We start from the raw sequence: 57,475 nt of genomic DNA, 5'->3' as shown, positions 1-57,475 counted from the left end.
ACCCGCAAACTGCCCGCGCCGTCCGGCACCACGCAGGAATACGGGCACTGCGTGGATGCCCGCGATCCGCTGCTGAGCGATCCGCGCCTGATCCAGCTCATCGAAAGCGCCGTCGCCGCCCACGGCATCACCCTGGGCGTGCTGTGCATCGAGGTGAAACTCACCCCCGGCGGACCGCGCATCGTGGAAGTCAACGGCCGCCTGGGCGGGGATCTGCTGCCGGTGCTGGTACGCCGGGCCACCGGGATCGACCTCGCACAGGTCGCCGCGGACCTGGCCACCGGGGTGCCGCCACGCCTGCAGCCGGTACTGCAGCGGGCCGCCGCCATCGCCTTCGCCTACCCGACCACCTCCGGCACCCTCCAGCAGCTGGCTGTGCACCCCGGCCGATCGCACGTGCCGGGCCTGGAGCGGATGGTCCTCACCCATACACCCGGTGTGCACGTATCGGCCCCTGCGCGGGCCACGCTCGCCGACCGGCTCGCGCACTGGGTCGTCCTGGGCGCCAGCGCCGATGAATGCCGCACCCGCCTGGCCCAGGCGGCCGCCCTGCTCGACACCCGTATCGCCCAGCCCGCTCACGCGCCTGCCTGCACCACCTGACCCTGCCCCCGTCTTCGTCCTCCAGCCCTCGGAGCTGATCGTCATGTCTGTTTCCACCGCGCCCCTCCATCCGGGCCGCCGCCGCGCCCTGCCCGCGGCGGCCGCCATCGTTGCTCCCTGCCCGAGCGCCGACTACGCCCGCGCCTTGGCCCGCCGCGGCACCCTCGCGGTCGCCGTCACCACCTCCGACAGCCTTTCCCGCGGCCATTGCTCACCCGGCACACCCGGATACGGGCACACCGTCGTACACGACGGGGGCCTGGCCCGCACCAGCCGACGGCTGCGCAGTCTCGGCGTGCGGGCCGTCCTGGCCGGCAGCCCGCGCGGAGCTGCCCTGGCCGAACGCCTCGCCGACGCCCTGGCCTTACCGGCCGATCCCGCCACCGCGCTGCGCCGCTGCGACCGCGGCGAGCAGGCCCGCGTCCTGGCCCAGGCGAAAACAGGCGTCCCGTGCACGTGGCGCACCCAAGAACTCACCACCGCACTGGCCTGGTGGCGCATCTGCGCACACCCGGCAATCCTGCTGCTGCCGGCCGCGGTGGGGGCGCCGGCCGCACCGGTGCTGTGCCGCAGCAGCCGTGAGATCGCCGTGGCCTGGCCGCAGATGCGGCGCACCGCCCACCGTTACAGCGGCAGCACCCACCTGATCCTGCGCGAACACCTGCCCGGCCGCCGCTACACCACCCACAGCCTCACCCGCCCCGCCCCGGCCGGCGGCGAAGCGACCCACACGATCACCGACGTGTGGGCGCACAGCCACACCGACGACACCATCCTGGCCCGCATCGACCTGTTGCCGCGCCAGGGCATGCTCGCCCGGGCCCTGGCCCTGTACACACAGCGCGTCCTGCAGATCCTGGGCGTGCGCGCCGGACCGGCATGCTGCCACCTGATCTACGAGCCCGGCCGCGGGCCGCTGCTGCTGTCCATGGCCGCGGCCGCGGCCACCTCGCCCGCCGACCAGGTGCTGCAGGCTGCCACCGGCATCAACCGCCTCGGCCACGCCCTGGACACCGTCCTGCCGCCCCCGGCTGCGCCCCCCACCGCCGAGCAACCGTCCGCCTTCCGGCACATAGTGCGCGTGCGGCTCAACGCCCCCCACCGCGGATACCTGGACGAGCGCCATCTGGCGGCCCTGCGCGCCCTGCCCACCGTCGCGCACTGCACCAACAGCCTGATCCCCGGCGCTCCAGTGGAACAGACCACCAGCGCCCGGTCCGCGGCGGGCGAAGTGGTCCTCAGCCACCCGCGCGCACAGGCCATCGAGGCCGACTACCAGCACATCCGCCGCCTGGAACGCTCCGGCCTGTACGGTGCGGACGGCAGCCGATGACGCGCCCCGTCACCCGCCTTCCCAGCGTCCGCCCCGACGCAAAAGGCTCCTCACCGCTCCAGCGGGCCCTCGCCGGCGCGCGGCGCGAGGACCGGTGCGCGCTGATCCTGTCCGCCGTGGCCGGCTTCCCCGACCAGGCGACCAGCCGGGCGGTGCAGCATCTGTTCGCGCAGAGCGCGGACATGGTCCAGCTACGCGTCCCGCACCTGGACATGGTGCGGGACGGACCCGCCGTACGGCAGGCCGCGCGCACCGCCCTGCAGGCCGGATTCCGCATGCCGCAGCTGTTCGCCGCAGCGCAGGAGCTCACCGCTAGCACCGGCGTTGCCGTACTGGTGAGTTCGCACTGGCAGCCCGTCCACGCCTACGGCGCCGCCCGGTTCGCGCAGCACGCCGCGCACGCCGGCATCTGCGCCGTCCTTATCCGGGACCTGCCCCTGGACCAGGCCGGCCCGTGGCGGGCCATCGCCCACTGCGCCCCGTTGGGCACCGCCGCGCTCCTGGCGCCAACCGTGCAACCCGACCGGCTGGCGCGCATCGTCTCCCACGCCACCGGCCTCATCTACGTACCCGCCACCACCGGCCTGACCGGCAACACCGAACCCATCGGCCCGCACCTGCCCACCCTCACCGGCCGGGTGCGCGCCCTCACCTCCCTGCCGGTGGCGGCCGCCACCGGTCTGTCCGCCCCTTCCCAGGTGCGTACCGCGGCCGCCTGGGTGGATGCCGTCGTCGTTGGCTCCGCGGTGCTGCGCCGCATCCAGGCCGAACCGCGCGCGCCCATCGCCGTGGCGGCATCCGCCGCCCGGGACTTCGCCGCCGCTCTGCGCCCCAAGGGCCCTGGGACATGACCGGCCGTGCGGACCCGGCCGTGCCCTGCACCGTCCATACCCGTCTCGGCGCCGACGCGCTCGAGATCCTCGCCCGGCACTGGCCCGCCCTCTACGCCCAGGACCGTGTTGCAACCCCCTTCCAGTCGCCGGCCTGGCTTAGCGGCCACGCCCGGCTCCTGCCCGTCCGGGCCGTGCCGCTGCTGCTCACCGCGACCACCGCCGGCGGCCGCATCATCGCCGCACTGGCCCTGGCCCGCCTACGCAGCCGGGCCCGCACACAGATCTTGCCGCTGTCCGCACCGCACGCCACGCAGGTACGCCTGACCGGCCCGCACGCCGACAACGAGGCCGTCGCCCGCGCGCTCGCGCTGCACCTGCTGCTCCTGCACGACACCGGCGCCGACCTCGCCCTGCCCGGCGTACGCGCCGACACCGCCTTCGGCCGCGCCGTCCGGACCGTCGTCCAGGACAACCTCCTCACCGATGCCTCCCCACCCCCCGTTCTCGCGCTGCCGTTCCACGCCGATGCCCTCGCCCCCAGCCGCCGGCGCGAGCACGCCCGCCGGTGCCGGCACTGGGCCCAGCTGGCCGCCTCCCGCCCAGTCACCTACCGGCGCTCCCACCATCAGCAGGCCCTGCTCGACGGCCTCAGGGTGCTGGCCGCACTGCAGCAGACGTGTCCGGCGGGCCCCGGCGCGGCCGACACCATCCCGTGGCGCCGCATCGTGCCGGACATCGGAGCCACCGGCGCCTTCGTAGCCGACCTGCATATCGACGGCGCCCCCGTCGCCGCACAGCTGTGCCTGACCCGCCAGCACCGCTGCTACAGCGCCGCCCAGATCACGCACCCCGCATACCGGCACATCGCCCCCGCCCACGCGCTGCTGCGCCACCTGCTCGACGACCTCGCACACGAGGGCTTTCACACCTTCGACCCCGGCCGCGGCACCAGGCCGGCGGCCACGACCGCACCCGGCCCGCCCATCCGGCTCGCTGCCTGACATCCGCCGCACCATCCACCATCCCGACCGTTTCCCGGAGGACTTTCATGAGCACCTCGCCGCCCTACCACCGCCTCGCGTGCGCACTCGCCACCACCGCAGCCGTCGCCCTGGCCGCGGGCTGCGGCCTGGGGGAGGACCGCGATGATCCGCCCAGCACCGTCCGCACCTCCTCGACGACACCGGCTCCCGCCCCGAAGGCAGCCGTGACCCGCGACGAGGCCAAGGACATCCTCGCCAGGTACGTCGCCACCAACAACCGGGCCAACGCCGCCCAGAGCCGCAGCACGGCACTGAACCCGCGGGCCCGCGCGCTCCTGGCCACGGTCGAAGGCGGGCAGCTGTTCGAGCAGTCCGCGGCGGACTACACGACCTGGCGCACCCGCACCGCCACCGAGCGCAAGGAGTACGGCACCCCCTTCTACTACGTGAAGCCAGTTATCTACGCCCCGGCCGGGGAACGGTGGTTCGCCATCGAGGCCACCGTCGACCGCACCGACTGGAGAGGCCTGCTCATCTTCGACCAGGCACAACAAGGCAAGGGCTGGCGCAACGTCTTCACCGTCGCCCTGGGAGACAAGAAGGGCGCGCGGCTGCCCGCACCGATCGCCACCGACCGCGCGGGCCTGGCCACCGCCGTCAACCCCACGACACGCAGCGGACGGCTGGCGCCTAACCAGATCGCCGACGCCTTCGAGGACTTCTTCGTCACCGGCGGCACCGGCGCCGGACAAGCCCTGGCCCGCAGCGCCTCCACCACGGCGGCCCTGAAGGTCTACAAGGAACGCAGCAAGGGAACCGACACTCGCGCGGCCACGAAGTACTTCAAGCAGAGCAACGCCCGCCACCAGCAGATCTACGCACTGAAGCTGCGAGACGGCTCCACCCTGGCCATCGTGCCCTCCGCACACGACCAGCACTACGAGATCAAGAAAGAGCTCATCTTCCAGGCGAAGATCATCCCGAACGAGCGGCAGGCCGTCTTCAACCCGGCCAAACGCATCGCCGTGATTGACGAGTTCCAGGGCATGCTCCTGGCCCACCTGCCCACCACGGGCAAACCGACGATCCTCTCGCACGAGTTCCGCATGGTGGACTCCCAATGACTTCCACCTCAGCGGACCCGTCCTTCACAGCGCAGTACCCCGCCCCCGCCTGGCTGCGCGGCCCCGTCCTGATGCCGCCCTGGCAAGACCGCCACCTCGCAACCGCGCCGCCACCGGCCAACACGCCGCGCCGGGCCGGGATGGCCTCCACCGACACGCGCGACACCTAGAGAGCAGACGAGGGGCGAAAGCAACGGTGCCGACCGTCTGCTTCGCCCCTTACGTCACACGCCCGGATCCCACCGGGCCTGTGATCACAAATTCATCTGCCGGACCGGGGCTGCCACCCCACACCCGACCAATCAGGTTTCTCACAAACCACCAGACCGTCACCGGCCTTGTGCGTCACGAGATGCACCCGTGACAGGAGCCATGATGCCCGACCACGACCCGGCCCGCCACACGGATCTGCGACCAACCTTGCGCACCGGCACCTCGCGTCAGCAGCCGCCGACTTCAGCGGGGCCGTCCACGTTGATCGTGGACCGGGACGCCCAGGAAGTGCACGCCACCGGCTCCCGCCAGCTGCGCCGCGCAGACAACTTCCTCGCCGCGGCCCGGTACATGATCCGCTTCCACCCCAAGGCCGGCGGCACCACTCTGCGCCTGGCGGCCGCGTTCGCCGCCCGCGCGCACCGCAACCGCGACGGCCACGTCGCCTTCAACGTGACCGCGACCGTGCGCGAACTGGGCGTCAGCCGCCGCACCGTCCTCAACCACGCCCGCTACCTGCGCGAACTCGGACTGATCGCCTGGGTCGAGCACGGCTCGAAACGCAATGCCCTGCGCACCCGGCACAGCGCCACCTGGCAGCCCGCCCACGGCTACCGCGGCACCGCCACCCTCTACGCCCTCCTCGCCCCGCCCCGGTGGGACCGCGCGCAGGGCCACCGCATCCGCGGCCGCGGCTACCGCGCCCGACTGATCGGCTACACCCCCACCGGCCGCACCCGGGCGATCGCCGCCGCCCGCCGCACCGCCCGCCCCGTCCGGCGGTCCAACCGCAGCCAGGGGCGTTGCACCCCTTCTGTTGCTCCCACCTCAGGCTCCACTCGTCTGCAAGAAGGAAGGGGGGAGAGCAACTACACGCGGCGGGCGCGCACCGCGCGACGACGCGAGCCCTTCACGCCCAGCCAGTGCGCCGACGCCATCACGCTCACCCAACGCCTGCAGCGCGAGGTGTGGTGGCTGCGCGAGACCTGCTCGCGGCGTGCTGCCTACGCCCTGCGGCCCCTGATCCGCCTCGGCTGGACCTGGCAGGACCTCGCCGAAGAGCTCGCCTGCTGGGGAGTGCCCCCGCACCTGCGCGATGCGGCCGCCTACCTTCACCACGAGATCACCCGGCGCCGGCAGCAAGGCGAGCTGCCGCCCGCCGAGGGGCCGCCCGTCCACGTCCCGCAGACGGACGACGATGGGCTACGCCACCAGGCCATGCTCCGCGAGCGCTACCTCCGCCACGATCCGTCCTGGCAGCGCTACGCTCACCAGCTGCGACCCGCACTGCGCGCACGTCTCGCCGCTATACGCGGCGACATCCGCCGACGAGCGGAAACGATCGCGGACCGGCGGCCGGTGCTGCGCGAGGACGAGAACGTCTTCCTCGCCTCGCTGCCGGTGCAGACCTGGAGCGATGCACCCACCCCGCTCCAGAGCTACACAGCCCGCGTCTACCGGCAGCCGCCTACCCGCGGCCGGCGCACCCCAGAAGAAGAACCCAGCTGGCAGCGGCGGTTACAGGATGAGGCCGAGGCCATACGCGCCTGTGAGGTCCTGCGCGTCGCTTTGGAGAGCACACTCGCCGTCGCGCCCTCACCGCACCGATCCCCCTGCCCACCCCGAGGCGCTGGTGAGGCGGAGTGATGATCAGTGGTAGGCGCTGACGGCGGCCAGGTTGTCGTCGTAGACGGTCATGAGGTCCGTCTCCGGTGCGAACCGGTGCCGGGGCACCGCGCGCAGCGCCTCCTGGACCACGGCGGAGGGCGCCCAGCCGCCCGCGATGACGGCATCTGCCATGTAGTGGCGTAGCCGGACAGCTTCGGCTGGCTCTCCGGGCACCGGCGGGGGTTCGGCGGCGGTCGGGTAGGCGTTGACCGGCGGCAGGCCGGGGATGACACCGGGCCAGACAGCATCCAGCGCGTGCGCGGCCGGGGTGAACACCGGGCCGAGACATCCGAGACCGTGGAGGTCGTGCCACTCCCAGCGAGTGAACTTCTGCGGCTCCACCGTGGTGAGGGAGCCGGTGAAGCCGGCGATTCGGATCACGGCGGTAACCCGCGGGACGCCCTGGGCGGCATCGGTGACGATGGACACTACGCTGGCGCCGGTGGCGTGCAGGCCGGTTTCCGGGGTTGAGTAGTAGCGGTACAGCCATTAACGCTAAGCACTTGATCTTGAGCGCCTAGCACGGGTGATCGGTCCCGTGCCGGGGTTCGGCGGAAGATCTTTGATCACTGGTGTGGGGTGGCTACCGTCCGCCGCATGCCGGTGGAATTTCTGACTGATGAGCAGGCCGTTATCTGGATCTGTTGGCTTCGTTGAGCTTGCTGAACTGGCCTTTTGCGTGGATGTCAGTGTCAGCGACGTGGAGCGGGAGCTGCCTGACCAAACGTTGACCAGGTACGACAGCGAGGATCAGGGCTCTTCAGTCGGTGTCCGTCGCGGCCAACACCGCCACTTGGCGACGCCCCGGGGCAATGGCTGCCAGGCCGATGTCCCAGGCCACTCGCTCGAACCACTTGGTGGCAGCCCCGAAGCTGTACCAGTCGCATTCCAGTACCTGCTGCTCGACCTCAGCGGCCGACGCGTGCACAGCCGCTCCCGACAGGCCGGCGAGCGACCGCCAGGCGGCCAAACGCCCATACGCTCCCCGCAGCCCGTGGTTGTACGCCCCGCCCGTCGATGCCGCTGCGAAGACCAACCGCCATGCCTGAGCTGCTGGACATGAGGAGACGACAGCGCGGTCGCTGGCTTTCAGCCCTCGGAGGGACTCCAGTTTCAGGGACGCCAGCATGCTTGGGACAGCGGTGACCCTGACCGGCTCGCCAAGATCGAAAGTCCTGGCTTCTATCCGCCCGTTGGACTCTTCGGACCAGTTGGACACCGCCGCGGCGAGGGCTTCGGCCACAGCGTCCGTTGTCGTCTCAGCTGTCAACGAGACGTGCGCGGTCCCGTCCGGTGCCGTCTGCGGACCGTCGTCCGACCGCCCGTACGGTATCGACCAACTGCCCCCGCGAGCGTGGTAGCTCGGCAGCCCGGGCTCCTCCTCGAACGCAGACAGCGACAGCGGCAGCCAGCCCAGCGGATGGTGGCCCCAGTGCGGCGAGGTCGCCCATCCCGCGATCCCCGGCATCTCGGCAACATCCACGCCTCGGAGAACCAGCTCGTGAACGAGACACGCCCGCAGTTCCTCAGAGGCACGCGCATGCGAGGAACCGCCGGCGAACACCACGGCCAGATCTTGCGGGGGATGGCTGGAGGCAAGCAGGGACGCCACATGGCGACTCTGGCTCCGCTTGCTGGACTCGGTCGTGGCCGCCAGGCGGAGCCCCTGTTCGATGTTCTCCTGGCCCGGGGTGACGGTCAGGAGCCTCAGCAGCGTGCCGAAGAGGCTTCGGTACTGCCAAAGGCTGTCGCCTTCGGCACCGTACTTTCCGTTCAGGGCTATGCCGAGATCCGCCACGAAAGTGGCGTCCCCCTCCGCGAGGCGGAGCTCCGCCAGGCCCGCCACCTTGCTGACGTCTTTCATGCGCGGCAGCTTCGCCACGATCTTCTCTATCTTCTCCGCCACGCCACTGACTTTATGCGCGCTCGGACGGTGCCGAACCATTTGGGCCGTCAGCACACCAGTGAAGGGACTGCGAGCCGCGCGGGTGGTCTCCGATGAGACGAATGCCCAGTCGTCAACGTTCGACTGGGATGCCTCGACGAAGGTCGCGGAGCTGTCCGAGTGTCACGGCGAGCTCGTTGCGGAGCCGCGCGTTCTCCTCGTTGAGTTTCTGGTTGGCTCCGTGCAGCGTGCGCACGACGGCCTCGTGGGACTTGGTGGTGATGCGCTCTTTGTCGGGCAGGGCGGGACGGCCCGAGGCGGGCTGTCCGCTGGCGAGATTCCGCAGTCTGTTGAGCAGAACTGTCTGGGCGTCGTCGTAGAGGAAGGTGCGGGATACCCCGGCCCGGGAGGCGACCCCGGCGACGGTGACCGGGCCGCCGTCACGCTCCAGGCTGTTCAGGACTGCTTGGACGCGTTCGATGCAGTCCAGGCGGCGTTGTTGAGCGGCTTCGGCCAGGTGGGCCGAGTTGTCAGCTCGCATCGGCTGCCCTTTCGGTCTCGTGGCGGATGGCTTCACTGTCGTCCGGTGGCGGGGACAGCTCGTCGTGCTCCTGGTCGGTGATGCTCGCGATGACATGCTCGACGGCGGTGGCCAGCCTCTCGTTGACGGCAGCAGCGCGAGGGCGTTCCGCTGCCGTGGCGCTGATCTGCAGTTCGCGTGTGCGGGCGAGGGTGTCGCGGTGGATCGGCAGGAACTGCCGATCGGTTTGGAAATCTTCGCAGAAGTAGCAGCCGTCGGCGGCGGTCTTGGGGCAGGGACGCGCGATGTGCCGTCCACACCAGCCGCCGGCCACCGCGTGGAGTCGGCGCCCGATCTTCTTGGCGAGCCACTCGACGCCGGACAGGTCGGCGTCGCGGCGGACCTTGACGGCCTCGCCCTTGAGGTTGAAGCGGACCTCGTACTTCTCCTCGTACTCACGGCGAAGCGTGTCGTCCGCGATACGCGAGTAGTGCTCCTGCATCTCCCAGGAGGTGTGCCCGAGGACTTCGCGGATGGTGCGTCCGGACACGCCCGCGTTCGCCATTCTGGTGCCCAGAGTGTGCCGGAACTGATGCCAGTTGACGATGGCGGCGTCGCCGTTGGAGTCGATGAGGCGGATGCGCTTCAGCCAGGCGTCGAAGCGGGTGTCGACCGTGCCGTAGGGCATCGGATACTTCCCGTCCGGGTTGCCGCTGACCTTGGGGAACAGCCACTGGCAGCCGTCGCTGAAGCGTTCCCGGACGCGGCCGTGCTGCCCGCGGATAGCGTCCACGACCACGCGGGAGGCGGGGATGGCGCGGAAGCTCTTGTCCTTGCTCTTGTAGTGGACCAGGGCCCAGCGGCCCGACGGGGTCTTCTTCAGGCAGTCGGTCTTCAAAGTGAGTGCCTCGCCGATGCGGAGCCCCTCGTCGCGGCAGATCAGCACCAGCGTGCGGGTCTCAGGATCGAGCAGGGCCAAGTTCTCCTCGGACTCGATCTGTTCCATCAGGTACTCGTCGATGAAATTGGCCTTCAGTCCGCGCTGGCGCGGGTACTCGTCCCGGTGGATCCGGGCATTGGGTGGCAGCGCGGGCTGCCACCCGTAGCGGCGCCACGTTTCGAGCATGGTGGAGATCACCGACAGCAGACGACTGCGGCTGCCGGGGCTCACCGGCTGCCCGTAGTGAGGTCCCTTCTTCTCTACCGTCCTGCGGCCGACCCAGCCGATGTACGACTCCAGCAACGCACGGTCCAGGACTGCCGGGTCGTTCTGCTGGTCGGGGCGGCTTTCGGCGATGAACCGGGAGAAGACAACGACGTCGTGGAGATTGCGCGCGACCGACCGCAGTTCCGTGCGCGCGAGCCGCAGCCGCATGTAGCGCTTGGTCCTCTCCCGTAGCCAGGGTTGGGTGATGCCGGTGAAGTCCAGTGGGGCGACCTTCTGTCGTTCCTCGATGCTGTAGCCGAGGCGTTCCGGACGCCACACGTCCCTGTCCCACTCCTCAGCAGGGCCGTCCAGGTCACCGAGGGCTTCCAGAAGGTCCGTGAAGAGCTGCGGAACGGTGGTGTGGCTGAGGGACAACTGACGCCAGTAGGAGGCAGGTTGGTCGCGTGCCGAAGTGGCGCCCTCGGCAATGACTGTGTTCACCGCGCGGACCCAGGAGCTTGGAACCACCTTCGACCGGCGCTGGTCGGTGCGGACCTGGAGCAGGTACTGGAACTCCAACGCCACCAGCGGTGGGAGTCCTGCAACAGAGAAGCTCGGGGTGGCGCGGCGTTCCAGTTCTGCGCGCAACTCCGACAGGGGCGGCCGTCCGACTTTCGTCCAGCGGTAGTGGTGTCCGTCGCACAGACCGTGACGGCTGATCTCGTAACCGCAGCCCGCGAAGCCGCACCGTCCGGCAGTTGGACGTGAGAGCACCGTCGCCGTAGCCGCGTACTGACGTACGCCGATGCGCTGGCCGCGTGAGTGCAGACCGTTACAACCGGATAGGTGCAGGTCACACAGGCGTGACAGGCCCCCGGAATAGGGGCATCCGGCGACCAGGCACGAAGCCACGTCCAGGCTCAGCCCGGCCGGCCTGTTCGCCGGGTCCGCGATCCACGCCTCGCGTTCGGGGCGCCCGGCCTTGCGCCAGGCCACATCGTGATCGGCGCACAAGCCCCGGGAGGCGTTCCTCCTCAAGCACGTGGTGATCCTGCACGGGGTCGGGGCCAGGAAGTGTCCGGCCGGAGGGACGAACCGTTCGCCCCGGAACTCTGGCCGCACTACACCCAAAAGGGCGGCGGTTCGCGGGTCTCCGGGAAACGGGACAACGGCGACCATGCGGCCATCGGCGCTCACCGGGCACCCCGGAAGCCGACGCGGTCCAGCTCTTCGGCCAGGTCGTCAGCGTCCAGATGGCCGTAGGTATCTGCCGTGGTGTGGACCGAGCCATGCGTGAGCAACTCACTGGCCACCTCCAGCCGCACGCCCGCCCGCAAAAGCGCGGTCGCATGAGTGTGCCGGAAGAGATGTGGATGAAAGTCGACTTCCGCCCGCCGCCGCAGCCTCTTGACCAGGCTCATCGCTGCCCAGTACTTCATCGGCGCACCGACCGTCCCGTTCCACAGGTTCACGAACACGTAGTCGCAGTCCAGCTCGCCGTACTCGGCGAACAGGTAGTCGGTGTAGAGGTCGAGCAGCGTCTGCCGGACCGGGATCTCCTTGGGATCCCGGCTCTTGCCGCGTGCCCGGTTGGCGTTGTTGTCCCGGGGCCGCAACGTCAGGGTCCGCCGGTCCGTGTTGATGTCCTCGTGCCGCAGCCCCAGCGCCTGCCCGATCCGGCAGCCGGTCTCGAACATCAAGGCCATCAGCAGGCGGTCCCGCAGTCGATCACAGGCGTCCAAAACCTGCTGCACCTCGGCATCCGACAGAGTCCCGGGCCGCCGCTTGACCTGCTTCAACCGGGTCGGCCGTCCGGTGACCTGGCGCTCGGCGATGCCGGCCAGGAAGCCACCGTGGTCGCCGATCGAGGTCGCCCGGCGATGCGTCAATTGGGCGCCCATACCAACACCGCGGCGGGCGAGGAACTCGTAGAACATGCAGACGCTGTTCAGCGCGCGGTTCACCGTCGACGCCTCGCGGGCCGGCCCCTCATCGGTATCCGCCAGCCGCAGCCGTCCGGGCTGGACCGGGCGCCGCAGCCACCCGGCGAACTGGTCCACCTGTTCAGGGGACGCGGCCAGCAGATCGACACCCAGTAGCTGCAGGAAGTCCAGCCACGCCTTCAGGTCGAAGGCCCGGGCGCGAAGCGTGTTCGGCGAGTGCTCCCGGTCGGTACACAGAGCGAGGTAGTCGTCCACCGGCTCGACGACCCGCCCGTCATCGTCCACGACTGCGTACGTCTCCTGCCGCGCCCCGGACCCCACGACCCGTCGCACGTACATCGCGGCCCCTCCCCACCCAGTGGATCCCTCGGATGGAGCAACGACCGTCGCGGACAACGGTCACGAGCGAGTGTCAGCGACGGGGACAGGCACCCCGTTGGGCACCACGTCGCGTACGTCCCTGACACCGTCGGACCGGGTACAGATAAAGGCCGCGTCGTACGGGAAGTTCAACGAGGAGCCGACCCGCCCTGAGCTGGAGCGGTTCTTCTACCTCGACGACGAGGACCGCAAGCTGATCGCGAAGCGCCGTGGAGATCACAACCGGCTTGGGTTCGCGCTACAGATGTGCACGGTGCGCTACATCGGCCGCTTCCTGCCGGACGATCCGCTCGATGTGCCGTGGGTGGTGATCGAGCACATCGCGGAGCAGCTCGACATCGAGGACGTCTCCTCGGTCAAGCGGTACACCGAGCGGCAGCCGACGGCGTACGAGCACTCGTGGGTGATCCGGGACGTCTACGAGTACCACGAGTACGAGGATGCGGAGTGGGGCCGGAAGTTCCGTACGTTCCTGCACGGGCGGGCCTGGACGGCGCATGCGGAGGGCCCGAAGGCGCTGTTCGACCATGCGGTGGGCTGGCTGCGGAAGAACCGGGTGCTGCTGCCGGGGGTGTCGGTGCTCGCGCGGCAGGTGTCGGAGGTGCGGGAGATCGCGGACAAGCGGCTGTACGCGACGGTCGCCAAGGCGACGTTCCGCGCGGACAAGTCGCTGCCCGGGGACCTGACGGGGCTGCTTCAGGTGCCGGATGGGAAGCGGTTTTCGTACCTGGAGGAGCTGCGCCGGCCGCCGACGCGGACCACGGGCACGGCGATGAAACGGGCGCTGCAACGGGTGGACGAGATCGCGGTGTACCGCCTCGGGCGCCTCAAGCTGAACCAGCTGCCGCCGAACCGGCTGGCGGCGCTGGCCCGGTACGGGCTGGGCTCGAAGGCCCAGACGCTGGAGCGGGCGAGCGATCCGAGGCGCACGGCGATGCTCACCGCGGTGATGCGGCATCTGGAGGCCAAGGCGATCGACGACGCGTTGGACCTGTTCACGGTGCTGATGGCCACCCGCCTGATCAGCGCGGCGAAGCGAAAGACGGACAAGGAACGGCTGTCCACGCTGCCGCAGCTGGAGAAGGCGTCGCGCACACTGGCGCTCGCGGCGAAGGTGCTCATCGAGGAGCTGGAACTGGTCGAGGAGAGCGGCGGCGATGTGGACGTGGCCGCGCTGTGGCGGGCCGTGGAGGAAGTCGCACCGCGCGCCCAGATATCCAGCGCGGCCTCGCTCGTGGCGAGCCTGGTCCCGGAGGGCGACGGCGGCGCAGAGGCCGCCATGCGCGAGGCGTTGACCGGCCGCTACAACACGGTGCGGCCGTTCCTGTCGCTGCTCGGCGACACGAAGATGCTGGGTGCGGCCCCGGCCGGTGAGCGTGTCCTAGCCGCGGTCCGGCGCCTGCCCGCTCTCTCCCGGCGCCGGGTGGAGGAGAAGCCGCTGCTGAAGCGGGAGGTCGACGACAAGGTGGTGCCGCCGCACTGGCGCAAGGCCGTCTACGCCAACAAGGACCTGCCGCAGGGGGCGGTCGACCGCAACGCGTATGTGGTGTGCGTGCTGGAGCAGCTGTACCGGGCGCTGATGGGCCGCAACATCTTCGCCTCGCCCTCGCACCGCTACTCCAACCCGCGCGCGAAGCTGCTGGACGGCAGGCCCTGGGCCGCCGTACGCGAGGACGTCCTGGCGGGCCTGAGTCTGGACATGCCCGTCGAGGAGCACCTCACCGACCTGGTGCGGGTGCTGAATGCGGCGTGGAAGCAGATGGCCGACCGTCTCGAAGAGGCCGGCGCCGAAGCCAAGGTCTCCGTGGAGATCCCCGAGGGCGGAGGCCGCGCGAAGCTGAACATCGACAAGCTCGGGGCGCTGGGCGAGCCGAAGTCGCTGCGCTGGCTGCGCCGTCGGGTGGAGCGGATGCTGCCCAAGGTCGACCTGTCGGACCTGTTGTTCGAGGTGCACTCCTGGACCGGGTTCCTGGACGCGTTCGTGCACCTGGGCGACGGCAAGACCCGCATGAAGGATCTCGCGACGTCGGTGGTGGCGCTCCTGGTGAGCGAGAGCTGCAACATCGGGCTCACCCCGGTCATCAACCCCGCTCAGGAGGCTCTGACCCGGGCGCGGCTCTCCCACGTCGACCAGTACTACCTGCGCGCCGACACGATCGCGGCGGCCAACGCCACACTGATCGCCGCCCAGGCCGGCATCCCCATCGTGCAGTTCTGGGGCGACGGGCTGCTCGCCTCCGTGGACGGGCTGCGGTTTACGGTCCCGGTGCGCACCATCAACGCCGCCCCCAACCCGAAGTACTTCGGGTTCAAACGCGGCATCACCTGGCTGAACGCCGTCAACGACCAGGTCGCGGGCATCGGGCAGATGGTCGTGCCCGGCACCCCGCGCGACTCCCTGCACATCCTGGACGCCCTGCTGAACCTCGACGGCGGGGTGAAGCCGGAGATGGTCGCCACCGACAACGCCTCCTACTCCGACATGGTGTTCGGCCTGTTCAAGATCCTGGGCTACAACTTCTCCCCGCGCTTTCGCGACCTGGACGACCAGCGGTTCTGGAGAGCCGAGATGGACGGCGTCGAGACCGGCCCGTACGGAGCTCTGGAGGACCTGGCGAAGAACAAGGTGAACCTGAACAAGGTGATCCAGCACTGGGAGGACATGCTCCGGGTCGCGGGCTCGCTGGTCACCAATCAGGTCCGCGCCTATGACCTGCTGCGGATGTTCGGCAGCGCGAGCAAGCCGGCCCCGCTGGGGCAGGCGTTCGCCGAGTACGGCCGGATCGCCAAGACCCTGCACCTACTCCAGGTCGTCGACCCGGTCGATGACACCTACCGGCGCCAGATGGGCAAGCAGCTGTCCGTCCAGGAGTCCCGCCACACCCTCGCCCGGGACATCTGCCACGGCAAGAAGGGCCACATCCACCAGGCGTACCGCGACGGCATGGAAGACCAGCTGGGGGCGCTCGGCCTGGTGCTGAACGCCGTTGTCCTGTGGACCACCAAGTACATCGACGCCGCCGTCGCCCAGCTGCGCGCCGAGGGACACGAGATCGCGGATGAGGACATCGCCCGGCTGTCCCCGCTCAAGCACAAGAACCTGAACGTCCTGGGGCGCTACAGCTTCACCTCCTCCACCCCGGCCGGCGGCGCCCTGCGCCCGCTGCGCGATCCGAACGCCCCGATCCCCGAGGACGAGGAGGACGACGGGGTATAGACGCCAGTCGGCCCCGGTGCCGCCCCACGGTGGCTGACCGTCACGGCAACCCGACGCACCGGGTGCTACTCTTCTTGGCTAGTTGCATCATCGTCAGTTCATCTGCTCAGTACGGCCGTTGCCATCCCGGTGGCCCGGTCGAGCCAAGGCTCCATCCGTCATTGACCGGCGGGTGTCCTGAAAGAGCGGTGAGTTGGGTGGTGTGCGCCACAACCCTGGACGGCCACCCGGCCGGGAGGGCAGGTGGGGGCACGGTGCCGAGTCAGGTCCAAGCCCTCGCCCTCTGCTTACCAAATCGGTGAGCAGGTCGAGAGACTGAGGAAGACTCCCGTGTCCCATGTACCCACTTCGGCCGTCGAGCCGCAGCTTTCCTTCAGCATCGAGTCGGACGTCGTTGATCACCGACGGATCGGTGAGCGACTGCGTCCGCCCGCCTCTCAGGCGGTGATCGACAAGAGCGTCGCCGCCGGGATCGCGGCCGGGTTGAGCCAGGAGCTGGCCGAGACGCTGGCCGCCGCTGCTGCCGACCAGCAGCAGCTTCGCCGGGCCCTGCGCTCGCCGAAGGTGCAGCGTTTCGGCTCCGAGGAGTTCGAGTACATCGAGTTCGATGTCGTGACCTGGCGCGTCCTGCCGTCGCCCGACAACATCCGGTTCGAGGACGAGCACGCTCGCGGCACAATCGGCATGCCTCGGTTCGGGGCCGTCGAGGGGGAGGCGCTGCTCACCTTCGAGATGAACTCGGCCGACAAGCTGATCGACGCCATGGCCCCGCGGATCGCCGACATGGTGGCGAACAATCCGCACGTCGGCTCCATCCTCGACCGCGGTATCGAAACGCCGGGATGGCTGAGTGCCGTCCGGGTGATCACTGACTTGGGCGCCGTGACGAGGCTCGAATCCACGGATGGCTTCGGCCGTACCGTGGCCAGCCACGAGGGACTCGGCATCACGTTCAAGGACGTCGCGTGGAACCTGCGTCCCGGCAGCCGTCGCGCGACCAACCTGCTCCGGGACCTTGTGGAGTGGGCTGGAAGCGACATGGTCACGGACGAGCAGGCCCGCAAGGTCCGCTGCTCGATCATGCCCAATGCCCGGGTGGTCATCGGCTTCTCGGCCCCTCGGGGGTTCGACCGGGCCCGTCGGCGGTTCGTGGCGCATCTCCACATGGCGCCGCCCATGAACTTCTCCACCGCGACGACGCTGAACGCCAAGGCGAACGCCGCGGTGGACAACCTCTATGAACGCGGTCTGCTGCCCGTCCCCAGCGGGATGACCGCCGAAGGGGTCCGCGACATCCTCGACGGTTCGGACCGCGAGCACGACCTTCGTCCCGACGAGGTCGCCGTCCTGGCCTGTGGCGCACTGAACCCTCACGCGAACAAGCGCCAAGCCCGCGCGGTGAACGAGGCGATCGTCGATCTCACCGGCGCGAAGCCCAAGCTGGAGGAGCGCACCCAGCTGGCCGCCGAGGTCGCTCTGCGGGGCTTCCCCGCGGACAAGCGGCTCACCGCCCTGCGCTCGTCGCTCGACCGGGCCTGGCGCTGGTCGGTGCTGCGCGGCGTCGAGCTGACCCGCAGCTCCCCGCTCGACCTGCTGCCCGAGGCGCTTCGCGAGCTCGTACAGGCTGGAGAAGGCGCCGGGCCGGCCATCGCCGAGCTCGCCGCGCTGGCCAGCTACCACCTGGTAGGGGGCCGCACCCAGCTGCTGATCCGTTCCGAGTTCGGCGGCCGCGGCAGCAACACCGAGCCCCAGCAGATCATGCGGCAGCTGGCCAAGACCGACGTCGGCCTGCGGCAGCTGTGCCAGATCGTTCTGGACGGCCGGGCGGGACGGGACCCGCAGGAGCTGGCCAAGGGCACCATGCCGCAGGACAAGCGGATCGTGGACGCCGACATCCTCACCCCTGGGCGGCTGCGCGAACTCGCCGACCTGTTCGAGGGGGAAGGCATCACGCACGCCAGCCCCGAGGACCGATTCGCGATGGCGCTCAAGGAGTTCCAGGCACGCCTCGACGACCTGCTCGACGCGGCCCAGCGGGTCGGCGACGTGACCGGCCAGGACGGCGTGGCGCTAGTGGACACGCAGGGGTACGACAACTCCAACGTGCGGAACACGCTCGTCGAGATCACTGACCTCGTCTCGGAATGGCGGGGCGCCCGCCGCCGGGCCGACCGGATGCGGGCCGACCTGGACGAGAGCGGTGACGCTCGATGAAGCGCTCCACGTGCACGCTCACTCCGGAGAACTACAACACCGCGTGCGATCTCGCTGGAACTGCGCTGCTGCGGCGCATCCCGGCCGCCTCGACGATCCTGCAGATCACAGAGGATGGAGCTTGGAACGAATTCTCGACGGGTGTCTACATCGCCGCCGACTTCGAGAACGTCATCCGCTACACCGGGAGCGCGATCCGCGAGGGTTCGGTCGGTGACCGCGTCCAAGAGCACGTACTGCGCGGACGCGCCGCGCGATGGACCCGCCTGATGGTCGTCCCGCTGGCAGCGGACACCGAGGAGGGCCTCGTGCGCAGGATCGAGGGTCGGATCGGAACGGTCTTGCGGCCGCTCGACACCAAGCGGCTCCCCACGCTCGGAGGGCCGCCCCGACGACCTGCCTCGCGCAGGGCTTCCCGGTAACGTACGAAGGCACAGAGATGGCCCCCCACCGCCGAGGCGAAGCGGTGGGGGGCCATCTCTTGCTGGGCAGCCAGGCCTGTCGGCAAACGATCGTTTGCCGACAGGAGGTCGACGTGTCCAATGAACCCGTGCAATCCGGGGGTTCGCGGCGCCGCGAATCCAATCAGATCCGATGGTGATTGCTGACAGGGTTTGACGACAGCTAGGGTCCAATCCTCCGTACGGAAGGGGCTCCTCGGTGGCGAACCTGGTCTACAAGCGGGTCTCGACCGACCAGCAGTCGACCGACCGTCAGAACCTCGTCCTGGCCGAGGCCGGGATCGAGGACCCGGTCGTCTTCGAGGAAGACCCGGGCACCTCCAGCCGCCTCCACCCCCTCCAGCGGCCGAAGTTCAGCGAGCTCCTCACCTACGCGCGGCCCGGCGACACCGTGCACATCTCCGAGATGTTCCGCCTCGTACGCGGCACCGGACACATCCTCGACGTGCTCGACGTCCTCCACCGCGACCAGGTCGCGCTGCGCATCCACGACGGCGCGTTCTCCGCGATGGACCTCACCGCCCGCCACCCGCGCACCGGAGAGCTGCTGTCCACCGTGAAGTTCATGGTGCAGACCCTCGCCGCCGCCGGCGAACTCCAGCGCGACCTCCAGCGCGAGCTGACCTACGACGGACTGCGGGCCGCCGAGGCCAAGGGCAACAAGGGCGGGCGCCGCCCGGCCGTCACGGCCGCGAAGGCCGCCGCCGTGCGCGCCGGGTACCTGGGCGGCCAGTCCATCGCCGGTCTGGCCCGCGACCACCACGTCAGCCGCGGCGCCATCCGCACGGCCGTCGCCGACCTCATGCCCGAGCACACAGCTGACCACCAGGACGTCTCGGCCCCAGAACTGCCGGTCACCCTCGACATGCCGGGCAAGGTCGCCGACTTCCTGCGCGCGGCCGAACTGGAGCCCGCCGAGCGGGCCGCGCTCGACCAGGGCGTGACCGTACGGCGCGGCCAGGGCTTCACACTCCGCGTCCCCGCGGCGCCCTCGGTCCACCGCCAACTCCTCGGCCGCAGCCAGCCGCTCGACGCCCCCTCGGCAATCCCTGCCCAGCGCAAGGCCCGGCGCGAGTACGCGAACCGCGTCAACGCCCTCGGGACCGAGACCCCGTAGCGCGCCTTCAAAACCGGATGTAAGTAGTTGGCGTACAGGAAATCCCGGTGAGACGCTCTCGGCATGGTGTCGGACTCCAGTAGGCGGCACTGTCGTAAGTGCCCGCAGCCACGCTGTAGACATGACGCCTCATCCGCACGACAGGATTTGATGCGGATTGGGTGCGCTCCGATGCGCGCCATGCCTGTGGTGCGCGTGGGGCAAGCCGCGCGAGGAGTGTGGCATGAACGACCAGACCCAGTTCTGAACTCCGCATGTTGGGGTAGTTCTCGGGCCCATCCGTCGAGCGTAAGGTGCACCCCCCACCCCTGACCGTCGGATTGAGCGCCTGCCTGGCCCCGATGGTCCCGGACCGAACGAAAATCGGGCGGTTGTCATGGCTGTAACGGTTGATTCGTCATCGGAGAAGCGCAGGATTCTGATCTTCAGGCATCGGTCACCTGAACGCTGGTGGCGCCTCAGGGAACTCCACCTCGTCGCTACAGGGCAACGGCCAAAAAGTTTTGAGGTGCTGGACCCTGCGATCGCCGACAGCAAAGCGGCACTCGCGTACGAGAACGCGCTCGGCTCGATGATGGCCGATCAGATGGCGCTCAAGCACCAAGACCTTGCCGTCATGATGGAGGACATGGCGGACTTTCTGGAGTCGGTCGGGGTCGACGGCTTAGAGGCACCTCTCCTCTCTGGCCTCTTCGGTCTGGAAAACGGTCGTCACCGCACAACACTGGAGCGACTTACGGGGGTCCTACGCAACTCGCCGATCAAGGGGCTGGTTGCGGGAGGCACGGCCGCCTTCCCTGTCGTCGACCGCTTCAGTGGCCGACTGCGCTTCTACGAAACGGACGCCGTGCAGAACATGCTCAACTCCACGGAGTCCTGGCTGGGTGGCGTCAACGCGGGCATGGGCGGAGTCGGAGGGTTCGGCTATGGAGCGGGCGGCCCTGTCTTCAATGCCTTCGCCAGCAGCATTGCGGACCGTTCAACGGACAGCGACGTCGAAGGATTCTGCCAGGCCTTCGGGGAGGTTGCGGGCAGCTTCGTCGTGATTGCTGGCGCCGGTGTCGGGACCATGATCGGCGTGGAGATCGGCGCATTGATCGGCAGTGCGGCAGGACCGCCGGGAGCCTTGTTCGGCGCCGGAATCTTCGGAATGTTCCTCGGCCAGGTCGGCGGCGCCCTCGCCATACAGGCGTGGGAGTACGCAGGCGGCAATGAGTCCGCCACCCAGGCCTGTGAGGAGCGTCTCGGGGCCGACGATAAGAAGATGCCGAGTCCAGACAGTGCCGAGACCGGCCTCAAGGGTACTGAAGTCGACATCGCTCTTGCCCTCGCACGTCTCAACGCCGCAAAACGCCCTGCCCCTGACCAGGAGACAATCATGGTCGGTGAAGAGCCAGTCATCGTCGACAAACTACAGACCGTCATCTATCCCCAGCCTGAGAAGACGAACACTCCAGGGTGGGCTCCTCCGCCAGATGACATCTGGGTGATACCCCGCCCCGGCAACCCGCTCATGGGCCGGACCGGTTCCCTGCTCAAGCCAGGGGCGACAAGGATCCAGGTCACGGAGGACCGCATCGAGATCGGGTTCGCTCGTCCGCACACGGGTGAGTTTGTGCCCGAGGTCCGAGGGGCCACAGAGCAACGACAGCAGCCGGGCTCAGACCCGCATCGGCCATAGCATTCGCCGAGGTGCCGACGCGCCTTGGAGCGGCTCTTCTTCCTCGAAGCCTCCGAGCAACTCACGGTCGAGCTGTACGCGAGCCAAGCAAGATCAATCTCACAGGGACTTCCTGTACGCCAACTACTCACACCCGAAAACCAAGGGGGCTTCCGACCTGGGAGATGTCGAAGGCCTCCGCCGTTCCGCTGGTCACCGGCACCTTCGGATCGAAGGGCTTCGGCCGATCTCGGCCTGTCAAAACGTCTGACAGCAACACCGGCTTCCTGGACCGTTCCTACTCGGCACACAGGGGGCAGACCCCGGGATCAATGCGCAGAGCAGAAACAGAAGGAGTCACCTCACGGGTAGCAACTGGGGCGGCCCTGGCATCGGCAAGTCCGCCGCCCATTACAGTGGACCGGTTCCGTGTGGTAGTCGACAGCCTTGGCATCGGTCTCGTCGTATTCGTGCCCGTGGCGACAGGTGGAGCGGTTGGTCATGGCCCGAGTGTGCCAGGAACCAGGTGCGCACCCGACGATGCTCGTTCTCACTCACATCCGCCGCTGTGCCAAGCCACGCCCGTCTTCAAGATCATTTCATGGCTCCTTTTGGGCTTACCTCGGCGCTACCCCACCGTACGGCGCGGCCAGGGCTACACCCTGCGCGTCAGCGCCATCCCGGCGATACATCGCCAACTCCTCGACCGCTGCCAGCCGCTCGACAACGCCGCAGCGATCCCGGCACAGCGCAAGGCCCGCCGCGAGTACGCGAACCGCGTCAACAGCCTCGGGGCTACCAGCTGACCAAGATCATCCCGTGGCGGCTTTTGGGCTCACCTTGGCTGGACCCCCGACACCCGCGATCAGAGATACCGCCTCAGCCAGTCGGGCATGCTCGGCTCGTCAATTCCCCAGGACTCCTGGAACGATTCGTCCTGCTGCCAGGTGTTCTCATCGCCGTCGAAGAACTTCTGCCGGTGGCACTTGTACTTGACGACGGTGTCGCCTTCGAGCCTGTACTCGTTCCAGTAGTAGTTCTGCTTCCCGTGGCCTTTCCACTCCTGGGTCTTGTAGATCGTCGTCATGAAGTCGGAGTGTAGTCGGGGCGCTGAGGCGGCTTTGCGCCTTGGTTACGGTGTTGGCCGTCCACGGTGCACCCGTAGCCGTGGCCTGCGAAGACAACGCTCTTCGGGGCCGGGTCAGCTCCCGGCCTTCTCCAGCAGGTCGGCCGCCGTGCGCAGGGCGGCGGCGAGGCCCTGCTGGGCCCACGTGCCGTACCCGGAGATCCGCAGGACCTCGACACTGCCGAGGTCGGCGTGCTGGGCCTCGCCGTTACCCGGTTCGTCGCAGTCGGTGTAGGCGGCGCGTACGCGGTAGCCGTGCTCCGCCGACTCCGGGTCGAGATACAGGGTCACGTCGCACTGCTCGCTGAGGCGCTCGTGCGTCACCGCGACGGCGACCGCGCCGATCGGGCCGGGCCGCAGGTCCACCAGGTCCGCGTGCTGCCATCCCTCGTCGGCGTGATCCGGGGCGTCGAAGACATCCCCGGCCGGGTCAGCGGTCTGATCAGTAGTCATGACCGACTAACGACCAGCGCCGCAGGGAGTGCTGAGGCCGCCCTGAGCTGGCCCGCAGCCGCTTAGCGTTGTTTTTTCGGCAAGCGACGAAACCGCGAAACATCTCCACCGGGCCTGCGGGGCGGGGTAGACCGTCGGTATGGAACCGGACGAAAGCTCGCTCCCGGACATCTGTGATCTCTGCGGGCACCCGCTGGACGAGGAGACGGAGCTGCTGGCGCTTGTCGACGACTCCTCCGCCATCCACACCAGCGACCCGAAGATGGACGGCAAACGACTGGTGACCGTGTGCTCGCCCGACCACCTCACGGAGCTACAGCGGCAGTACGCGGAGCGGCCCTACTCCGAGCCGGAGTTGTGGGCAGGCAAGATCGCCCGCGCGATGCGCTCCTATCCGAACGGGATCAAACCCAAGCAGTTGCGACGCGAGACCGGACTGACGGACCAGCAGATCGATACGGCCGTGAACTGGCACAACGAGCGTGCCCGGCGCCACCAGGCCGACGGGTCCGACGGGTCCGACGGAGCCGAGTAGCCAGGTATCCCGTTACTCACGCCCTCTTCGCGGCCATGATCAAGTGCTTAGCGTTAAGGGCTGTACCGCTACTACTCAACCCCGGTTTCCTCGGCGAGCTCGCGCACCCCGGCCCCGTCCAGCGGTTCCGCACCGTCGATCTTCCCGCCCGGAGCCTCCCACATGCCGCGTTTGGACCAGCCGAGCAGGACACGCCCGTGCTCGTCGGTCACGACAGCCAGCGCCCCGGCAACGGCGTAGCCGGTGGCCGGCACGGACCGCTCCACGGCGACCGTGTCCGCACACGGACCGCGCAGGACCAGCGCCGCCAGGTCGCCGGCGGCGATGCGCTGCACGCTCGTCCATCCGCAGGTGAGGGCGGTGATCTCCTCTTCGTCCAGTGCGATGCGCCGCTTCTCGGCCGGGGTGTGCGCGGCCAGCGGGGTAATGACCAGCATGGTGCCGCCCTCGCGTAGTCGGCGCCCGAGTGCGTGCAGGACACGGGTGCGGTCGTTCAGGAAGGCCACCGAGAGGCGGAAGACCACCAGGTCATAAAGGTCGTTGCCCAGCGGGGCGGGGTCGTCGCGTTCGATGTCCAGGCACAGCCACCGCACCTCCGCGTCGGGGTGGTCCGTGCGGGCCTGCTCCAGGGCGCCCTCGGCGAAGTCAGCTCCGTCGACGGTGTACCCGAGCGAGGCAAGATACACGGACATCTCGCCCGTCCCGCACCCAACGTCGAGCGCGCGGCCGCCCTCGGGCGCCGGCGCGTGCTCGACGAGCAGGCCCTTCTCCTCGTCCCCGAGCCGCCGGAAGCCTCGCCCTTCGATGTAGCACTTGGACCAGTCAGTCCGGGTGATTCCCACAGATCGCTCCTTCGTGAAAGGCAGGCGGTGTCAGGGCAGTTCGACGGGTCCGTACAGGGCGGCCGGCCGCTGGGTGTGCAGTGCCCAGTACCGGTCGCCGAACGACCAGTGCCACCATTCGGTGCGGTACGGGACCATGCCCGCGGCGGCAAGGGCACGGCTCAAAGTGGCCCGGTTCGTGCGGGCCGGGCCACTGAGGCTGCGGGCATCGGTGTAGCAGGCGCCGTCAGACTCCTCCGGTGAAGCGTTGACGCGCGTTCCCATGTCCAGCTCGCGGCCCTGGTGGTCGATCAGCGTCACGTCGACGGCCGCGCCGGCGGAATGCGGCGCGATCTCCGGAGGCGACACGAAGCGGCTGGCGGCCGCCCGGAGCTCGGCCGCCTGCCAGTCCGGGTGGGCGCGCGCGAGCTCGTCGGAGTACTCCTCGAAATACCGACGCTGCAGGGCCGGCGGCCGGAAGCCCTCGACGAACAGCAGCGACACACCAGTGGGAAGCAGCGACTGGGCGTGCAGCAGCCGGGCAAGAACGCCTTGCCGAACGTGGGCCCAGGCCCCCGCCGCGTCCCGTTTGCGGTCGTCGACCTTCAGGCCGTGCGCGCGGGCGTCGACGAGAACCTCGCCGCACTCCTGCACGGGGATTGCGGCGACTCTCCGGTCGGACATCAAGACAATGTTGCTGGCGATCACGCGGTCCCCCAGGTGTCGACGTATGCGGCCACGCCGGTGCGGCGGGCCTCCTCCACGGAGCGCAGCCGCACGAAATCACGAGCCGGCATCAACGCCTCCCACTCGGCCAGAGGCAGAACGCGGGCCTCGTCGTGCTCGCGCGCGTTGAGGGTGAGACCCCGGATCTGTGCATCGGTGAGGCGCCCGCCATCGAAGACGAGCTGCAGCGTGCTGTACGGACGCTGCGCCCGGGGCTGGCCGTACACGGTGGCCAGCAGCCGGGGCGGGCCCACGGCGGTCATGCCGGTCTCTTCCCGGCACTCGCGCACCACCGCGTCCCAAGGCCGCTCGCCCAGATCCATCGCGCCGCCGATCATGTGCCAGGGGTGGCCGGGGGAGTAGACGGAGTGCAGCTGGAGCGGCCGGTCGTCCCCGTCGGTGATGTAGAGGCATACGAACGCGGCCGCCCGGGGCAGTGCGTCGGCGTACTGCTGCGGCGGCACCCACGCCGAATCCGGCTGCGCACCAGGCGCGAGACCGGCGGGTGGGCGGTGGCGGGTCATCCGCATGAGCGCCGGGTTGCCGCTGAAGCCGAGCTCCCGGTACAGGGGCGCGGCCTCCGGGCTGGTGTGCAGCTCAAACAGTGTGACGTCCTCGACGTCGGCGAGGTGGTCGAGGAGAGAGGAGACGACGGCCCGGGCGTAGCCGCGGCGCCGGTGCTCCGGGTGCGTGGCGACCAACTGCACGCGGGCGGCCCGGCCCCGGGGGTAGGCGGGCGCCGCCAGGACGGGGTGGATCAGCCCAAGGGCGCAGGCGGCCATCGTGCCGTCCGGGGCGTCGACGACGAAGGCCCGCGCATCGCCCTCCGGCGTCAGCCGTGGCGCCAGCTCGTCCGTGCACCGGCGGACCCAGTCCTCGGTGAACGGTGCGGCCAGGACGTATGCGGAGCGCATCCGGGTGATGGCCTCGGCATCAGTAGGCGTTGCCGCGCGGACCGGCGGTCGCCCGGCGGCGTCACGCGGCTCGGCCGCGGAAGTGGGTGCCGTGTCTGCGTTCACGTCGCATCTCCTGTCGGTGAGAGGGCTGCACGGTGCTCGGCGCGCAGCCGGGCCAGGGTCCGCCGGCCGCGTTCGACCAGCTCGGGATCGCGGTGGGCGACGCCGTACGCGATCCCGCTCACGGAATCGAGCGCTGCGTCGATGACGAGGCAGGCCTCCTCAGTGGCAGTCAGGGACCTGCCGTACCCGGCCAGAAACGCCTCGAACAAGTCGACGCGGCCGGACCAGGCATCGGACAGGCGGACCAGATCCCGAACGGCCGGTCCCGGCTCGCTGCGCTCGAAGTCGATCACCGCCACGAAGACATCAAGGGCGTCCGACTCGTCAGCGGCGGCAGGGGTGAACAGGACATTGCGGAGCTGGAGATCGCCGTGGGTCTCCACCCACTCCAGCGGTGGCAGGTCCTCGGCCTGCCGGACGAGCTCGCGGACGAACTCCTCATCACCCGGGAGCAGATGAGACCGTGCTCCGGCCAGGTGCCGGTCGGCCTTGGTCACGGCCGGACCGCTGCCGGCAGGGGCGGGCTGCGGGGGAGAGGACTGGTGGATGCGGCGGGCCAGCGCCCCGATCCGGTAGAAGACCGCCATCTCCCGCGCCGGTGCCAGAACAACGCCGTGCAGCGGGCGGCCCGGCACCGCGGTGAGGACCACCGCCCGCAGCGCCGCGTCGGCGGCGACCAGCCGCGGCGCGGCCACCCCCAGTTCCGGCGCCCACGTCCGTAGCCCCCGCACTTCCCTGCCGTGGAACCGCTCGCTCTGGTGGACCTTGACGTACCAGGTGCCGCCCTGGACGCCGTGGACCCGCCACACGCGGCTCTCCTCGCGCGCCCATGAGGTATCCGTCCACTGCGCGATCCGCCCGACTGCCCGCTCCGCGAACTCCACGACCGCGGCATCGGGCCGGGCGCCGGACGCCTGGCCGGTCACGTCCGGCACAAGGCACAGCCGGTCGGCACCGGGGTCGAAGGCGGCGGTGTCGCCCGGCCGTTGAAAGTGCACGGCGAGGTGCGCACTGGCGGTGTAGGCGTCCAGGCCCGCACGGCAGTACGCCACCATCGGGGCGGGCAGGGCGGTAAGGGGTGCCCAGCCCATCGCGTCGCAGACGTCCGGCTCGGCGATCTCGGGCTCGCCCTTCCACCACCGGACCTCGAAGAAGTGCCCGGTATGACTGGCGCCTCCAGGGCTGCGGTGGTGCACGGTCACGGCGGCCCGCACGCCGGCCGGGTCGATGACGACGCCGGTCTCCTCCCGCGCCTCGCGGATCAGGGCGGTGACCACGTCCTCATGCGGACCGTCCAGATGCCCCGACGGCAGGTGCCACAGGCCGGCGGCGTACACCTGCCCGGCCCGCCGGGACAGCAGGACCCGAGGCCCGTCGGCGGTCTCCCGGCGCAGGATCAGGTGGACGTCCACCGGCTCGGTGTGCCGCTGCCCGCCGCTCACCGCGCTTCCTTTGGACGCTCGGCGAGCAGAACCCTGAACGTTGCTTCCTCGATCAGTGAGCCGTCCACACGGCGGGCGCCCGCCCGGCGCGCGAAGGACACCTGTCCGGTGCCCAGGTCGAGCAGCCCCGGGGACGGCCGACCCCACAGCGTGCCGGCAAGCAGACGCCCCGTCGCGTCCGGCAGACCGGGGCGGTAGCGGGGATAGGTCAACGCCGCGCCCTCGAACATGGTCGACTGCTCCGGTGCAAGGCCCGGAAAGGGCCCGTCGGGGTAGGTCACGAGGTGGCTCCCTCATCAAGCGGGTGGGGGGCAGGTAGGTGCCAGGACAAGTGTCCGCACTTCGACGCGGCGCGCTGCTCGCCGTTCGCGTCGAAGGAGAGGCGGTAGCGGTCAGGGGAGCGTGCGGCCCGCCACCGGTCGGCGAGGTCGTGGATCTCCTTCCAGATGTCCCGCGGCCCTTGGACGGCGACGCTCCAGCGGCGGTGGCCCACCGGCTCCGCACGCATCCAGGATCCGCAGCCGGGTGCGCCGATCGCCAGGTGCTCAGAGCCGAAGTCCCGCACCAAACCTCCGAGGAGGTGGTCAGCCGCCAGCCAGAAACCGCGGTCGCTGTCCGCGGGCGGCGCCAGCATGCTCCGCTGGGTCCACGTGCCGGGCTCGGTGGCCATGCGCTGCCGGAACTCCTCGCTGAGCCAGATCCGCTCCATGCCGTGCCCAGCACGGTGGGCGAACTCCACGGCCCGCAGCTCCGCCGTGACATGCCCGTCCGCAGTGCGCTCGACGACGGCGAGGCCGGGCCACGACGGGGACGCGCTGGTCACGTGCGCCAGCAGCGTCCCGCCTGACGCGAGTTGCTCGACCAGGGCCGTCGGTACGCGCTTCACCGTGTACGACATGAAGATCCGGTCGAACTCCCGGCCCAGCAGGCCCTGTTCGCCCGACCCACACACCACCTGCGGCCGGAAGCCGAGATCGACCAGCCGGGCCGCGGCCGCGTCGGTGAGGTGCCGGTCCCGGTCGAGGGTGACCACCCCCTGGTCACCGCAGACCTGGCAGGCCACCGCGGCGGTCACCCCCGCGCCCGTCCCAACGTCCAGCACCCGCAGACCCGAGCCCAGATCCAGCTCCTCCAGCAGCGAGGCGGTCAAGCCCATCACCGTCGACATCGACGTGATCGACGCCCCCGACCGCGTCCCGCGCGCCCGGCCCAGCAGCGGCTCCCCATCGTGCTGGACGAGCACACTGGCCCCGCCGTACAGCACCCCGACCAGCTCCGGGCGGTCCTGCGGCGCCGACCAGTCCAGCAGATCCCACCGCGGCGGCTCCTCACCCGGGGTGCTGCGCCGTACATATGCCTGCGGCATCAGCACTTCGCGGGGCATCGTGAGGAGGGCGTCGCGCACCGGGCCCGGCTGCAGAGACCCGTCCTCTTCCAGCCGGGTGACCATCGCCGCCCGCGCGGCTGCCGGATCCGCTTCCGCGTCCGTCGGCGTGGCCCCGCCGGCCGGGTCGGCGGCGGGGCAGGTGTCCAGAGTGCTCATCACTCGCCCCAGCCCTGCTCGGAGTACGGGTGCCCTCGAAGGATTCCGTCGATCGCCATGCGGGTGTACGGCACGACCTCGGCCGGAAGGTCACGCGGCTTCCACCACCGCCACTCCACGCACCGATCAGGCTCCAGGACCTTAGGGTCGCCGGTCCAGGAGCGAGCCTGGAAGACGAGCGCGATCCTCGGCCGGGCGTCGGGGGAGTCGACGTGGTGCACCGTGTGGACGAGATGGACGTCCTTGGGCGCGATGGTGAGGTCCGCTTCCTCTTTCGCCTCCCGGACCAGGCAGTCGATCGCCGCTTCCCGCTCGCAGTGGCCGGCCAGGAAGCGCCAGGTGTCCGGCGCATACGTGGAATCCGGGTGACGCAGGCCGAGGAGGATCCGGCCCTGGTTGTCCTGGAGATGGAGGTGAACGCCGACGATGTGCAGCTCGGTCCCCGACGGGGCTTCGTCGGCCAGCGGCCCGGTGCCGTCCGGCGGACCCTCGGCCGCGGGGTGCTCGGCGGCGTGGCGCCGGATCAGCTCCCCCAGACCGGGGCTCAGGCGCAGCCGATCGAGCATGTCCACAGTGCACCCCGTCAGCAGCACACCTTCACGGAGATCCACCGCCGTGGCATCACCGCTCCAGCGTCCGGCGTAGAAGCGCCCCTGGTCGGATGCCGTCTGTGTCACCATCGGTGCTCATGCCCCCCACCTCGTATCCAGTCGTAGTGAGCGGCGCGCATAGACGTCGCACGGCCGCGTTCCGCAGGTCGGTGAAGTGAGTGGGGACCGTCGGCGCTGTTCGATTCCGGGGCGATGGGTGGGCGCGGGCTCAGGGTTCATGGTGCGTCCTCCGTCTGAGCGGCCGGTTGGTACTGGTGCTCTAAGAACGCGCCGTATCCGGGACCGTAACGGCCCCGGACGGGCGGATTTGTCGAACGTGAATACGCTCCTGGTGTTCGGGACAAGGGCCGTCTGCCTGGTCGCTTTTCAATCCACACATTCGAGTGGTTGGCGACGTGCGGCGCCCGATCAGGGGCTTGCGCGGCGGCAGGAGTGGGACAGCGTGTGTGGTGGTGGATCATGCCCAGGCTCTGCTGGAAGGTGACCAGGGCCTCGGAGAGGTCGAGCCGCAGCCCCGCTCGCCGGCGTCGCGTCCCCAGGGCGGGAAACCCTGGGGCGGGTGGCGTGAACGACTTGGCGGGCGGTGCGGAACATCTCGGCGCCATGGGCACCGTCGGGGAAGCGTTCGACGACGCGATGGTGTAGGTGCTGCCGGTACGCCAGTTCGGTCAGCCCGCTGAAGACCGACATGTCGAGTTGCTGCTGGGAGTGGAAGCAGGCCAGAGCGGCTTGTTTGGCGGCCAGGAGGTCGGGGGTGCCGATGAAGTAGAGGGTCGGCTCGAAGCCGTGGCTGTAGGGGGAGCGGAAGTAGTACAGCGCCTCCGCTTCGCGCAGGGCCACGGTGGTGGCCTCGTCGGCCGTGATGCGGTGGTCGAGGTGCTGGTCATCGGGGAAGTGGGTGTACACGATGTCCGGGCGTCGCTTGCTGAAGACGCGGAAGAGCTCCCGGTTGATCTCCACGCGCCGTTCCACGAACTCATTGTCGGGGATCTGGGAGAAGGAGTACTCCGCGACGCCGAGAAGCGCGCCAGCGGCCCGGCACTCGGATCGGCGCTGGTCGGCTTCCTCGGCGGTCGACGCACCGGGGCTGAGACAGTGCACCCGTACGTGGTCGCCGGTGAGGGTGTGATCGCGCAGGCGCATGCCCATGGCGATCTCGGCGTCGTCGGGGTGGGCCACGACGATCAGGACGTCGGTCACGGGCGGGCCTTTCGCGAACGGAGCTTGAGGATGATGGCGCTGTGCAGGGCGCGGCCCTCCGTTCCCTGCCAGCGGAACGGCTCCGTGGGGGCGGTTGGCCAGCGCAGGTAGTGCATGCTGCCGACCACGCCGGGCCGGCTGGCGTGCCGGTAGGCGATCTTCGAGGAGGCGCCGCCGTCGAGGTGGAAGACGCGGTGGGGGTCAAGGCCGTCGCCCGCGCAGAGTTCGGCGGTCTCATGCGGGGTGGCGCCGCGGAAGGTGTCCGTGCCAGGGGCGCCGTCGAGGATCTGCAGCACCAGTCGGCCCTCGTGCAGGGCGATCAGCGTTCGGGCGTGCCGGGCGCCCTGGAACGGGGATGTGCCCAGGCAGGCGTCGTAGGCGTCGGTGAGCCCCTCCGCGGCGTCTGCGACGCTCGGTCCCAGGGAGAAGCCGGATTCGAGCACGTCCGCTCCGTGACCGGCGATCTGGGTGATCTCCACGGGCGCACCGACGGTCGCGTCCGCCAGGAGGCGGTCGGCGCGCAGGATGAAGCTGCCGCTGAAGAGGTCGCTGCCGGCCCCGGGCCGGATGTGGTCTACCCGCAGCCCGTGCTCCGCACTGCCGGTCACCACGTAGTCGACGGCGAAGGCGGACAGGGGTGTGACGTTGGACGGCCGGTCGACGTAGCGCTGGAAGCCGGTACGCGGGTGGTCGCGGTAGAGGATCCGGCAGTTCGCGGCGCCGTAGACGAGCAGGGGCGCGGCCGGGCCCGGGGGCGTGCCGGGTTCCTTGGAGCCGATCCACCGGTAGGGCCGGCCGCCGAGAGTGAGCGTCCCGCGCGCCGGGAGGGGCTCGATGACGGGCTGACCGTCGCGTACGAGCAGCGCGGGCTTTTCGGCGGTCGGCGCGCTGATCACGGTGCCGTTGCGGCAGCAGAAGTCCAGACACGGTTCGGCAGGCTGGTAGGCGGGATCGTCGGAGATGAAGGCGAACGAACCGCTCACAGCGGCCAGAACGTTGCCGGACACCAGTTCGGGCAGGTGGAAGGTGCTGGTCCGGGAGTGCACCTCGGCGCGTACGCATTCGAGGTCGAGGGTGAGCGTGTGGACGTTGGTGAAGCTCCCGGCGCCCAGGTCCACGCACCGGCTGCGCAGGCGTGCGCCGGGCGCGAGCGGGAGGTCCCGGTCGGTGGCGCGGACCGCGAAGGCGCGATGGTCCGCGGAGAGGGCCTGGATGTCCGGGACGTCGTAGCCGTGGGCGTGAAGTGCCCGGAGGGCGTCTTGGTCTTCGTCGCCGCGGGAAGGTGCGGTGGGCGTCGTCATGCGGCACCCGTCTTTGGCTGTGCGGCGCGCACGAGGTCCTGGAGGGTGAGTGTCCCGTGGTCGAGCAGGGCGCGTGCTCGCCCGCGGTAGCGGTCGGCGAGCGCGGCCGGCTGACCGGCCGAGTAGGGGACGACGCTGTCGCCGAGGCGGTAGAGGACGATTCCGGCGGCGACGGTGGCGGCCAGCGCCGCGTCCGGCCGCGTCAGGGTCCGCTCACCGTCGTAGCCCGTGAGCAGCGCCGTGAGCAGGGCGGGAAGTTCGCGGGGGCGGTTGAGGTGGTGGATCAGAAGGTGTCCGGCGAAGTAGCCGAGGTCGTAGAGCGGCCAGCCGTGATGGGCGTTGTCGAGGTCGCACAGGCCGATCCGGGCGTCGGTGATGCTGATGTTCTTCGGTGCCAGGTCCCCCAGGACGAGCTGGTGTTCGGGGCGGCCGGCCATCTCCGCGCAGGCCGCGTCCAGAGCGGGGTGGCCCAGGGAGCGGAGGGCGAAGTCCCGCCGGTAGGCGGGGAAGCGCGGGTCGAGATGCTGCCGCTGGGGTGCGTGTGCGTCGCGGGTGGCCTGGTGGACGCGGCGAAGTGCGCGGCCCAGGCGGGCCATTTCGCGGACGGTGGCAGATCGCTCGGTCAGGTGCTGGTGGTAGGTACGGCCGTCGGGGAAGACGTCGCTGAGCACCATCGCGTGCGTGTCGTCGTGGAAGGCGAGAACGCGCGGGAAGACGCCGGGCGCGGCGGCGTGGTAGAGCGCGAGCAGCCGGCGCTCGTCGCCGATGAGCGCCGGGTCGGCGCGCAGGGACGGGATGCGGGCGAAGTGTTCCCGGCGGATCTTGATGATCACGCGGCCGGCGGGTCCGCGGACGGAAAAGACGTGGGCGACGTTGCCGCCGCTGACCCGCTCGGTCACCAGGGGAACGCCCGTGTGGGGGCGGCAGTCGGCGAGCACCCGGGTCAGGGCCTGACCCAGGAGGTCGGCCAGGGACGGCGGGGACACCGTGGGGGAGGCGCTCACCGCACGACCACCTCCCGGCACCGCACCGGTGCGGGGATCGCGGCGAGTGGCGGCGTCAGGCTCAACGTGACTTCGGGCGAGGCGCCCGTCCAGCGGCGGGCCATCGACAGGTAGGTGCCGGCCATCAGGGCGGCGGCCGTGCGGTGGGTGGTGAGGTCGGAGCGCATCTGGTGGCGGCTGCGCCGCCCGTTGAGGTGGAGGAGGAACTCGTGCATGCTGCGCCGCCGCGAGGACTGCTGGGTCGGCGCCGCGATCCGGTCGTCCACGGTGGTGGTGAGGGCGTCGTGGCCGAGGCGTGCGTAGGGCTTCCAGCCGGGCCGGAAGCGGTCGTTGCGGAAGACGTGCACCTCGATATGCCGGTCCCCGCCGGTCGCGTACCGGTCGCCGATGGAGGAGTCGTCCTCCAGGGTCTGCAGGGAGTGCAGGTGCAGTGCCTGGAAGGGGCCTTGCTGGATGATGTGCGTCTCCTGCCGGACGCGGCCGTTGCCCTTGTAGAGGGCGGCGGCGGGGGCGAGATTCCCGCGCTGGGAGAAGCCGTTGTGGAACAGGTTGAGGGTGCCCAGGGTGAGGGTGCGGCCGGCGCTGGTGAAGGCCAGGGAGATGCTCGCGTCGACTTCGCCGAAGCCGCGGAGCCCGGTGTACAGCTCGGCGTCGGTGTACCGGTTGCGGGTGGCGAAGCCGTCGAAGAGCCGCTCGTAGTCGGTGACGCCGAGCTGCGCCAGGAGGTCGGCGGGCCGGGTGACCTCGGTGTGGACGCGCACGGTGTCGGCGTTCTTGCCGCTGGTGTCACCCGCGGCCAGCAGCCACGGGATGATGTCGAAGAAGTGGTAGCCGCTGTGGGCGCACTTGCCGTAGCCGCGGTCGTAGCCGTGGTAGTCGAGGTCGAGCAGTTCGTCCGGCAGGCGCCACTGGCCGTCGCTGTGGAAGGACTGCACGGAGGTGACCGGGCAACCGGTCGTCTCGGCGACCTCGGCGATGAGGGCGCGCAGCTGCCAGAACGCCGGGTGGTAGCGGCGCTGGGACTGCACGCTCACCATGAGGTCGGGACGGCGCTGGCGGGCGAGTTGGTAGTGGGCTAGGAGGTCGTCCACGTCGGTGAGGACCGCGGCGGCCTGTGCCGGGTCGGTGGAGGCATGGGCGCGTATCCCCAGCGGCTTGTCCAGCAGGACGCTCAGGCCGCGTTCGAGGGCCCAGCGGGCGTAGACCATGTGGAAGGCGGGCTCGGTGGCTATCACCACTGCGTCGATGCCGCGGCGGGCGACGATGCCGTCCAGGGTCTGGCGCACGGCTTCCGGCAGCGTCTGTTCCTTGGCGGGGAACGGCACGATGGGGGTCACCGGCAGGTCGTGCGGTCCGTCGTCGCTGTCGAAGACGGTCAGGACGCTGGCGGCGCCGAGGACGTCGACCCCGCAGATCGTGCCGACGAGGCCGTCGCGCTGTCCGGCGGTCAGGGCGGGCAGGTGGGAGCGGCGGGCGTGCGGGCCGACACCGATCACCAGGACGTTCTTCATGTCTTCTCCTTCCACTGCGGCATGCGGGGGCGGTGGGGGGCGGGCCTCATCGGTGCAGCTCCGGCGCGTGCCCTCGGCGGCGCAGCTCGGGCAGGACGCCTTCGCCGACCCTGTATGCCTCCTCCAGGTGGGGGAAGCCGGACAGGATGAACTCGTCGATGCCCAGGTCCGCGTACTCGGCGATCCGGTCGGCGACCTCGGTGTGGCTGCCAACCAGCGCCGTTCCGGCGCCGCCGCGCAGTAGCCCGACCCCGGACCAGACGTTGGGGTAGATCTCCAGGTCGGACCGGGCCCAGGAGTCGTCGCGAAACGGCTTGTGCAGGGCATTCATCCGTGCCTGGCCGGTGGACTCGCTGGCCGCGAGCATGTTCTGGACCCGTCCGACGTGGGCGGCATCGAGGCCGACGAGGAGGCGCTCGGCCGCGGCCCACGCTTCGGTGCTGGTGTCGCGGGTCACGACGTGGAAGCGGATCCCGAACCGCACCTGCCGGCCGGCCTGATAAGCGAGTTCGCGTATCCAGGCGATCTTCTGGGCGACCTGGTCGGGCGGCTCGCCCCAGGTGAGGTAGGTGTCGATGTGACGGGCCGCGACGGGCCCGGCCTCCGACGAGGACCCGCCGAAGTACAGCCGTGGCAGCGGGTCGGGCGGGGCGAGCACGGTGGCGTTGACGACGTCGTAGTACTGGCCCTTGAAGATGAGCGGCTCGCCGCTCCAGGCGCCGCGCAGCACGGTGAGGAACTCGTCGGTGCGTGCGTAGCGGTCGGCTTTGACCAGGTGGTCGCCGAAGCGGGCCTGCTCGTCGCGTTCACCCCCGGTGACGACGTTGAGCAGCAGCCGGCCGCCGGACAGGCGCTGGAGAGTGCTGGCCTGCTGCGCGGCCAAGGTGGGGGAGATCAGGCCGGGACGGAAGGCGACCAGGAACTTCAGCCGTTCGGTCTCCTGCGCGAGCGCGGCGCAGGTGAGCCAGGCATCCTCGCACCACGTGCCGGTGGGCGTGAGGATGGCGTCGAAGCCGTTCGCCTCAGCTGCCTGGGCGATCTGCGTCAGGTAGCGGATGGTCGGTGGTCGGAAACGGTCGGCCGTGACGCGGGCCGGTTTGCCGCCGGCGGCCTCCGGGCCGTGGGTACCTCGGGTGCCGACGGTCAGAGACCGGCCGTCGCTGGCGGTGGGCAGGAACCAGTGAAAACGCATCACGTGCACTCCAGACGTCGAGAGGATGAGGATGGGGAGGAGGTCAGTCCGAGGTGAAGTTGCCGGCTGCGCGGGCCTGCAGCCGCCGGTAGAGGCCTTCGTCGAGTTGGATGCGGCCTGCACTCCGGGCGCGCGCCGCACGGTCCTTGCTCTCCTGGCCGGGCAGGCGCACGTTTCCGCCTTCGCGTGTCGCGGACTGCCGGATCGTGGCGACGAGGCGGGTGTTGGCCGTCAGGTGACTGTCACCCTGGCCGGCGTAGGACGGGTCGAGGGCGATGAACGTGTAGCCGGTGGTCCAGGTGGAGTCCACGCCCTCGCCCATGGGGAAGCCGAAGAGGGAGCCGGTGAGTACCTGGATGAGCAGGGAGAGGGCGAAGCCGCGGTGTTCGCCGAAGACCATCGCCGCACGGGCGGCGTCGGGGTCGTCGGTGAACACGCCGTGCTCGTCGACGAAACAGTCCGTGGGCAGTGGTGAGCCGGAGCGCCGTGCCTCCCAGAGCACGCCCATGGGGGCCAGCGTGGTCGACATGTCCGCGCTGATGGTGCCATCGCTGGTCGGGAAGGCGAAGCTGACCGGGTTGACGCCGAGGATGGGGGTCCGGGCGCCGTGCACCGTGGCTTCCGGGCGCGAGGTGTTCGCCACCAGGCCGACCATGCCCCACTCGGCGATGTGCTCACTGAACGACGCGAGGATGCCGTACCGCTGGGTGTTGACCATGCCGACGATGCCCACGCCGAGCCGGCGCGCCTTGCGGGCGGCGATCCGGGCGGCGAAGTCGGCGCTGAGCGGCCCGACTTCGCGTCGGCCGTCCACGATCGCCATGGCGCCGCGCTCGTGCGTGATGCGGGGCGGGCCGATGCGCTGGGAGAAGAACTGCGACTCGAAGGCGAACTTGGCCACGCCGTGGGACGGTTTCCCCCGCAGTTCACCGTCAAGGTAGTGCTCGACGACGCGGGCGGTCCCGCCGCTGGGCACGCCGGCCTGGGTGCAGGTGGTCGTCATAAGCGCGCGGATGTCGTCGATGTCGACGTCCAGGCGGGCGGTTCCTGCCGGGCCGGGCCGGGCCGCGGATGCGCTGTCCCCGTCGGCGGGTCTCGCGTAGGAAGGTAAGGGTTGGCGGGGGCCGGTCTCGTGGGCAGGTATCACGCGCGTCTCCGGACGTGGTGGGCGGGAAGGCGCTGGGCCCCGGGCAAAGGTGCGGCGCCCGGGGCGGGTGGGTCAGCGGGGGGCGCGGACCATGTGCTGCAGGACGGTGCGGCCTCGGTCGATGAGGACGGTGTCGGTCTTGGTCAGGCCGGTGTTGAGGTAGGAGACCCCCAGGCGGGCGGTGAGCAGGACGAGCGCGCGCTGCTCGGTCGACGACAGAGACCGGCCGTATCCGGTGAGGAAGGCGTCGCGCAGGTCGGGGCGGGTGGGCCACGCGGCGCCGCACAACCACACGAGGTCCTCGATGGCGAGGCCCGGCGCGGACTCCTCGAAGTCGATCAGGCCGTGATGCCCCGGCGTGGGTTCCGGGTCCCAGAGCCAGTTGCGGGGTGAGTAGTCGCCGTGCCGGTAGACCAGCGGGAGCCCTTGGGCGAGGCCGGGCAGGTCACGGGCCGCGTCACGGACGAGATCCTGCTCGGCGGGGGAGAACTGGTCGCCGAGGCGGTCCAGGATCATGGCGGCCTCATCGGCCTGCGCGGTCACCGACGCCATGATGCGCTGGTGCTCAAGGTCGCTGACCGGCTCCGGGGCGTCGTGCCAGCGGCGCAGCAGGTCACCGGCGAGCCGGTGCACCTGCTGTTCCTCGGCCTGCTCCAGCGGCAGTCCCCGTACGACGCGCCCGGGGAGCGCGGAGAGGACGACCGCCGGCCGTTCCGGGGCCCTGGCCAGCAGGTGCGGCGCCTCGTCCGCAGCGAGCGCCCGCTTCGCGTGCTCGCAGCCCTTCACCTCGCGCTCGTACGTCTCGGCGGAGGGGTAGAGCTTGACGAAGACGGTGCCGTGGTCCGCGCGAACGCGCCAGACGCGGGAGTCCCCGCGCGGCCAGGAGGCGTCCGTCACGGCGGCGGTGTCCATGCCGGTGACGTGACGGGTGATCCACTGGTGCAGGTCCGGGGGCAGAGAGACGGCGTTCGTCATGGGGCTGGCTCTTTCACGAGGTACGAGGAGGGCGTGGTGCGCGCAAGGCGTGCAGTCCCTGGGGCAGATGTCGAATCTATTCAGCGGCCGGCTGGCGCGTGGGCGTCCAGCACATGCGGCGGGCCTCGGACCGTGGCCGCGCGCTGACCGCACCGCTGCGTGCTGCGTGTCGGTGCGTTCATCTCGCGGCTCCCGCCCCGGTGGTCAACTCGCCCTCGTGAAGGCGTTGCACGAAGGCGTTCGTCCGAGGCTCGGCCGCCCACGGCGCGAGAGCGGTGGCAACGTCTTCGAGGTAGGTACGGGCACGGGTCGACTCCACCCGCTGTAAGAGCACCAGGGCCTGGTCGGCGTGGTCGAGTGCCTGGTCGAGGTCTCGTGCCTGGCAGGCGGCTGTGGCAACGACAGCCATGCGAAGGCCCACAGCCCGTGTCTGGTGGACGTCGGACAGTTTGCCCGCCTGCTGGCTCCAGCCGAGGGCGGCCTTGGGCTTGCGCAGATCGCGGAAGATCTCGGTGGCGTCCGCCGCGAGGCGGCCGTGGGTGACGTAGGAGAGCCGCGGGGAGTCCTGGGCCCCGGGGGTGATCTTGTCGAGCCAGGATTCCGCCCGGCTCAGCGCGGTGCTCGCCCCGGTCGCGTCTCCCATACGGGCCAGCGCACGCGCCTCGGCCAGCTTGGCGAAGGCCAGGACCCGGCGGGAAGCGTGACGGCGGCCGCGGTGGAAGGCCCCTTGGGCCATGTCGAGGGCCTGGTCCGGTGCGCCCTCCAAGAGGGTGTGCAGGGCCATGGTGGTCAGAACGTAGGTGCCCATTTCGACGTCGCCGCCGGCGCGCGCCAGGCGCAGTGCCTGCACGAAGTGCTGCTGGGCGGACGCACTGCGCCCGGCGTCGAACGCCGCCCAGGCCGCGACGCGGGACAACTCCGCGGTGATGGAGAACAGCTCACGCGCGGTCGCCTCCCCCTGCCGGGCATCGAGCAGAGGCAGGGCCCGTTCGTTCAGGCAGCGCCGGATCGAGCTCAACCGCCAGTTCGCGCCGCCGAACTGGGCGTCCCACACGCGGGCCTGCTCGGCCGCGTCCGTCAGCTCCTTCAGGTCCTGCGTGCCGATCAGCCGTGCGGCGCTGCTGCTCTCCTGCCCGGTGGAGGCGCAGTCCGAGGGGTGTGGCGGGAGCGTCGCGTTTATGGAGTCGGCGGGGACGGCGAGCCACCGAATGACCGGCAGCACGTAGCCGGACGCGGCGAACGCGCCGCACGGCCCGTCGGCGCCACTCCAGTGGGAGCGCGCACCCTTGATGGCCTCCTCACGGCCGCGAGGAAAATTCCAGCCGCGCGGTGCCTCTTCGGGGACTGCATCCATGCCGATCTCCTCCACCGTGACCGTTCTGCCGATCCGTTCGCTCAACGCGGTGGCGATGTACTGGGGCACGGGGTCCTTGGGCGTTGCTCCGGCGAGCCAGCGGGCGACACTGCTGTGCTTGTACGCCGTGGCATTCCCGGCATGCTCGGCCAGCTGGTTGACGCGGAAGGCGAGCCCTTTGTGACTCATGCCGTGCCCGTTGAGGAGCACAGCGAGCGCTGCGTTCGGCGTTCTGGGCCGACGGCCGGTCATCAAGCCTCCCGTGGTCTGGGGGAAGTAGGGGGCGCTGCACGTGCTCCGGGGCCGGCTTCGGCCCCCTGTGGTGCGGCAGCGGTCTGCTGTGGGCGGTGAGGGGGTCAGAAGTACTCGGACATCCACGGTTCGCGGTCAGCGGTGGCGCGAACGAGCTGGGCCACCGTTCGCGGCTCGCCGTGGACGCCGTCGAGAAGGGCCGCGGTCGTCGTGCGGTAGCCGCCCGCATACCAGTGGGCGAACTGGCGGGAAGTGAGAGCGATCCCGTGCCGCTCGCCGCAGTGCGGCGTCAAGTCCGCGGCGCCGCACGTGATGCGCAGGAGCAAAGCCGCAGACGGGCTGTCGTCATCGGCGCGCAGGGCTAGCGGGAGGGTGAGGTCGAGGTCCTGGGACCAGCCGCGGCGGCGAACAGCCTCGGCGGGGTCGAGGATGCGCAGCATCCAGGGGTGCCAGGAGGTGGCGCAGGCCGCCCCTGCACGGCGCAGATGGTTCTGCAGCAGCGGGACGGGCGGCAGGGCGGTGCGCTGGAACATGACGGTCGCAATGCGGCTGTGGTGGCGTCCGAGGAAGCCGAGCATGGCCGTGGCCGCCTCGCCGGTCGCCGCCCAGAAGTCGTGGACGACCAGGCGGCGGCCATCGGCACGGTCCCGGTCGAAGGCGATCGCGAGCAGCCCCTCTGGGGCCCGGTCTGGCAGGGCGAAGCGGTAGCGCGTCATGCCGGGGTGTTCGGCCTGCTGCCAGTGCGGCCACCAGGAGGGCCGCTGCCACGGCCCGTTCCATTCCCCAGCGAGTTTCTGCTGCCCCTCCCGGTCCTGATCGTCGGCGCCGTGGACGATTTCGAAGCCGCAGCCGTCGGTGATGCCGCGCAGCTCCTCGGTGGGCACCGTCCAGGAACAGACCTGGCTCGGCGCGGCCCAGCCCATACGGCGCCCGTACCCGGTGGAGGCGGTCCACGCGGTCGCCAGGACTGCGCCCTGCTCCTTCAGGGGCCGCAGCCGCTCTTCGAGCAGCGTCGACCACAGCCGGCTGCCCCGGGCTTCGGGCGCGATGCAGCCGCCCGCCAGGCAGGCTCCCGGGACCGGGCGGCCGCCGAAGAACTGAGGGACCGCGAGGCCCAGGCCGCCGCCAATGACGCGGCCGCCCAGCACGGCCACCCGAGCGTCGCCGTGCGCGCGAAGGCGGGCGACGTCCTGCACCCGGTGTCCGTAGCTGCGCACGGTCAGGTCCTGGTACTCCTGCCACAGTGCGTCGTCGGCTTCGACAACGGCCATCGGGGTGCTGACCGGCATCGGTACTTCCTTCTTCAGTAGGCGGTGGCGGTACGTACCGCTGTCGCGTCGGCGGGGACGAGGAAGGCACGGCTGAGAGTGATGACGCGCTGGTCGAACTGGTTGAAGGCGGTGGTGCGGACCGTGACGACGCCCTGATCGGGACGGCTGGCCGAGGCGCGGGCCGAAAGGATCTTGGTCTCGGCGCGTAGGGTGTCTCCGACGTGCACGGGCTGCTCGAAGTGCACGTCGTCCAGGGCGAGGTTGGCGGAGGTCAGGCCGCTGGTGGAGCGGACGCTCGCGCCGATGACCAGGCCCAGCGTGACGACTCCGCACACCAGGGGCCGCTTTCTGTCCGTCCGTTCGCAAAACTGCGCGTCACAGTGGACGGGGGCCACATTGCCGGTCAGCGCCAGGGTCATGGCGTGGTCGGTGTCGGTGACGGTCCGGGCCGGCCGGTGCTCGAGGGTCTGGCCGACCAGGGCGCCGAACTCCTCCAGGCCGCGGCCGACTACCTCACGCAGCCGGCCCTCGCCGACGGCCCGGTAGCCCTGCACGATGTTCGTCTCTGTCACTGGATGCCTCCGTGGATGGCGGGTTCGGTATGGTCCCCGGCCCGGTCGAGGACGGCGCGGGCTGCCGCGACGAGCGGGGGTCCCACCATCTGGCCGCCGGACCGGACCAGCCGGCCGCCGGCCCGGTCAGCGGCGCTCACGACCGCCTGGGCCTGTGTCACCTCTTCGCCGGTGGGGCAGAACGCCGCGCGGATGGTGAGGATTTGGTCGGGGTGCACGGCGCCCTTACCGGTGAACCCCAGATCGCGGGCCTCCTGCGCGTCGCGCTGCAGTCCCTGAGGGTTCGCGAGGTCGAAGTACGGCGAGTCGATCGACGGGATGCCGTGGGCGGCGGCGGCCGCAGCGATGGACGAGCGTGCCCACCACAGGGAACTGCTGGTGCGGCGGCACCCGGTGGCGGCGGCGTAGTCGGCCGCCCCGAAGACGACACCGTCCAGCACCGGCGAGGCGAAGATGTCGCCCAGGCGCAGCAGCGCACGGGGTGTCTCGATCAGCGCGCAGATACGCACGCCCGTCGCCGTCTCCTTCAGGACCTGGGCCACCAGTTCCAGCTCGCGGGCGGATTCCACCTTCGGCACGAGCAGGACGACCTCGCGCAGTCCAGCGTCGGCAACCGCCACCAGGTCTTTCAGCCCGTGCACGGTACCCGGTGCATTCACGCGCAGCCCAAGCACTGTCGCGCCGTGCACCGGGGCGGCGCCGAGATGGGCCACGGCCGCTATACGGGCGGTGTCCTTGCCGGACGGCGGGACGGAGTCCTCCAGGTCCAGCAGGGCGACATCGGGCTCCGCACGCAGCGCCGCTTCCAGCCGGCCGTCTGAGGGCGGCGTGATCAGCCAGGTTCCGCCGGGCGCGGTAGGGGGCGTGGTCATGACCGTCACCTGCCGACGAGGTGCTCGTCGACCAGCTGGGCGAGGGCGCCCACGGTCGTGACAGATGCGAGCCGGTCCTCGCCGATGGTGACGCCGTGCTCGGCCAGCAGCAGGTCCAGCTCGGCGATCGCCAGCGAGTCGAGACCGGCGTCCTCCAGGCTCACCTCCGGGTGCAAGGACTGCTCACCCACCTGCAGATGGCCGCTCAGGATGTCTTTCAGCATCGGGTTCACCGGGCTGCCTCCAGTCGGTGTGAAGGGTCCGGCCGGTCGGTCACGCAGGGCACGTCCGGCCAGGTGAGCGTGGTGGCGCCCCAGGTCAGGCCCGCACCGAACGCGGCCAGCAGGACCCGGTGGCCGGGGTGCAGTGCCCCGCCGCGTGCCGCGTGGGCGAGGGCGAAGGGGATCGACGCGGCGCTGGTGTTGCCCAGCAGGCTGATGTTCTCCAGTACGCGGGAGCCATCGAATCCCAGCCGACGCCCGACAGCGGCTGTGATCCGGGCATTGGCCTGGTGTGGAACGAACCGGTCGACGTCCCGCACGCTCCACCCCGCTGCGGCCGCCGCCTGCTCGGCGGCCTGGGACATGCGGGTGACAGCGTGCTGGAAGACCTTCTGGCCCTGCATACGCATGAACTTCCCGTGCGGTACCACCAACGTGTCCGCGTACCGGCCGTCAGCCCCCAGCAGCACCCCTCCCAGCGCCCCCGGTTCGTCCGCGTGCCCGCGGCGCACGACCAGCGCCGCAGCGCCGTCACCGAACAGCGGAGCAGTCACCGGGTCCTCGGGATCGGTCAGGTGCGACAGCCGGTCGACCGCGATGACCAGCGCCCGCTGCGCCGCTGCGCAGGCGATGAACCCGTGCGCCACCTGGAGGGCGTACAACAGCCCGGTGCACGCGGCGGCGATGTCGAAGGCCGCGATGCCGGTCAGGCCCAGGCGCGCGGCGACCGCCGGGGCCGTGGCGGGCATCCGGTGATCGGGTGTTGCCGTCGCCACAATCACGACGTCAGCGTCCCGCTTCCCGGCGGACTCCAGCGCTGCCGCTGCGGCCCGGACCGCGAGATCCGCCGTCGAGGTGCCCGCACTCGCGCAGATCCGCTGGGTGATCCCCGTGCGGGAGGTGATCCAGTCCGCGGGGACCCCCAGGCGCCCGCCGACCTCGGAATTGGAGACGATCGTGTCGGCCTCTGCCGTGCCCAGACCGCACAGCACCACGGCCGCAGGGGCCGGAGACGAATCCAGCACGGGCGCGGTCATAACGCTGCCTTCACAACGCGCGTGACCTCGTCGATCAGGTCCTCCTGCCCGGCTACGACCTGGCGCCGTCCCAGTTCGGCGAAGACCTCCAGGGGATCAACGCCCGCGGCCCCGGCGGCCGCCAGTACGCGCGGCTTGAATCCGGAGAAGACCCCGGCCAGGCCGGAGACCAGGCTCACCGAGTCGATGGCCGGCTGCTGGTCCATCAGCTGCTCCTGTGCCACATCTGCCGCGTGCAGCACGCCCCGAAGGTCGATGCCGGTGGGGTGTCCCATTTTGTGCAGCACCGCGACGAGGACCTCGAGCTGGGTGTTGCCCGCGCCCGCCCCGAAACCCCGCGCGCACGCGTCGATGACGCGGGCCCCGGCCTCGACTGCGGCCACGGAGTTGGCGACCGCCATCGACAGGTTGTTGTGCCCGTGGAAGATCACAGGCACGTCCACCGCCTCGGAGATGGCACCGATCCGTTCGGCGACATCGCCGGGCAGATAGTGCCCTGCGGAGTCCATGATCCCGACCGCCTGCGCCCCGTAGCCGACCGCGCGCGCACATTCCTCGGCGAGCCGGCCGGCGTCGGTCATGTGGCTCATCAAGAGTACGGCCTGCGCCTCCAGGCCCAGCTCACGCACGAGGCCAAGGTGCCGGCGGGTCACGTTGCCCTCGGTGCAGTGCGCCGCGATCCGTACGACGTCGGCGCCGAGATCAGCGGCGCGGCGGATGTCCTTGCCCGTGCCCCACCCGGGAACCATGAACACACCCATCCGGGCGTCCAACAGCGCCTCGCGGACGGTGACGAGCATCGTGGCGTCGTCCAGCCGCGCCTGCCCGATCTGGCGCGACGACGCACCGAGTCCGTTGCCGTGACCGACCTCGACCACCGGTATCCCGGCCGCGTTGGCGGCCTCGGCGTACGCACGCAGCTGCGCGGCGTCGAGTTGGTGGCGCACCGCATGCTGGCCGTCCCTTAGCGTCGGGTCGTGGACGGTCACCCGCTCGGTGGTGTCAGAACTCATGACTGGGTGCGCCTTCCTCGGGCGACGGCATGGCGCTCGGCCAGGACCACCGCGGCGGCATTGATGATCTCGATGTTCCCGGCGAAGGGCGGCAGCCGGTGCCCGCGGGCGGTAACGGTCACCGTGGCCCGGATGAGACCGTGGTCCACGGACAGAGAGCTGATTTCGTACCCGGGGGCGAACCCGCGGACCTCGCAGGCCGCGGCTTCGATTCCCTTGACCAGCGGCCCAGCCTTGATCTCGCAGGCGGCCACGGTGATCTGCGCACGGAAGGCGGGCGCCGGCAGGGCCGGGCTGATGGTGGACATCACCTTCGCGCGGGTGGCACCAGTCAGGCGCTGCACGGCGTACTCGGTGGTGGCGATGTACTCATCGAGGTTGTCCCGGGTGGCCGGACCGACGCTGGCGGAGGCCACGGTGGTGACTACCTCGACGTCATCGACCGTGCTGTGCTTGGCCACCTCGTCCAAGACGGGCAGGACGGCCTGTCCTGCGCAGCTGACCAGGCTCAGGTGACGGTTCGTTTCGGCCCGGGAGCCGTTGACTGTGGGTGCGACCATGCTGCCGCCGCTGCTCGGGGTGAGATCGACAAGGACGACACCAGAGGTGGCGAGCGCCGCCCAGTGGGCCGGATGCGCCTCCGCGGTGGTCGCGTCGAAGACGACATCGACATCCGCCCTCGTCACCGCCTTGACGCCCTCGGCGGAAACATCGCATCCCAGCTGCGCAGCTCGGCGCAGCGCACTGATGCTGCTTTCCCGTCCTGCGACGAGCGTGCAGGTCAGCAAGGGTGATGCGTTCAGACGCTCGGCCAGGTCGAGTCCGAGCATTCCGGCACCGATGACGGCCGCCTTCAGCCGGGGCGCCGCGCCTCTCCCCTCGTCAGGAGCCTCGCGAAAGAGAAGCGAGCGTGCGTCAGGTGACATGGAGCACCGCCTCGGGCAGATGGTGGGAGGAGACCGAGAGTGTCTGCCCGGCGTGCAGGGGGAGGCTGGCGTGCACCGCTCCGGCCAGCACGACATCGCCGGCCCGCAACCCGGCACCGAAGGACGAGAGCCGACGCGTCAGCCACAGCAGAGACCGGATCGGATCTCCCAAGATGGCCTTGCCGAAGCCGGACGCAGCGGAAGTACCGTTCACGCTGAGGGTCAGGTGCTCCTCGCCCAAGGCAGTCAGCAGTCCCGGCACCGGCGCGCCGAGAGATATCCGGGCACAGGCCGCGTTGTCCGCCACGCTGTCCATCAGCGTCAGCCCTTCGAGGCCGTACCGGCTGTCGATGACTTCCAGGGCGAGGAAGGTCTCTGCCACCGCCTGGCCGACTTCTTCCTCGGTGACCTCGCCAGCAAGGTCCTCCGCGAGCCGGAAGGCGATCTCTGCCTCGACGCGAGGCGAGAGCAGCTCCGCGGCGCACAGCCTCGCGTCGGGTCCGACGACCATGCTGTCCAGCAGAAGTCCGGAGTCGGGCTGGTCGATGCCGAACTGGAGCTGCATCGCCCTCGACGTGAGGCCTACCTTGTGCCCCACCACACGAGCACCCCTGCTGACGCGCAGCGCCGCGCCGTGCCACTGCACCCGGTATGCCTCGCCCAGCGTCACCCTACGGCGTCGGCTCAGCAGAGGTTCCGGCTGCCGCGTTGTCTCCGCTCTGCGCAGGCGCAGAGCTTCCTCATACTCCCAGGAGGCGGTACCGCCCGCCCCGAGAACACTTTCGACGAACGCCGGCTCCGCGGCGAGTAAAGCTCTGAACAGACAAGCCCCGCTCCGTACTTCCATGCCTCCATCACTCCCTCCTGTTGCGGCAGCACCACGCCGATGCGCGCTGGCGACATCCCACCGCCCAGTCCCCCGGAGAGGCAGGGCCCGCAAGGGGGCCCACGGACCGCGAGGGGGCCCACGCCAGCGGATCCGAGGAGGGCTGGGCGCGGTCCCGGCGCTGTCCGGTACACACGAAGCGCTGACTGCGGAGAACATCGCGCCGCCCGCTTGACATCGCAGTCCGGCACAGATCGCCAGCAGCCCTCCGCGCAGGGCGCGTGCATCTGGATGCACAGGCAGGTCCCTCCAACGAACGGCCAGCCCCGTGCGGGCCTGACGGTGCCCTTCAGGAAACCGGTGCGCGCCCGGCCCGGGGAGGCGAACAAGGGGGGCGAACAAATCGCGGACCTGTCGCGGCCCCTGCCGGTCATGAACCTGGCACCCTAGGCTCGCCCTGGCGGTCTTCGACGTACTCAAGGTCGGCCGCGAAAAAAGTGGAGGTCCGATGGCGAGACGAGCGCGCGGGCGCAACGAGCTGCTGGAGCGGTTGGTGGAGGCGGCAGGCATCAGCCACCGGCGGCTGGCCGCACGGGTGAATGAGCTCGGAGCCGGGGGCGGCGTCAACTTGAGGTACGAACACACCAGTGTGAACAACTGGGTCGTGCGGGGCATGATCCCCCGCGAACCCGTGCCGCCGCTTATAGCCGCTGCGCTGGCAGAACACCTCGGCCGACCGGTCGAACTCCATGAGATCGGCATGGGGCGCGGCACCGACGGCAGGGTTGACGTGGGATTAGATTTCCCAAGAGACACCGCCACAGCCGTCCGCACCGCGGCTACCCATTGGAGAACCGTGGACCGTCGCTTTTTCCTCACCGCTCAGGGAGCCTTCACCGTCGGCGCCTTCACCAGCCCGGTCACCCGCTGGACGGCGGTCCCGGCCGACCCCCCCTACGCCCACCACGGCGGCGGCCGCCGGGTGGGCCGCGCCGACATCGCCGAACTGTGGCAGGCCGCCGAGGAAGCCCGGCGGTGGGATTCCCGCTACGGGGGCGGGAACTGGAAGACCTCCTCCGTGACGGAGTGTCTTCGGCTTCGCGCGGCCCCCATGCTCACCGGCACCTACAGTGCCCCGGTGGGCCGTGAGCTGTTCGCCGCGACCGCTGAGCTGTCGCGGACGGTGGGCTGGGCGTGCTTCGATGCCGGCCAGCACGCCGCAGCCCAGCGCCACCTGGTGCAGGCTCTGCGCCTGGCCCGCGCCGCCGGCGACATCGAGACCGGCTGCTACGTCCTGACTACCATGTCCCTGGCCACCTACCTGCGCGGCCATCCCGAGCAGGCCGCCGACATGGCCGAGGCCGCCCATGAGCGGGGCAAAAATCACGCCGCACCCCGCGTGCTGGGATTCGCCAAGCTCGCCCAGGCCCGCGCTCACGCCCGGGCCGGACACCGCGCTGAGGCCGGCGCGGCCCTGTCGGCTGCCGAAAGGCACCTGGAGGCAATCCGACCCGGCACCCACGATCCCGAACAGCTGGCCTACTTCGGGTACGAGCGGCTGGCCACCGACGCCGTGGAGATCCACCGCGACCTGCGCAACCCTGACGAGGCGCTCCGCTGGAGCGAAGAGGCCGCACCCATGTCCGCCGACCGGTTCACCCGCGCCGTCGGCATCCGCAAGGCCGTCCTGGCCACCGCCCATCTCCAGCACGGCGACCTTGATCAGGGCCTCACCCACGCCCAGGCATCCCTGGACGTGCTCCAGGACCTGCGGTCCCCGCGGGCCCACGGTTACCTGCGCGACGGTCTCCGGGCACTGGCCCCCTGGCGCAAGGAGCAGCGCGTCGCGGATTTCGTGCACGATGCCCGGTCCCGCCTGTCGGTCGCCTGAACAGCTTTCTCGTTCCACCTGGCGGCGCTGAACTCGACGACAATAGGGTTTCGTGCGGGGCCCGTGCCGCGGTGACGGAGCCGGCATGGGCCCCGCATACAGCCCTCTGCTTAGAGGGCAACTGATCTGGTTTACAGGTGATTTGGTGCGTTCGAAGTGACTGCGGCAACGGTGAGTCGTTGCGTGACTCGTGAGTTCTCGACGCCCTTATCGCAGTGATGTCTCCGATGCCCGTTGGGCATTAATCGAGCCGCCTGCGCGTGCGCGGCGGACACCAGACGGCACAAACGCGCCCACCCGGCCGTCGTCTGGGCGAGCAGGGTGATGCGCAGCGGTGGCTCCACCACATGGGCGCCCCCGCGCACCGGCGTCCTGGGACGATCGGGCGCCGCAGCGGGCCCAGGAAGCGGGGCGACGGCGATGTCGACCCCGAAGAGGGGCCGGATCCCGGCGGCCGCCGCCGCGGTGGCGAAGCGGACCGTGCCCGCGACGGTGTCCCGATCGGTCAGCGCGAGCGTCGTCATCCCACGCTCGGCAGCCCGCTGCACCAAGGTGCGGGGGAGGGCTGCGCCGTAGCGGGCGGAGTAGCCAGAGGCGGCGCGCAGATGAGTAAATCCACGCCGTACACCCCCCTTTTTGTCCCCCCGGGCCCTTCCTGACCTGTGGCCTCTTCAGGTGTCCACCATACCCACGAATCGCACAAGTGTGCGAACAAGGGGGTGAGGGTTCGATGGATGAGGCGTTGCTCCGGGGCACGCCACCCAGCGCAACGCCGCTCATCTGCGCATGCCCGCCCATGCCCCCGTGGAGGAAAGCCGGGCACCGTCAGGGGGTGACGGCCCGCCAGATTGCCCCTTGCGCCTGGGGCCGGATCCACTCCCGGAGACCATCGAATCGAACTGGAATTCGATCCCCTGGTGGATGTAGCCTCCGCAGCGACGGCGAGACGGCAACAACCGCTGCGGGCCCGTCCCCAGGAAGGGAAGTGGTCGTCATCGAGTTACACGCCGACCCGGCTCTCACCGCCGCGGCGCACTGACCGGCCCGCCCTCTCCGGCCTCCCGTACTGCGTCTGCGGCGATCTACCCGCTATTCACCCAGAACGGGATGTCCTGATGTCCAGTGCCGCGCCGCCTCCGATCAGCGAACCGGACCCCTCCACCCACTCCTGCTCCAGCAGCTACGCCGGCCCTTGTTCCGGCTGCCAGCGCACCACGCACAAGTACGGCAGCGGGGGACTGCCCCTGTGCCAGTGGTGTCTGGCATCCGCCCGGCAGAACTGGGGTCCCGCCGTCCGCTTCACCAGCACCCGCACCCCCTGACAAAGGCAATGAAGTACAGCGCGTCGGTCGACTCATCAACCCGATCCTTGGATGAGCTCAGCATGATCGGACGGCTCTTACCGAACGATCCAGAGGGCTGCCCACCGATACCCGGAGCCGTCATCGATGTTCCCTGAACCGATCGCACGGCGACTCGCGCCTTCGGCAAGGGCGACCCTCTCGCGGGTCGTCCGCCCGCATGCCGCGCTCATGGGACGTTCCGCAGGACGGTCTCTGCTGTCGTCACGATCTGCGCTCAGCTATCAGGCGGTGGGGCGTCCCATGGCGCTGCGTCCGCCGGCCGGGATGGTTCTGCCTGTTGGGCCGTCCGGCGTACGGACGATCTGGGTGACGCTTTCGGCTGGAACCGCTGATTTTGTTGACACGCTTGTGGATCTCCGAGGGCCGGTCGGGGGCGCACAAGAGGTGTACGGAGAGATATGCGCGTCCGCGCGGGTGCACTCTGATTCGCGGATTCATCCGGCATGCCCTTTTTCGATGACAGCTTCTGATCGTCCGTCACTGTTTGCGCTCAGGTTCTTCTCGGGGTGATCGTCCCGGCAGCGGCAGGCGCCCATACCCACGACGCTACTTTCTGACACCGGGGAACTGCACAAGGTAGTAGCTTCCTGTTCCCGGCACTTCTGCCGGATGGCAAAGACCCCGGCACCGATGGTTGGTAGCCCGTGCGCCGGGGTCCTGTCGCTTCCAACGCCAGCGCGAAAACACAGGAGACCCCGATGTCACTGCGCCGACGCCGAATGCGTCTTCCGGCAGCCGCAATTGCAATTGCACGGAAAACGAGTCGCGAACGTATCATCCCGTTCCCGTGCCCGGCCCAAACCCCGGTGTGGCATGTCAGGGCTGTCACGCTTCGCGGGAGTCTGCCCATCGCCGCGATCGGCATTCCCCTGGCCGCGGCTCCGCCCGCGCATTCCCCGCAGGCACTGTCCCTCATCGTCCTTTTTCTGACCACTGCTCACGGGTCCATGCTGGTTCACCAGTGGATTTACCGCCGCTGAGATGACCGCGGGCGGGCGCGAGCCGACGCTCGCGCTCCACCGCCTCCAGCCCTGCCCGGCCCCCTTCGTGACAGGACGGCCGGTACAGATACCCGCCCAGCACTCCGAAAGAGGACCCGTGTCCCCTCATTCCCGCACCCGAACGGCGGAAGGCACGCTGCGGCCCGCCCGCTCCGTCCCCTCGGCCGATCCCGCCCGCGCCAGCCGCTGCACCGAAGCCCTGCGCGACATCGCCGAGGACTGCAACGTCGTCTCCGAGGCCCTGCTGCTCAGCGCGTACAGCGCGGCCCCGCCCAACGACGACCTCCTCCAGCACCTCGTCAGCCTCCAGAACCTGGTGGAGGAGGCGATCGGAGCCGTCGTCGTCCGCCAGCGCACCCAGGGCGAACCCCTCGCGGACCTCGCACCGATCGTGAAACGCACCGAAGACCGGCTGCGCAAAAAGTACGACCCGCTCCTGGTCGACCGCGCCCTGGCCACTCGCCACCGTCCCAAGCCGGCCACGCCCGCCCACCACACCACGGCCACCACCGGCACTCCGACCCTGCGCCAGCCGCGCCAGCGCCTGGCGAGCGCCTTGACCCTGATGCGCAACGGCTCCGGCCGCCGCCAGCGCGAACTCGCTGAGCAGATGGGTGTCCACGAGTCCTATATCTCCCGCATGCTCTCCGGCCAGCGCGACCTCTCCTGGAGACACGTCAGGATTATCTGCGAGGCCTGCGAGTTCGACCCCGAGCTGATGAAACCGCTGTGGGAAGTGGCCGCCGGCGTCCAGCCCTCCAACGCCGACCACCCCGTCCAGTACCTGCGCACCTATCTGCGGGGCCTGCACTACGCGTTCGGCTCACCGAAACCCGGCGTCGCCCTCGCCGCCGCCCAGCACGCCCTCAGCGCCGACGACCTCCACCGCGCGCTGCACGGTCCCGGCGTCCCCGACTGGCCGGTGATCGAACAACTCACCATCGCCCTGCAGAGCCTGCCCAACATCACCCGACCGCTGTGGCGCCGCGCCCAGCGGGCCGCCGAAAACGGCCCCACCACCATCTGATCCGCCTGCCTACCGTCAGGGGGAAGGACCATGAAGCCCGCACCGCCCGCCTCATCCCTCCTCACCCACGCCTTCTACGCCTTCTACGACCTGCACCGCCCGGCCTACCACGCCTACGCCGCCGCCCGCCTGCCGCCGGAGGAAGCCCAGCTCAGCGTCACCCAGCTCTTCGACCTCATCGCCGGCAACTGGACATGGATCATGACTCAGCACCCCTCCGCCTGGGCATGGAAAGAGCACACCCGGGCCGTCGCTTACCGCGCCGGCCGCCTCCCGACCCCTGCCGAGGACGCCGCGCTCCTCCACGACGACCTCTGCCTGAGCCTCGACCGCATCGCCACCATCACCGGCACCGACCCCGCCCAGGTCACCGCGCTCCTGGCCGCCGCCCGCCGCATTCGCCACCGACGACGGCTGGGTCGGAGCAGCGCCTGAGCGGGGCGGCGGCGGTGGCGGTCCGGGTGAGCGGCTCGCGCACGGTCGTAGCGTTCTGTTTGGACGCTGATCGAGGTGCTGGAGAACTTCGCCGGCTACCGCGCCCGCACCGGCGCCTACCGGACGGTTCCCATCGACGGCCTGCTGGAGGAGGTCGACCGCCTGGCCGACCAGTACGACGACGGCCTGCCGGGCAGTCCGGCTTGGGGGATGGACACCTGGACCGCGTGGGCGATGGCACGTCTGGCCCGTCATCCGGATGAGCACGGCTACGCCATGGGCCACCTGGACGACGAACGCCGGTCCTCGGACTGAGCGAAGCTCAGGCGCCGGCCTTCAGCGCGCGCAGAGCGGCGCCCTCGCCGGATCACCCGGCACCATACCGGCGCGCTCAGCCCGATCCGCCGATCGCTGGGAACGGAGCGGCCACCCGCAGCTCGGCCCAGACCCGTTTGGTCTGCGACCGTGCGGTGGAGCTGCCCGTGGTCTCGTGTCCCCACCGGTCGGCGATCTGATCGAGCAGAAACAGGCCCCGGCCGCAGACGTCGTCGGAACGCGGCGTGCACAGCTGCGGAATCCGGGCGGGGGTGTAGTCCGCCACGGCGAAGAGCAGCAGGACGGGGGCCGGGCGGTCGACATGGACGCGGATGCGCGGGCCGTCGGCGTGCCGGACTGCGTTCGCGACCAGTTCGGAGACGAGCAGCATCCCGGTGTCGGTGTGCTCTTCGAGGTTCCAGCAGGCCAGTGCGGCACGGACCAGGGACCGTGCTTGCTGTGCGGCCTGCGGGACGCGTTCCAGCTCCAGTGTGTAGCCGGGGTGTCCGGTCGGGTTGTTGGTCATGTACGGCCTTCGGTGGTGCGGGTCGGTCAGGCATCTGAGCGGGCCCGCCTGCTGCCGGAGGGTAAGCAGGGCACGGGCGTAGGTGGCGAGCCGCTCCAGGTCGGCGTCGGAGGTGCCGGCGCTGGCGTCGAGCGTGCGGCGGCTGGCGGCGAGGACGTGGTCGGCCGCGTCTCGCCAGGCGCCCGAAAGGCGGGGGGCGGCCGCGGCGAGTTCAGGGATCAGCAGCTGCAGGTGCCCGCGCAGCAGGATACCGATGAGGTCGCGGTCGCTGAGCGGCACCGACCTCACGGCCCACAGCACGGTCCTGCACGTCCGCTCGATGACCTGGGCGTCGATGATGTCGGTGCTGCCGGGCTCGCCCGCCCGGCTCGGCGGTGCCGGCGTCAAGGACGATGGCGTCCCGCTGCTCGCAGCTCCCATGGCCGCCTCCCCGCTTCCTGAGCGATCGTCACGTCACGCTCTACGCAAGCAGCCGGACGGCGGCAGGCGCGACGCCGCAGCGATGCAAGAACGATGAAAGTCCGGCCGGAGAGGGTGAACCGTCCCCGGTACCGGGGACAGGACGAAGAGGGGGCGGGTACGGTCGCCGCACCTTTCCACCGCCGACTTCCGGAGCCCGGCATGGCCGACCGCCGCAGCGCCATTCCCAATACGGTGCTCCGCCGCGTGCGAGAGGACGAATTCCAGATGAGCCGGATGGAGTTCGCTGCGGCAGTGCGCCAGGCGGGCGAGGAGATGAACGAGCACATCGGGTGCGGGTCGCGCCTGGTGGCGGCCTGGGAGGACGGGGAGGTCAGCTGTCCCCGGTCGGTCTACCGGCGCATCCTGACCCGGATGACCGGCCGCAGCATGCACGAACTCGGCTTCCGGACCGCCGCGGCGGCCGCGGCGCCCAGACCACCACGGGAGGAGCGTGATCCGGTGGACCGGCGCGAATTCCTACGGGACGGGGCGGGGGCCGTGCTGGGGCTCCCGGCTGACGGGGCCGGTTCGCCCGGGCGGATCGGCGCGGTCCACGTGCGCGCCGTGAACCGGGCAGTGGCCACGCTGTATGCCGAAGACCACGAGCACGGCTCGGTCGCGCTGCGGCAGGAGGCGTCCCGGGCCCTGCACCGGGCCTACCAGTGGCTGCAGAACGGCACGTTGCGCGCGAGCACCGAGGTCAAGCTCCGCGTCGCGGTCGGCTCCCTGTCGATCGCCGCGGGCTGGCTGTCCTTCGACTCCGGGCGCCCGGGCGATGCGCACTCGCTGTACGGCGAGGCGCTCGCGGCCGCCCGGATCTCCGGCGACCCGCAGCTGGAGGCGCACGCCTTCGGCTGTCTGAGCCTGCTGGCCCGGGCCCAGGGGCGACCGCGCGAGGCCATCGCGGCCGCGCAGGGAGCGCAGACCGTTGCCCGGGATCTCGGCAGTCCCCGCCTGGTGAGCCTGTTCCACATGCGCGAGGCCCGGGGATGGGCCCTGATCGGCGATGCCGCCGCGACCGACCAGGCGATCATCAAGGCGCACCGTCTCTACGCCAAGGGACCCGCAGACGCCGATCCGCCCTGGCTGGACTTCTATGCGCCCGGCGAGCTGGCCGGGCTGGAAGCGCTGGCCCGGGCCGATCTGGGGCAGCACGAGCGAGCCGCCGCCGGAGCGGAGCAGGCGGTGCTGCTGCACGGCGGCGCCTTCGCGCGCAATTCCGCCCTGTACACGGCGGACATCGCCATCCAGCATGCAGTAGGGGACCGGCCCGAGCCGGAGGCCGCTGCCGACGCCGCGGGCCGGGTCCTGGCCTACCTCCCCGAGGTGCGCTCCGACCGGCTGCTGCAGTCGCTGCACGACGTCGCGGGCGCGCTCCAGCGGCACAGCCGTGTTCCCGCGGTCGCCGGCTGGCTCAAGGAGTACCGCACGATCGCCGCCATAAGAGGAGGACAGGCGTGAGCACCCCCGGTACCCGCGCCGACGTCGTGATCCGCACCTACGGGCCCGGGCAGGTGCTGCCGCTGGTCGACACGATCGCCGACCTGTGGGCCGACGCCCACCCGGAGATCGTGGACACCCCGGGCGCGGCGAGCGACGGCCTGTCCGTACCGGCACTGCGCCGCCAAATCACGCACCATCTCCGCAACCATGCGGAGGGCTTCACCCTGGTCGCGGCGTACGCGCACGGGTCGATGGTGGGCTTCGGCTACGCCTTCCCGTGCACGCCGGAATACTGGTTCGGCTCCGAGCTGCTGCCGCAGATCCCCGAACGCGCGCGCACCGGGCGATTGATGGGACTGTGCGAACTCGCCGTGACGCCGGCCTGGCAGGGCCAGGGCATCGGCACCCGGCTGCACACCGCGCTCCTGACCGCGATCGATCCGCAGTGGTCCTCGCTGCTGGTCCGGCCGGACAACACCGGCGGACGGGCGCTGTACGAGCGGCTTGGCTACCGGTACGCGGGCCCGTACCGCAACGAGCCCGGCGGCCTGGTGTATGACCTTCTGCTGCTGCGGGTCGACGGCTCCTGAAGGAGAAGATGAACCCTTTCCAACCTGACGGGCGGTTGGGCTGGTGCCACGGCGGTGGGCATGAAGAAAGCTCCTAGTAGACGGGTTCACGACCAAGATCACCAGTCCGCCAGGAGCTTCGCGTGCTTGTCTACCCGTCCGCTGTCGATCTGTCCAGCCGCACCCTGCAGCGCCTCTCCGGCTTTCTCGCAGGGCACCGACGCCGCATCGGTTCCCGATGGCGTCGCCTCACCTGCAGCCGGCAAGCCCTGCTCGCCCTGGCCCACCTGCGCTGCGGTGACACCTACGCCCGCCTCGCCGCAGGGTTCCACATCGGGATCGCCACGGCCTACCGCCACATACGCGAGGCCGTCAACCTCTTGGCCAGCCTGGCGCCCACGCTGGAGCAGCAGTCTGGGCGAACGCGCCATGGCAATCCTCAAGTGCTGGCGGCTCCTGCAAAAACTCCGCTGCAGCACCACCCGGGTCACCGTCGTCGCCCTCGAACTCACCAACTGATCAAGATGGAAAACCTTCAGTGGTTTCTGTGGTCAGCTACCTCGTCACGCGTCGAATGACTAAAGCGGCAGAGGTTCAAGCCGCTGCGGCAAGGGAAGCCCCGCTTTTGGGCCCCTGCGGGCAGCCCGCACGTGCGAGGAGTCGATCACCGCCCGCTCCCAGTCCAGTTGGTTCTTCGCCCGCAGCTTCTGTCTCATGTCCATAGCCTTGCGGCTGCGTCGTGGCGCAGCCACCAGCGCGGCTGCGCTGGTTCTCGCATTGGGGCTCGTGGAGGTGTCGGCCTCACAGGTCGAGACCGCGCCGACGGCGAAGCGGAAGTGGATGCGCTCGTAGCAGCGGAGACCGCCCAGGCCTAGGCGCTGCGGCGCAAAGCGGCGGAGCGCGCCAGCCCCAAATGAGATACCGCAATAGTTTACTCGGCCTCCAACCACGGGTTGACGCTGCCGCCGCGCCCGTACAGATAGTGTCCGCCATAACGCGGAGGCAGCTCGGGGCTGCGCACCTCTGAGATCGGTTCAACCAGCCCAACAGGAAGCAGCAAGGGGGAAGCAGCAAAAGCATGACAGCCACACCCAGGCCCCCTGGGCTTCCCCGTCTTACGAATGCTCGGAACGAACCCAGGAAAAGAGGTATGGAAGCATGAGGTTGACACATTCGCTCACCGTGATCGGTGCGACGGCGGCAATGCTCGTGGGGGGCGTGGTCGCTGCGCCGACCGCATCGGCAGCTTCGCGGACAGTAGAGCTCTACACCAAAGACGCCGCTCCTGGCGGCTACGCCAAGATGACGGTCAACTGGTACAACAACAGCTACGGGGCCTACAAGGGCACCGTGACGGGGGTTCTGACGGACCGCGAGGCGGACGGCTGGTGCGTGCAGACGTTCGTGATCGAGGACGGTGACTGGGTTCGGCAGAAGCCTACGGCGTGCCCGAAGGGTGAATGGCAGAGGATCTCGCACACCTACCACAACGTTCGCAACGTGCAGGTCGCAGTGTGCCTGGTCAAGAACCCGACTGGGGCGGCAAGTTACTGCAGGATCGGCTAGTACTCCAGCAGGATTTCGCTGTCTGACCTGTGGGTTTGGCTGGGCGGCTGGAGTGTAGCGGGCCGGGGCATGGTCAGGGACGGTCTCACGGAGGCCGCCCCTCGAACGTGCGACAACGCCGCCGATAACGACAGCGATAAGGGCAAGGTCTCCTGGTGATGACCGAGCGTTCTGCCGCGTAATGGAACCTGGGGGGCGACGCACACGCCGTCCCGATATTTGGGGCCAGCTCAGGTGCGGCATACCCCTGAGTAGCAAGCGCCAGCGGCTGTCCTCACACCGGTTCGTCGGGGTCACTTTCCACCGGCATCGCAGGCAGACGGCCTTCGAGAGACCGTCGAGCTTCCGCAAGCTGCGACTCCGCATGTTGCAGGGCAGCGATCAGCTTCGGAAGCCCTGCGTTTGCGGCCGGATCGGCATCAGTACCATCGGTGTACATGTCGAGGGTGCGTGCCAGCTCAAGGAGGGCGTCACGCGCCGCTCGCTGTTCGTCCTCTTCAACCTCCTCCGAGAACTTGAGCCACTTGGCTTCCTTATCGGCGGCTTCTTGGGCGGCAAGCGCGACAATGAGCCTTTTCCAACCTCATGCCGAGGCGTGATGAAGGACGAGGACGGCCTGGACGA

Annotated in this window: 54 protein-coding genes and 3 pseudogenes (1 of these 57 cut by a window edge); 25 read left to right on the top strand and 32 right to left on the bottom strand. The window is 70.1% G+C overall.

Features of this window, described 5'->3' with window-relative positions:
* The 7 genes from KM933_RS21755 to KM933_RS21725 form a co-directional block, all read left to right on the top strand.
* On the top strand, positions 1-603 hold the final stretch of the coding sequence (locus KM933_RS21755; RefSeq protein WP_221354691.1) for an ATP-grasp domain-containing protein. Its footprint begins 663 nt before the window's first position; the window shows 603 of its 1,266 coding nt (coding positions 664-1,266); its start codon lies beyond the left edge, outside the window; it ends in the stop codon at positions 601-603.
* 43 nt (positions 604-646) lie between these two features.
* Positions 647-1,936 carry a hypothetical protein gene (locus KM933_RS21750; RefSeq protein ID WP_221354689.1) on the top strand — a complete coding sequence of 430 codons (1,290 nt, stop codon included), beginning with the start codon at positions 647-649 and terminating at the stop codon, positions 1,934-1,936.
* The gene (gene trpA, locus KM933_RS21745) at positions 1,933-2,787 is read left to right on the top strand and encodes a tryptophan synthase subunit alpha (RefSeq protein WP_221354687.1); all 855 of its coding nucleotides are present in this window, start codon (positions 1,933-1,935) and stop codon (positions 2,785-2,787) included. Before KM933_RS21750 ends, trpA begins: the two co-directional genes overlap by 4 nt.
* Positions 2,784-3,770, top strand: coding sequence for a GNAT family N-acetyltransferase (locus KM933_RS21740; protein ID WP_221354685.1), 987 nt, complete (start codon positions 2,784-2,786; stop codon positions 3,768-3,770). Before trpA ends, KM933_RS21740 begins: the two co-directional genes overlap by 4 nt.
* A gap of 47 nt (positions 3,771-3,817) precedes the next feature.
* Complete coding sequence (locus tag KM933_RS21735) at positions 3,818-4,876, top strand: DUF8094 domain-containing protein (RefSeq protein WP_221354683.1); 1,059 nt, start codon at positions 3,818-3,820, stop codon at positions 4,874-4,876.
* Positions 4,873-5,046, top strand: coding sequence for a hypothetical protein (locus KM933_RS21730; RefSeq protein ID WP_221354681.1), 174 nt, complete (start codon positions 4,873-4,875; stop codon positions 5,044-5,046). Before KM933_RS21735 ends, KM933_RS21730 begins: the two co-directional genes overlap by 4 nt.
* 190 nt (positions 5,047-5,236) lie before the next feature.
* The gene (locus KM933_RS21725) at positions 5,237-6,736 is read left to right on the top strand and encodes a hypothetical protein (RefSeq protein WP_221354679.1); all 1,500 of its coding nucleotides are present in this window, start codon (positions 5,237-5,239) and stop codon (positions 6,734-6,736) included.
* Positions 6,737-6,739: 3 nt separating this feature from the next.
* On the opposite strand, the gene KM933_RS21720 is transcribed toward KM933_RS21725, so the two are convergent.
* The 5 genes from KM933_RS21720 to KM933_RS21700 form a co-directional block, all read right to left on the bottom strand.
* On the bottom strand, positions 6,740-7,138 hold the full coding sequence (locus KM933_RS21720) for an NUDIX hydrolase (RefSeq protein WP_221354678.1): 399 nt from the start codon (positions 7,136-7,138) through the stop codon (positions 6,740-6,742).
* A 379-nt stretch (positions 7,139-7,517) separates the two neighbouring features.
* On the bottom strand, positions 7,518-8,663 hold the full coding sequence (locus KM933_RS21715) for a DUF6183 family protein (RefSeq protein ID WP_221354676.1): 1,146 nt from the start codon (positions 8,661-8,663) through the stop codon (positions 7,518-7,520).
* Positions 8,664-8,775: 112 nt separating this feature from the next.
* Positions 8,776-9,183, bottom strand: a complete 408-nt coding sequence (locus KM933_RS21710) for a DUF6262 family protein (RefSeq protein WP_221354674.1) — start codon at positions 9,181-9,183, stop codon at positions 8,776-8,778.
* Positions 9,173-11,305: a tyrosine-type recombinase/integrase gene (locus KM933_RS40320; protein WP_308013498.1), complete on the bottom strand. Its 2,133-nt coding sequence runs from the start codon at positions 11,303-11,305 to the stop codon at positions 9,173-9,175. Before KM933_RS40320 ends, KM933_RS21710 begins: the two co-directional genes overlap by 11 nt.
* A 197-nt stretch (positions 11,306-11,502) precedes the next feature.
* On the bottom strand, positions 11,503-12,537 hold the full coding sequence (locus tag KM933_RS21700) for a tyrosine-type recombinase/integrase (protein ID WP_221354672.1): 1,035 nt from the start codon (positions 12,535-12,537) through the stop codon (positions 11,503-11,505).
* 175 nt (positions 12,538-12,712) lie between these two features.
* On the opposite strand from KM933_RS21700, the gene KM933_RS21695 reads away from it, so the two are divergent.
* From KM933_RS21695 to KM933_RS21670, 6 genes are all read left to right on the top strand, one after another.
* Positions 12,713-15,850 (top strand): Tn3 family transposase, encoded by a 3,138-nt coding sequence (locus KM933_RS21695; RefSeq protein ID WP_221354791.1) that lies wholly within the window; start codon positions 12,713-12,715, stop codon positions 15,848-15,850.
* A gap of 330 nt (positions 15,851-16,180) precedes the next feature.
* Complete coding sequence (locus KM933_RS21690) at positions 16,181-18,064, top strand: hypothetical protein (RefSeq protein ID WP_221354670.1); 1,884 nt, start codon at positions 16,181-16,183, stop codon at positions 18,062-18,064.
* A complete protein-coding gene (locus KM933_RS21685) occupies positions 18,061-18,486 on the top strand; it encodes a hypothetical protein (RefSeq protein ID WP_221354668.1) in 426 nt (141 codons plus the stop codon). The genes KM933_RS21690 and KM933_RS21685 overlap by 4 nt, the downstream gene beginning before the upstream one ends.
* 238 nt (positions 18,487-18,724) lie before the next feature.
* Entirely contained in the window at positions 18,725-19,642 is a 918-nt protein-coding gene (locus KM933_RS21680) for a recombinase family protein (protein WP_221354666.1), read from the top strand.
* Between the two features lie 376 nt (positions 19,643-20,018).
* Entirely contained in the window at positions 20,019-21,323 is a 1,305-nt protein-coding gene (locus tag KM933_RS21675; protein ID WP_221354664.1) for an MGR2/ROMO1 family protein, read from the top strand.
* 590 nt (positions 21,324-21,913) lie between these two features.
* Positions 21,914-22,108 carry a hypothetical protein gene (locus tag KM933_RS21670; protein WP_260333941.1) on the top strand — a complete coding sequence of 65 codons (195 nt, stop codon included), beginning with the start codon at positions 21,914-21,916 and terminating at the stop codon, positions 22,106-22,108.
* Between the two features lie 59 nt (positions 22,109-22,167).
* On the opposite strand, the gene KM933_RS21665 is transcribed toward KM933_RS21670, so the two are convergent.
* Together KM933_RS21665 and KM933_RS21660 are read right to left on the bottom strand one after the other, a co-directional pair.
* On the bottom strand, positions 22,168-22,389 hold the full coding sequence (locus KM933_RS21665) for a hypothetical protein (RefSeq protein WP_221354662.1): 222 nt from the start codon (positions 22,387-22,389) through the stop codon (positions 22,168-22,170).
* Positions 22,390-22,503: 114 nt separating this feature from the next.
* Positions 22,504-22,881, bottom strand: coding sequence for a hypothetical protein (locus KM933_RS21660; RefSeq protein WP_221354660.1), 378 nt, complete (start codon positions 22,879-22,881; stop codon positions 22,504-22,506).
* A 139-nt stretch (positions 22,882-23,020) separates the two neighbouring features.
* Here KM933_RS21660 and KM933_RS21655 point away from each other — a divergent pair, with 139 nt between their 5' ends.
* On the top strand, positions 23,021-23,416 hold the full coding sequence (locus KM933_RS21655; protein ID WP_221354658.1) for a hypothetical protein: 396 nt from the start codon (positions 23,021-23,023) through the stop codon (positions 23,414-23,416).
* 71 nt (positions 23,417-23,487) lie between these two features.
* Here the strand turns inward: KM933_RS21655 and KM933_RS21650 are convergent, their stop codons facing one another.
* From KM933_RS21650 to KM933_RS21540, 23 genes are all read right to left on the bottom strand, one after another.
* Positions 23,488-24,258: a bifunctional class I SAM-dependent methyltransferase/NUDIX hydrolase gene (locus KM933_RS21650; protein ID WP_308013497.1), complete on the bottom strand. Its 771-nt coding sequence runs from the start codon at positions 24,256-24,258 to the stop codon at positions 23,488-23,490.
* Between the two features lie 30 nt (positions 24,259-24,288).
* Positions 24,289-24,921: a M15 family metallopeptidase gene (locus KM933_RS21645; RefSeq protein WP_221354789.1), complete on the bottom strand. Its 633-nt coding sequence runs from the start codon at positions 24,919-24,921 to the stop codon at positions 24,289-24,291.
* A gap of 20 nt (positions 24,922-24,941) precedes the next feature.
* Complete coding sequence (locus KM933_RS21640) at positions 24,942-25,982, bottom strand: GNAT family N-acetyltransferase (RefSeq protein WP_221354656.1); 1,041 nt, start codon at positions 25,980-25,982, stop codon at positions 24,942-24,944.
* Positions 25,979-27,424, bottom strand: coding sequence for a phosphotransferase (locus tag KM933_RS21635; protein ID WP_221354654.1), 1,446 nt, complete (start codon positions 27,422-27,424; stop codon positions 25,979-25,981). Before KM933_RS21635 ends, KM933_RS21640 begins: the two co-directional genes overlap by 4 nt.
* Complete coding sequence (locus tag KM933_RS39535; protein ID WP_260333940.1) at positions 27,421-27,705, bottom strand: hypothetical protein; 285 nt, start codon at positions 27,703-27,705, stop codon at positions 27,421-27,423. Before KM933_RS39535 ends, KM933_RS21635 begins: the two co-directional genes overlap by 4 nt.
* Complete coding sequence (locus KM933_RS21625; RefSeq protein WP_221354652.1) at positions 27,702-28,967, bottom strand: protein-L-isoaspartate O-methyltransferase family protein; 1,266 nt, start codon at positions 28,965-28,967, stop codon at positions 27,702-27,704. Before KM933_RS21625 ends, KM933_RS39535 begins: the two co-directional genes overlap by 4 nt.
* The gene (locus KM933_RS21620; protein ID WP_221354650.1) at positions 28,967-29,647 is read right to left on the bottom strand and encodes an NUDIX domain-containing protein; all 681 of its coding nucleotides are present in this window, start codon (positions 29,645-29,647) and stop codon (positions 28,967-28,969) included. Before KM933_RS21620 ends, KM933_RS21625 begins: the two co-directional genes overlap by 1 nt.
* A 339-nt stretch (positions 29,648-29,986) precedes the next feature.
* Positions 29,987-30,778 carry a PIG-L deacetylase family protein gene (locus tag KM933_RS21615; RefSeq protein WP_221354648.1) on the bottom strand — a complete coding sequence of 264 codons (792 nt, stop codon included), beginning with the start codon at positions 30,776-30,778 and terminating at the stop codon, positions 29,987-29,989.
* Positions 30,775-32,079, bottom strand: coding sequence for a phosphodiester glycosidase family protein (locus KM933_RS21610; RefSeq protein WP_221354646.1), 1,305 nt, complete (start codon positions 32,077-32,079; stop codon positions 30,775-30,777). Before KM933_RS21610 ends, KM933_RS21615 begins: the two co-directional genes overlap by 4 nt.
* Complete coding sequence (locus KM933_RS21605) at positions 32,076-33,083, bottom strand: phosphotransferase family protein (protein ID WP_221354644.1); 1,008 nt, start codon at positions 33,081-33,083, stop codon at positions 32,076-32,078. Before KM933_RS21605 ends, KM933_RS21610 begins: the two co-directional genes overlap by 4 nt.
* Positions 33,080-34,594, bottom strand: coding sequence for a Gfo/Idh/MocA family oxidoreductase (locus KM933_RS21600; protein WP_221354642.1), 1,515 nt, complete (start codon positions 34,592-34,594; stop codon positions 33,080-33,082). Before KM933_RS21600 ends, KM933_RS21605 begins: the two co-directional genes overlap by 4 nt.
* A 46-nt stretch (positions 34,595-34,640) precedes the next feature.
* Positions 34,641-35,786, bottom strand: coding sequence for an LLM class flavin-dependent oxidoreductase (locus KM933_RS21595; protein ID WP_221354787.1), 1,146 nt, complete (start codon positions 35,784-35,786; stop codon positions 34,641-34,643).
* A gap of 43 nt (positions 35,787-35,829) precedes the next feature.
* Positions 35,830-36,933, bottom strand: coding sequence for an Ldh family oxidoreductase (locus KM933_RS21590; RefSeq protein ID WP_308013496.1), 1,104 nt, complete (start codon positions 36,931-36,933; stop codon positions 35,830-35,832).
* Positions 36,934-37,005: 72 nt separating this feature from the next.
* Complete coding sequence (locus KM933_RS21585) at positions 37,006-37,908, bottom strand: aminoglycoside phosphotransferase family protein (RefSeq protein ID WP_221354640.1); 903 nt, start codon at positions 37,906-37,908, stop codon at positions 37,006-37,008.
* Positions 37,909-38,086: 178 nt separating this feature from the next.
* Positions 38,087-39,514: an NsdA family TPR-like regulatory protein gene (locus tag KM933_RS21580; RefSeq protein ID WP_221354638.1), complete on the bottom strand. Its 1,428-nt coding sequence runs from the start codon at positions 39,512-39,514 to the stop codon at positions 38,087-38,089.
* A 104-nt stretch (positions 39,515-39,618) separates the two neighbouring features.
* A complete protein-coding gene (locus tag KM933_RS21575) occupies positions 39,619-40,803 on the bottom strand; it encodes a GNAT family N-acetyltransferase (RefSeq protein ID WP_221354636.1) in 1,185 nt (394 codons plus the stop codon).
* Between the two features lie 14 nt (positions 40,804-40,817).
* Complete coding sequence (locus KM933_RS21570; RefSeq protein WP_221354634.1) at positions 40,818-41,357, bottom strand: MaoC family dehydratase; 540 nt, start codon at positions 41,355-41,357, stop codon at positions 40,818-40,820.
* Positions 41,354-42,229, bottom strand: coding sequence for an HpcH/HpaI aldolase/citrate lyase family protein (locus KM933_RS21565; RefSeq protein ID WP_221354631.1), 876 nt, complete (start codon positions 42,227-42,229; stop codon positions 41,354-41,356). The genes KM933_RS21570 and KM933_RS21565 overlap by 4 nt, the downstream gene beginning before the upstream one ends.
* Before the next feature lie 5 nt (positions 42,230-42,234).
* Positions 42,235-42,453 carry an acyl carrier protein gene (locus tag KM933_RS21560; RefSeq protein WP_260333938.1) on the bottom strand — a complete coding sequence of 73 codons (219 nt, stop codon included), beginning with the start codon at positions 42,451-42,453 and terminating at the stop codon, positions 42,235-42,237.
* 5 nt (positions 42,454-42,458) lie between these two features.
* Positions 42,459-43,475 (bottom strand): beta-ketoacyl-ACP synthase 3, encoded by a 1,017-nt coding sequence (locus tag KM933_RS21555; RefSeq protein WP_308013495.1) that lies wholly within the window; start codon positions 43,473-43,475, stop codon positions 42,459-42,461.
* Positions 43,476-43,483: 8 nt separating this feature from the next.
* Entirely contained in the window at positions 43,484-44,500 is a 1,017-nt protein-coding gene (dmpG, locus tag KM933_RS21550; RefSeq protein ID WP_221354626.1) for a 4-hydroxy-2-oxovalerate aldolase, read from the bottom strand.
* Positions 44,497-45,426, bottom strand: coding sequence for an acetaldehyde dehydrogenase (locus KM933_RS21545; RefSeq protein WP_260333937.1), 930 nt, complete (start codon positions 45,424-45,426; stop codon positions 44,497-44,499). Before KM933_RS21545 ends, dmpG begins: the two co-directional genes overlap by 4 nt.
* Positions 45,416-45,991 carry a 2-keto-4-pentenoate hydratase gene (locus KM933_RS21540; RefSeq protein ID WP_260333936.1) on the bottom strand — a complete coding sequence of 192 codons (576 nt, stop codon included), beginning with the start codon at positions 45,989-45,991 and terminating at the stop codon, positions 45,416-45,418. The genes KM933_RS21545 and KM933_RS21540 overlap by 11 nt, the downstream gene beginning before the upstream one ends.
* 769 nt (positions 45,992-46,760) lie before the next feature.
* On the opposite strand from KM933_RS21540, the gene KM933_RS21535 reads away from it, so the two are divergent.
* Both KM933_RS21535 and KM933_RS40645 read left to right on the top strand, forming a co-directional pair.
* Positions 46,761-48,143, top strand: a complete 1,383-nt coding sequence (locus KM933_RS21535) for an NsdA family TPR-like regulatory protein (protein WP_221354623.1) — start codon at positions 46,761-46,763, stop codon at positions 48,141-48,143.
* Between the two features lie 190 nt (positions 48,144-48,333).
* Positions 48,334-48,435: pseudogene (locus KM933_RS40645) on the top strand (IS5/IS1182 family transposase); the annotation flags it as partial.
* On the opposite strand, the pseudogene KM933_RS21530 reads toward KM933_RS40645, so the two are convergent.
* Positions 48,392-48,748: pseudogene (locus KM933_RS21530) on the bottom strand (PHP domain-containing protein); the annotation flags it as partial. The pseudogenes KM933_RS40645 and KM933_RS21530 sit on opposite strands and share 44 nt — an antisense overlap.
* A gap of 510 nt (positions 48,749-49,258) precedes the next feature.
* Between KM933_RS21530 and KM933_RS21525 the strand changes: the two are divergent.
* The 4 genes from KM933_RS21525 to KM933_RS21510 all read left to right on the top strand — a co-directional run bounded on the left by KM933_RS21525 (position 49,259) and on the right by KM933_RS21510 (position 52,285).
* Positions 49,259-49,465, top strand: a complete 207-nt coding sequence (locus tag KM933_RS21525; RefSeq protein WP_221354621.1) for a hypothetical protein — start codon at positions 49,259-49,261, stop codon at positions 49,463-49,465.
* A gap of 1,140 nt (positions 49,466-50,605) precedes the next feature.
* On the top strand, positions 50,606-51,535 hold the full coding sequence (locus tag KM933_RS21520; RefSeq protein WP_221354619.1) for a helix-turn-helix domain-containing protein: 930 nt from the start codon (positions 50,606-50,608) through the stop codon (positions 51,533-51,535).
* A 30-nt stretch (positions 51,536-51,565) separates the two neighbouring features.
* On the top strand, positions 51,566-51,970 hold the full coding sequence (locus KM933_RS21515; RefSeq protein WP_221354617.1) for a hypothetical protein: 405 nt from the start codon (positions 51,566-51,568) through the stop codon (positions 51,968-51,970).
* Between the two features lie 75 nt (positions 51,971-52,045).
* Positions 52,046-52,285 carry a hypothetical protein gene (locus KM933_RS21510; protein WP_221354802.1) on the top strand — a complete coding sequence of 80 codons (240 nt, stop codon included), beginning with the start codon at positions 52,046-52,048 and terminating at the stop codon, positions 52,283-52,285.
* A gap of 76 nt (positions 52,286-52,361) precedes the next feature.
* Here the strand turns inward: KM933_RS21510 and KM933_RS39530 are convergent, their stop codons facing one another.
* On the bottom strand, positions 52,362-53,198 hold the full coding sequence (locus KM933_RS39530) for a DUF6415 family natural product biosynthesis protein (RefSeq protein WP_260333934.1): 837 nt from the start codon (positions 53,196-53,198) through the stop codon (positions 52,362-52,364).
* 279 nt (positions 53,199-53,477) lie between these two features.
* Between KM933_RS39530 and KM933_RS21500 the strand changes: the two genes are divergently transcribed.
* From KM933_RS21500 to KM933_RS21480, 5 genes and pseudogenes are all read left to right on the top strand, one after another.
* Entirely contained in the window at positions 53,478-54,734 is a 1,257-nt protein-coding gene (locus tag KM933_RS21500) for an NsdA family TPR-like regulatory protein (protein WP_308013494.1), read from the top strand.
* A complete protein-coding gene (locus KM933_RS21495) occupies positions 54,731-55,306 on the top strand; it encodes a GNAT family N-acetyltransferase (protein WP_221354613.1) in 576 nt (191 codons plus the stop codon). The genes KM933_RS21500 and KM933_RS21495 overlap by 4 nt, the downstream gene beginning before the upstream one ends.
* A 122-nt stretch (positions 55,307-55,428) precedes the next feature.
* Positions 55,429-55,695 (top strand): annotated as a pseudogene (locus KM933_RS21490) (transposase family protein); the annotation flags it as partial.
* Positions 55,696-56,443: 748 nt separating this feature from the next.
* Positions 56,444-56,851 carry a hypothetical protein gene (locus tag KM933_RS21485; protein WP_221354611.1) on the top strand — a complete coding sequence of 136 codons (408 nt, stop codon included), beginning with the start codon at positions 56,444-56,446 and terminating at the stop codon, positions 56,849-56,851.
* A gap of 364 nt (positions 56,852-57,215) precedes the next feature.
* Positions 57,216-57,475: hypothetical protein (locus KM933_RS21480; RefSeq protein ID WP_221354609.1), on the top strand; the 260-nt coding region annotated here is incomplete at its 3' end.

This window comes from Streptomyces beigongshangae (genome assembly GCF_019710745.1).
Classification (GTDB): Bacteria; Actinomycetota; Actinomycetes; order Streptomycetales; family Streptomycetaceae; genus Streptomyces; species Streptomyces beigongshangae.
The sequence above is the reverse complement of the archived record's forward strand: the minus strand, read 5'-3'. Positions and strand labels throughout refer to the sequence as shown.

Excerpts from the sequence above, each read along its gene's own strand:
- KM933_RS21565 (WP_221354631.1), bottom strand. The coding sequence starts at position 42,229 with ATGACCACGCCCCCTACCGCGCCCGGCGGAACCTGGCTGATCACGCCG.
- KM933_RS21545 (WP_260333937.1), bottom strand. The coding sequence starts at position 45,426 with ATGTCACCTGACGCACGCTCGCTTCTCTTTCGCGAGGCTCCTGACGAG.
- KM933_RS21660 (WP_221354660.1), bottom strand. The coding sequence starts at position 22,881 with ATGACTACTGATCAGACCGCTGACCCGGCCGGGGATGTCTTCGACGCC.
- dmpG (WP_221354626.1), bottom strand. The coding sequence starts at position 44,500 with ATGAGTTCTGACACCACCGAGCGGGTGACCGTCCACGACCCGACGCTA.
- KM933_RS21655 (WP_221354658.1), top strand. The coding sequence starts at position 23,021 with ATGGAACCGGACGAAAGCTCGCTCCCGGACATCTGTGATCTCTGCGGG.
- KM933_RS21740 (WP_221354685.1), top strand. The coding sequence starts at position 2,784 with ATGACCGGCCGTGCGGACCCGGCCGTGCCCTGCACCGTCCATACCCGT.
- KM933_RS21600 (WP_221354642.1), bottom strand. The coding sequence starts at position 34,594 with ATGAAGAACGTCCTGGTGATCGGTGTCGGCCCGCACGCCCGCCGCTCC.
- KM933_RS21540 (WP_260333936.1), bottom strand. The coding sequence starts at position 45,991 with ATGCAGCTCCAGTTCGGCATCGACCAGCCCGACTCCGGACTTCTGCTG.
- KM933_RS21735 (WP_221354683.1), top strand. The coding sequence starts at position 3,818 with ATGAGCACCTCGCCGCCCTACCACCGCCTCGCGTGCGCACTCGCCACC.
- KM933_RS21560 (WP_260333938.1), bottom strand. The coding sequence starts at position 42,453 with ATGCTGAAAGACATCCTGAGCGGCCATCTGCAGGTGGGTGAGCAGTCC.
- KM933_RS21575 (WP_221354636.1), bottom strand. The coding sequence starts at position 40,803 with ATGCCGGTCAGCACCCCGATGGCCGTTGTCGAAGCCGACGACGCACTG.
- KM933_RS21710 (WP_221354674.1), bottom strand. The coding sequence starts at position 9,183 with ATGCGAGCTGACAACTCGGCCCACCTGGCCGAAGCCGCTCAACAACGC.
- KM933_RS21730 (WP_221354681.1), top strand. The coding sequence starts at position 4,873 with ATGACTTCCACCTCAGCGGACCCGTCCTTCACAGCGCAGTACCCCGCC.
- KM933_RS21645 (WP_221354789.1), bottom strand. The coding sequence starts at position 24,921 with ATGTCCGACCGGAGAGTCGCCGCAATCCCCGTGCAGGAGTGCGGCGAG.
- KM933_RS21595 (WP_221354787.1), bottom strand. The coding sequence starts at position 35,786 with ATGCGTTTTCACTGGTTCCTGCCCACCGCCAGCGACGGCCGGTCTCTG.
- KM933_RS21580 (WP_221354638.1), bottom strand. The coding sequence starts at position 39,514 with ATGACCGGCCGTCGGCCCAGAACGCCGAACGCAGCGCTCGCTGTGCTC.
- KM933_RS21685 (WP_221354668.1), top strand. The coding sequence starts at position 18,061 with ATGAAGCGCTCCACGTGCACGCTCACTCCGGAGAACTACAACACCGCG.
- KM933_RS21525 (WP_221354621.1), top strand. The coding sequence starts at position 49,259 with ATGTCCAGTGCCGCGCCGCCTCCGATCAGCGAACCGGACCCCTCCACC.
- KM933_RS21675 (WP_221354664.1), top strand. The coding sequence starts at position 20,019 with ATGGCTGTAACGGTTGATTCGTCATCGGAGAAGCGCAGGATTCTGATC.
- KM933_RS21625 (WP_221354652.1), bottom strand. The coding sequence starts at position 28,967 with ATGAGCACTCTGGACACCTGCCCCGCCGCCGACCCGGCCGGCGGGGCC.
- KM933_RS21585 (WP_221354640.1), bottom strand. The coding sequence starts at position 37,908 with ATGACGAACGCCGTCTCTCTGCCCCCGGACCTGCACCAGTGGATCACC.
- trpA (WP_221354687.1), top strand. The coding sequence starts at position 1,933 with ATGACGCGCCCCGTCACCCGCCTTCCCAGCGTCCGCCCCGACGCAAAA.
- KM933_RS21515 (WP_221354617.1), top strand. The coding sequence starts at position 51,566 with ATGAAGCCCGCACCGCCCGCCTCATCCCTCCTCACCCACGCCTTCTAC.
- KM933_RS21610 (WP_221354646.1), bottom strand. The coding sequence starts at position 32,079 with ATGACGACGCCCACCGCACCTTCCCGCGGCGACGAAGACCAAGACGCC.
- KM933_RS21535 (WP_221354623.1), top strand. The coding sequence starts at position 46,761 with ATGGCGAGACGAGCGCGCGGGCGCAACGAGCTGCTGGAGCGGTTGGTG.
- KM933_RS21620 (WP_221354650.1), bottom strand. The coding sequence starts at position 29,647 with ATGGTGACACAGACGGCATCCGACCAGGGGCGCTTCTACGCCGGACGC.
- KM933_RS21750 (WP_221354689.1), top strand. The coding sequence starts at position 647 with ATGTCTGTTTCCACCGCGCCCCTCCATCCGGGCCGCCGCCGCGCCCTG.
- KM933_RS21485 (WP_221354611.1), top strand. The coding sequence starts at position 56,444 with ATGAGGTTGACACATTCGCTCACCGTGATCGGTGCGACGGCGGCAATG.
- KM933_RS21665 (WP_221354662.1), bottom strand. The coding sequence starts at position 22,389 with ATGACGACGATCTACAAGACCCAGGAGTGGAAAGGCCACGGGAAGCAG.